This is a genomic window from Nocardia bovistercoris (assembly GCF_015674855.1).
Taxonomy (GTDB): domain Bacteria; phylum Actinomycetota; class Actinomycetes; order Mycobacteriales; family Mycobacteriaceae; genus Nocardia; species Nocardia bovistercoris.
Map to the genome: position 1 here is coordinate 83212 of NZ_JADMLG010000009.1, position 57671 is coordinate 140882.

At 68.0% G+C, this 57671-nt stretch carries 48 protein-coding genes and 1 tRNA gene (2 of these 49 only partly in view); 25 read left to right on the forward strand and 24 right to left on the reverse strand.

Annotation, left to right across the window (positions count from 1 at the left end; genetic code table 11):
• Positions 1 to 521 carry the 3' portion of a histidine phosphatase family protein gene (locus tag IT779_RS21985; RefSeq protein WP_196151283.1) on the forward strand. Its footprint begins 142 nt before the window's first position, so the window shows 521 of its 663 coding nt (coding positions 143–663); its start codon lies off the left edge, out of view; it ends in the stop codon at positions 519 to 521.
• 73 nt (positions 522 to 594) lie between these two features.
• On the opposite strand, the gene IT779_RS21990 is transcribed toward IT779_RS21985, so the two are convergent.
• The 5 genes from IT779_RS21990 to IT779_RS22010 all read right to left on the reverse strand — a co-directional run bounded on the left by IT779_RS21990 (position 595) and on the right by IT779_RS22010 (position 4739).
• Positions 595 to 1425: an ESX secretion-associated protein EspG gene (locus IT779_RS21990; RefSeq protein ID WP_196151284.1), complete on the reverse strand. Its 831-nt coding sequence runs from the start codon at positions 1423 to 1425 to the stop codon at positions 595 to 597.
• On the reverse strand, positions 1422 to 2591 hold the full coding sequence (locus tag IT779_RS21995) for a PPE domain-containing protein (protein ID WP_196151285.1): 1170 nt from the start codon (positions 2589 to 2591) through the stop codon (positions 1422 to 1424). The genes IT779_RS21990 and IT779_RS21995 overlap by 4 nt, the downstream gene beginning before the upstream one ends.
• Positions 2592 to 2632: 41 nt before the next feature.
• Positions 2633 to 2956 carry a PE domain-containing protein gene (locus IT779_RS22000; protein WP_196151286.1) on the reverse strand — a complete coding sequence of 108 codons (324 nt, stop codon included), beginning with the start codon at positions 2954 to 2956 and terminating at the stop codon, positions 2633 to 2635.
• Positions 2957 to 3240: 284 nt separating this feature from the next.
• Positions 3241 to 3591 (reverse strand): metallopeptidase family protein, encoded by a 351-nt coding sequence (locus IT779_RS22005; RefSeq protein WP_196151287.1) that lies wholly within the window; start codon positions 3589 to 3591, stop codon positions 3241 to 3243.
• 2 nt (positions 3592 to 3593) lie between these two features.
• The gene (locus IT779_RS22010) at positions 3594 to 4739 is read right to left on the reverse strand and encodes a septum formation family protein (RefSeq protein ID WP_196151288.1); all 1146 of its coding nucleotides are present in this window, start codon (positions 4737 to 4739) and stop codon (positions 3594 to 3596) included.
• Between the two features lie 106 nt (positions 4740 to 4845).
• On the opposite strand from IT779_RS22010, the gene serS reads away from it, so the two are divergent.
• The 3 genes from serS (at position 4846) to IT779_RS22025 (ending at position 9455) form a co-directional block, all read left to right on the forward strand.
• Entirely contained in the window at positions 4846 to 6108 is a 1263-nt protein-coding gene (serS, locus tag IT779_RS22015; RefSeq protein WP_196151289.1) for a serine--tRNA ligase, read from the forward strand.
• 86 nt (positions 6109 to 6194) lie between these two features.
• The gene (locus IT779_RS22020; protein ID WP_332838907.1) at positions 6195 to 8045 is read left to right on the forward strand and encodes a putative bifunctional diguanylate cyclase/phosphodiesterase; all 1851 of its coding nucleotides are present in this window, start codon (positions 6195 to 6197) and stop codon (positions 8043 to 8045) included.
• Between the two features lie 78 nt (positions 8046 to 8123).
• The gene (locus IT779_RS22025) at positions 8124 to 9455 is read left to right on the forward strand and encodes an MFS transporter (RefSeq protein WP_232541971.1); all 1332 of its coding nucleotides are present in this window, start codon (positions 8124 to 8126) and stop codon (positions 9453 to 9455) included.
• Between the two features lie 261 nt (positions 9456 to 9716).
• On the opposite strand, the gene hisD is transcribed toward IT779_RS22025, so the two are convergent.
• From hisD to IT779_RS22045, 4 genes are all read right to left on the reverse strand, one after another.
• Positions 9717 to 11063 (reverse strand): histidinol dehydrogenase, encoded by a 1347-nt coding sequence (hisD, locus tag IT779_RS22030; protein ID WP_198428795.1) that lies wholly within the window; start codon positions 11061 to 11063, stop codon positions 9717 to 9719.
• Positions 11060 to 12184: a pyridoxal phosphate-dependent aminotransferase gene (locus tag IT779_RS22035; protein ID WP_196151290.1), complete on the reverse strand. Its 1125-nt coding sequence runs from the start codon at positions 12182 to 12184 to the stop codon at positions 11060 to 11062. Before IT779_RS22035 ends, hisD begins: the two co-directional genes overlap by 4 nt.
• Entirely contained in the window at positions 12181 to 14097 is a 1917-nt protein-coding gene (locus tag IT779_RS22040) for an HAD family hydrolase (protein WP_196151291.1), read from the reverse strand. Before IT779_RS22040 ends, IT779_RS22035 begins: the two co-directional genes overlap by 4 nt.
• Positions 14098 to 14214: 117 nt before the next feature.
• Positions 14215 to 15198 carry a DMT family transporter gene (locus IT779_RS22045; protein WP_332838908.1) on the reverse strand — a complete coding sequence of 328 codons (984 nt, stop codon included), beginning with the start codon at positions 15196 to 15198 and terminating at the stop codon, positions 14215 to 14217.
• A gap of 98 nt (positions 15199 to 15296) precedes the next feature.
• On the opposite strand from IT779_RS22045, the gene IT779_RS22050 reads away from it, so the two are divergent.
• Positions 15297 to 16328: a TlpA family protein disulfide reductase gene (locus IT779_RS22050; RefSeq protein ID WP_196151292.1), complete on the forward strand. Its 1032-nt coding sequence runs from the start codon at positions 15297 to 15299 to the stop codon at positions 16326 to 16328.
• 175 nt (positions 16329 to 16503) lie between these two features.
• Complete coding sequence (locus IT779_RS22055) at positions 16504 to 16842, forward strand: BP74-related protein (RefSeq protein ID WP_196151293.1); 339 nt, start codon at positions 16504 to 16506, stop codon at positions 16840 to 16842.
• Between the two features lie 55 nt (positions 16843 to 16897).
• On the opposite strand, the gene IT779_RS22060 is transcribed toward IT779_RS22055, so the two are convergent.
• Both IT779_RS22060 and IT779_RS22065 read right to left on the reverse strand, forming a co-directional pair.
• Positions 16898 to 18436 (reverse strand): Rieske 2Fe-2S domain-containing protein, encoded by a 1539-nt coding sequence (locus IT779_RS22060; RefSeq protein ID WP_196151294.1) that lies wholly within the window; start codon positions 18434 to 18436, stop codon positions 16898 to 16900.
• 161 nt (positions 18437 to 18597) lie between these two features.
• Positions 18598 to 19449, reverse strand: a complete 852-nt coding sequence (locus IT779_RS22065; RefSeq protein WP_332838909.1) for a hypothetical protein — start codon at positions 19447 to 19449, stop codon at positions 18598 to 18600.
• 201 nt (positions 19450 to 19650) lie between these two features.
• On the opposite strand from IT779_RS22065, the gene IT779_RS22070 reads away from it, so the two are divergent.
• The 3 genes from IT779_RS22070 (at position 19651) to IT779_RS22080 (ending at position 21043) form a co-directional block, all read left to right on the forward strand.
• Positions 19651 to 20409, forward strand: coding sequence for a lysophospholipid acyltransferase family protein (locus IT779_RS22070; RefSeq protein WP_196151295.1), 759 nt, complete (start codon positions 19651 to 19653; stop codon positions 20407 to 20409).
• A 94-nt stretch (positions 20410 to 20503) separates the two neighbouring features.
• Positions 20504 to 20576: transfer RNA gene (locus tag IT779_RS22075), tRNA-Gly, on the forward strand.
• Between the two features lie 287 nt (positions 20577 to 20863).
• Positions 20864 to 21043 (forward strand): hypothetical protein, encoded by a 180-nt coding sequence (locus tag IT779_RS22080; RefSeq protein WP_196151296.1) that lies wholly within the window; start codon positions 20864 to 20866, stop codon positions 21041 to 21043.
• 45 nt (positions 21044 to 21088) lie between these two features.
• Here IT779_RS22080 and IT779_RS22085 read toward each other — a convergent pair whose 3' ends face one another.
• The 4 genes from IT779_RS22085 to IT779_RS22100 form a co-directional block, all read right to left on the reverse strand.
• The gene (locus IT779_RS22085; protein WP_196151297.1) at positions 21089 to 23329 is read right to left on the reverse strand and encodes a heavy metal translocating P-type ATPase; all 2241 of its coding nucleotides are present in this window, start codon (positions 23327 to 23329) and stop codon (positions 21089 to 21091) included.
• Between the two features lie 278 nt (positions 23330 to 23607).
• Positions 23608 to 24564 carry a hypothetical protein gene (locus tag IT779_RS22090; protein WP_196151298.1) on the reverse strand — a complete coding sequence of 319 codons (957 nt, stop codon included), beginning with the start codon at positions 24562 to 24564 and terminating at the stop codon, positions 23608 to 23610.
• A gap of 94 nt (positions 24565 to 24658) precedes the next feature.
• Positions 24659 to 25345, reverse strand: coding sequence for a sterol desaturase family protein (locus tag IT779_RS22095; RefSeq protein WP_196151299.1), 687 nt, complete (start codon positions 25343 to 25345; stop codon positions 24659 to 24661).
• Positions 25342 to 26115: a FadR/GntR family transcriptional regulator gene (locus IT779_RS22100; protein ID WP_196151300.1), complete on the reverse strand. Its 774-nt coding sequence runs from the start codon at positions 26113 to 26115 to the stop codon at positions 25342 to 25344. The genes IT779_RS22095 and IT779_RS22100 overlap by 4 nt, the downstream gene beginning before the upstream one ends.
• A gap of 112 nt (positions 26116 to 26227) precedes the next feature.
• Between IT779_RS22100 and IT779_RS22105 the strand changes: the two genes are divergently transcribed.
• Complete coding sequence (locus IT779_RS22105) at positions 26228 to 26665, forward strand: NUDIX hydrolase (protein ID WP_196151301.1); 438 nt, start codon at positions 26228 to 26230, stop codon at positions 26663 to 26665.
• A 6-nt stretch (positions 26666 to 26671) separates the two neighbouring features.
• Here IT779_RS22105 and IT779_RS22110 read toward each other — a convergent pair whose 3' ends face one another.
• Genes IT779_RS22110 through IT779_RS22135 form a run of 6 tightly spaced genes read right to left on the reverse strand, consistent with a single transcriptional unit; the run spans position 26672 to position 34728 of the window.
• On the reverse strand, positions 26672 to 27529 hold the full coding sequence (locus IT779_RS22110; protein ID WP_196151302.1) for a hypothetical protein: 858 nt from the start codon (positions 27527 to 27529) through the stop codon (positions 26672 to 26674).
• The gene (locus tag IT779_RS22115; RefSeq protein WP_196151303.1) at positions 27526 to 29199 is read right to left on the reverse strand and encodes an ABC transporter family substrate-binding protein; all 1674 of its coding nucleotides are present in this window, start codon (positions 29197 to 29199) and stop codon (positions 27526 to 27528) included. The genes IT779_RS22110 and IT779_RS22115 overlap by 4 nt, the downstream gene beginning before the upstream one ends.
• A 38-nt stretch (positions 29200 to 29237) precedes the next feature.
• The gene (locus tag IT779_RS22120) at positions 29238 to 30932 is read right to left on the reverse strand and encodes an ABC transporter family substrate-binding protein (protein ID WP_232541972.1); all 1695 of its coding nucleotides are present in this window, start codon (positions 30930 to 30932) and stop codon (positions 29238 to 29240) included.
• Between the two features lie 27 nt (positions 30933 to 30959).
• Entirely contained in the window at positions 30960 to 32810 is a 1851-nt protein-coding gene (locus tag IT779_RS22125; protein ID WP_196151305.1) for an ABC transporter ATP-binding protein, read from the reverse strand.
• A complete protein-coding gene (locus tag IT779_RS22130) occupies positions 32810 to 33754 on the reverse strand; it encodes an ABC transporter permease (RefSeq protein ID WP_196151306.1) in 945 nt (314 codons plus the stop codon). The genes IT779_RS22125 and IT779_RS22130 overlap by 1 nt, the downstream gene beginning before the upstream one ends.
• A complete protein-coding gene (locus IT779_RS22135; RefSeq protein ID WP_196151307.1) occupies positions 33751 to 34728 on the reverse strand; it encodes an ABC transporter permease in 978 nt (325 codons plus the stop codon). The genes IT779_RS22130 and IT779_RS22135 overlap by 4 nt, the downstream gene beginning before the upstream one ends.
• 165 nt (positions 34729 to 34893) lie before the next feature.
• Here IT779_RS22135 and IT779_RS22140 point away from each other — a divergent pair, with 165 nt between their 5' ends.
• Together IT779_RS22140 and IT779_RS22145 are read left to right on the forward strand one after the other, a co-directional pair.
• Complete coding sequence (locus IT779_RS22140) at positions 34894 to 35643, forward strand: hypothetical protein (protein ID WP_196151308.1); 750 nt, start codon at positions 34894 to 34896, stop codon at positions 35641 to 35643.
• A gap of 98 nt (positions 35644 to 35741) precedes the next feature.
• Positions 35742 to 36542 (forward strand): HAD family hydrolase, encoded by an 801-nt coding sequence (locus tag IT779_RS22145; protein WP_196151461.1) that lies wholly within the window; start codon positions 35742 to 35744, stop codon positions 36540 to 36542.
• 310 nt (positions 36543 to 36852) lie between these two features.
• Here the strand turns inward: IT779_RS22145 and IT779_RS22150 are convergent, their stop codons facing one another.
• Positions 36853 to 38898 (reverse strand): N-acetylmuramoyl-L-alanine amidase, encoded by a 2046-nt coding sequence (locus IT779_RS22150; RefSeq protein WP_198428796.1) that lies wholly within the window; start codon positions 38896 to 38898, stop codon positions 36853 to 36855.
• Between the two features lie 255 nt (positions 38899 to 39153).
• Between IT779_RS22150 and IT779_RS22155 the strand changes: the two genes are divergently transcribed.
• The 3 genes from IT779_RS22155 (at position 39154) to IT779_RS22170 (ending at position 42762) form a co-directional block, all read left to right on the forward strand.
• Entirely contained in the window at positions 39154 to 41016 is a 1863-nt protein-coding gene (locus tag IT779_RS22155) for a SpoIID/LytB domain-containing protein (RefSeq protein ID WP_232541973.1), read from the forward strand.
• A gap of 107 nt (positions 41017 to 41123) precedes the next feature.
• Positions 41124 to 41894 carry a MerR family transcriptional regulator gene (locus IT779_RS22165; RefSeq protein WP_196151309.1) on the forward strand — a complete coding sequence of 257 codons (771 nt, stop codon included), beginning with the start codon at positions 41124 to 41126 and terminating at the stop codon, positions 41892 to 41894.
• A gap of 364 nt (positions 41895 to 42258) precedes the next feature.
• The gene (locus IT779_RS22170; RefSeq protein ID WP_196151310.1) at positions 42259 to 42762 is read left to right on the forward strand and encodes a hypothetical protein; all 504 of its coding nucleotides are present in this window, start codon (positions 42259 to 42261) and stop codon (positions 42760 to 42762) included.
• 274 nt (positions 42763 to 43036) lie between these two features.
• On the opposite strand, the gene IT779_RS22175 is transcribed toward IT779_RS22170, so the two are convergent.
• Positions 43037 to 43663, reverse strand: coding sequence for a TetR/AcrR family transcriptional regulator (locus IT779_RS22175; RefSeq protein WP_196151311.1), 627 nt, complete (start codon positions 43661 to 43663; stop codon positions 43037 to 43039).
• A gap of 107 nt (positions 43664 to 43770) precedes the next feature.
• Here IT779_RS22175 and IT779_RS22180 point away from each other — a divergent pair, with 107 nt between their 5' ends.
• Entirely contained in the window at positions 43771 to 44511 is a 741-nt protein-coding gene (locus IT779_RS22180) for an SDR family NAD(P)-dependent oxidoreductase (RefSeq protein ID WP_196151312.1), read from the forward strand.
• 1 nt (position 44512) lies between these two features.
• Here the strand turns inward: IT779_RS22180 and IT779_RS22185 are convergent, their stop codons facing one another.
• Positions 44513 to 45733 (reverse strand): hypothetical protein, encoded by a 1221-nt coding sequence (locus IT779_RS22185; RefSeq protein ID WP_196151313.1) that lies wholly within the window; start codon positions 45731 to 45733, stop codon positions 44513 to 44515.
• 414 nt (positions 45734 to 46147) lie between these two features.
• On the opposite strand from IT779_RS22185, the gene glf reads away from it, so the two are divergent.
• The 9 genes from glf to IT779_RS22230 form a co-directional block, all read left to right on the forward strand.
• Entirely contained in the window at positions 46148 to 47374 is a 1227-nt protein-coding gene (gene glf, locus IT779_RS22190) for a UDP-galactopyranose mutase (RefSeq protein WP_196151314.1), read from the forward strand.
• Between the two features lie 29 nt (positions 47375 to 47403).
• Positions 47404 to 49308, forward strand: coding sequence for a glycosyltransferase (locus IT779_RS22195; RefSeq protein ID WP_196151462.1), 1905 nt, complete (start codon positions 47404 to 47406; stop codon positions 49306 to 49308).
• Between the two features lie 74 nt (positions 49309 to 49382).
• Positions 49383 to 49952 carry a phosphatase PAP2 family protein gene (locus IT779_RS22200; RefSeq protein WP_196151463.1) on the forward strand — a complete coding sequence of 190 codons (570 nt, stop codon included), beginning with the start codon at positions 49383 to 49385 and terminating at the stop codon, positions 49950 to 49952.
• Positions 49953 to 50031: 79 nt separating this feature from the next.
• Positions 50032 to 50964 (forward strand): decaprenyl-phosphate phosphoribosyltransferase, encoded by a 933-nt coding sequence (locus IT779_RS22205; protein ID WP_196151315.1) that lies wholly within the window; start codon positions 50032 to 50034, stop codon positions 50962 to 50964.
• 4 nt (positions 50965 to 50968) lie between these two features.
• Complete coding sequence (zomB, locus tag IT779_RS22210; protein ID WP_232541974.1) at positions 50969 to 52906, forward strand: flagellar motor control protein ZomB; 1938 nt, start codon at positions 50969 to 50971, stop codon at positions 52904 to 52906.
• 244 nt (positions 52907 to 53150) lie between these two features.
• Complete coding sequence (locus IT779_RS22215) at positions 53151 to 54236, forward strand: alpha/beta hydrolase (RefSeq protein ID WP_196151316.1); 1086 nt, start codon at positions 53151 to 53153, stop codon at positions 54234 to 54236.
• Positions 54237 to 54517: 281 nt separating this feature from the next.
• A complete protein-coding gene (locus tag IT779_RS22220; protein ID WP_196151317.1) occupies positions 54518 to 55564 on the forward strand; it encodes an alpha/beta hydrolase in 1047 nt (348 codons plus the stop codon).
• A 481-nt stretch (positions 55565 to 56045) separates the two neighbouring features.
• Complete coding sequence (locus IT779_RS22225; RefSeq protein WP_196151318.1) at positions 56046 to 57077, forward strand: alpha/beta hydrolase; 1032 nt, start codon at positions 56046 to 56048, stop codon at positions 57075 to 57077.
• Positions 57078 to 57411: 334 nt separating this feature from the next.
• Positions 57412 to 57671: the 5' end (the start) of an alpha/beta hydrolase-fold protein gene (locus IT779_RS22230; protein ID WP_196151465.1), read on the forward strand. It continues 1540 nt past the right edge of the window; 260 of the gene's 1800 nt are visible here — the first part of the coding sequence; its start codon is at positions 57412 to 57414; its stop codon lies off the right edge, out of view.

The following is a 57671-nucleotide window of genomic DNA, read 5'->3' on the forward strand; positions in this document are numbered from 1 at the left end:
GACCCGCCGCACTGTTCTCCTCCGCCGCCCTGCGCGCCCGCCAGACCGCGAACCACATCGAGGAGGCGACCGGGGTGTCCGCCTCGATCCTCGACGGGGTGCACGAGGTGCAGGTCGGCGATATCGAGGGCCTCGGCGACCCGGACTCGCACGAACTGTTCCAACGGGTGTACCGGGCCTGGCACGAAGGCGATCTCGCGCAGCGCACACCCGGCGGCGAATCCGGCCACGAGGTGCTGGCCCGCTACCTGCCCGTGGTCGAAACCCTGCGCAGCGCCTATCTGAGCGGGCCCGACGCGGGATCCGTCGTCGTGGTGAGCCACGGCGCCGCGATGCGTCTGGCCGCGCGCGCGCTCGCGGCCGTCGAACCGCCCTTCACCACCAACAACCACCTCGACAACACCGAGACCATCGAACTGGTCCCCCGGGTGGAAGGCGGCTGGGAATGCGTGCGGTGGGGTCGCTTCATCCCGCCGTTCACGCTGGAAGTGTCGCCGTCGCCCGACGACCCGATGGGCTGAGCCCGACGACCCGATGGGCTGAGTACGCAGAATCCGCGCCCGACCGCACGGCGGTGCGGTCGGAGACGCGGCGTCAATCGCGGCGAGTCGGCTTCGGGAACTCCCGACGCACCGGCAGCGAGTTCATCAGGTCCAGAAGCGCTTGGCGCAGCCTGGCATTCGTGCCACTGCTGATCGAAGACCATTTGGTGCCGTCGTCGGACAGGCTCGCGGTGATGATGAAGCGCCCGCCGCGCGTATTGAACACGGCGATGTGGTTCTCGGCGATATCGCGAGTGCCGTCACCGTAGATCACGCCGGAAATCTGCGCGTGCGAGTGGATGTCGACCAGCGCGGACGCGAGAACTTGCGCGTCGCGAGCCGGATTGCCGATCTTCGCCAGCCGGTTCGCGGTGGCCGCCGCATCGCCGGTATCGGCGAAAATCGGTGCCAGCAAATCGGTCTGAGCATTCATGCCGGTGAGTTCGAGCGGTTCGGCGGGGCCGAGGGCGGCGATGATCGGCGCGGGCAGATCCTCGTCCACCTCGTCGATCACGTAGGACTGCGGCCCGCGCAAGGCGATGACGACGAGTTCATCGCCCCGCGCGAGACACATGCGGCTGATCTGTCCGTCGACCACCCACCGCAGCGCCAACACCCAGTGCGGGCGATTGAGCGTGCGGAGCCGGTCCTCGAGTTCCCGATGGACCGCGCCGTCGATCACCAGATCCCGCTCGGTGAGTGACCGGGCGGCCGCGGCCATCGCCGCGTCGTGGGCGTTCACATTGTCGTAGCGCCCCATCGCCTGCAGGACGATGGGCATATCGTCGGTCTGCAATTCCTCCATGAGGAACTGCATCTCGTCGAGAGACAACACGACGCCCTCGAGCAGCGAAGGGCCGCGGCCCTCACCGAGGATCGTCACTTAGCGGACCCCGAGGGCTGGGCTCCGATCACACCCTCCGCGGCGTACCGACCATCGTTGAAGTGATCGCCGTGCAGGTAGTCGCCGCCCTTGTGCTCGTGCTCGTCGTCCTGCTCGGCGCGCGCGTTGCCGAGCAGCGGGCTGCTCGACGTGGACGCCGCGGAACGGACCGGTGCGGCCTCCACACGGGCGACGGCGCTCTCGGCGACCGGCGCGGCGGCGGGCGAGGAGCCGATCGTGGCGCCCGAACCCCAACCCTCCGGCAGCTTCAGCGAACCGCCGTTGACATTCACCGACACACCGCCCGCCGAGGCGGAACGGGTGATCGCCGAGGCGCTCGCACCCGCGCCGACCGCGCCGACACCCATCATCATGGGCGCCGCCGCGGTACCGGCGACAGCGGGAGCCGGCATGCTCGTGGCCGCCGCGATCGCTGTCGCGCCGATGTTGCCGACCGTGCTCACACCGCCGGTGGCCACGGTGCCTGCCACATTGGCGACCTGCGTGGCCGCGCTCACCACAGCCGGGTTGTTGATCGCCGACACCGCGGCCCCGATCGCGGCCTGCACCGGATCACCCTGGAACGCCGTATCGGGCGACTCGGTGGCCTCCGCGGTGCCCGCGCCGTTCGCGATCGGCGGCGGGTTGTTGAACTCGCCGGGCGTCAACACCATCGCCGAAGTGGCGGCCTCGTAGGTCTCCATCACCATCGCGGCGCGCACGTCCATGGCGTTCTTGGTGACCTCGGCGGCCTCCAAGGCGCCCGACACCGCGCCCGGCGGATTCGCCGACGCGACGACCGCGCCGTTGGTGGCCACGATCTCCGGCAGGCTCGGCATCGCCAGCGACGCGACCGTGTACGCCGTGGCATTGGAAGCGGCCTTCGACGCCATCGTGGTGGCCATCGCGCTCTGCTGCTCCGCCCAGCCGGTGAAACCGACCAGACGCGACAGCGCCGCGACACCGTTGACACCCTGCATGCCGACGCCCAGCTCGGCGACGACACGGGTGACGGTGGCCGTGGCATCGAGCCACGCGGCCGTCAAACCGCCCCACGCGGTGGCCGCGGCCGAGATCGGCACCGCGTGCGCCCCCGCGTTCAACAGCGTGGAATTCATCTCCGCCATCCGGGGCAGCCAGAAGACCCCCGTAATTCCTGCGGTCATGTTACGTATCTCCCCTTGGGTAGTGTTCGGCCGGAACCCGCTCAGGCGCCGATGGTTCCGGCGACTCCTTGCATGACCCCCGCCTTCACCGCGTCCTCACCGATATGGGTGGCGAGCTGCATGCGCAGGATCGCGGCGGCGTGATGCAGTTGCAGTTGGGCGTTCGCGATCGACCCGTCGTGCGTGATCGCGGCCTTGTTCAGGTGCTGAGAGGCGTGAAACGACACCTCGTCGGCCCCCGAGGGAATGACATGCGTCGCGGGCGCGGTGATCGCCGCGGCGGCGCCGAGCCGCTCGGCGAGCAGATCCAGCTCAGCGGCGGCGGCGAGAACGGCTTCGGGCGAGATGTTTACCAGGCCAACCATGACTCGACTCCTTCTAGTGGCGGCTACTGGGCGGAACCACGAGAATTCCCCCTTCAAGCAATTGGACGCGACGCACCAGCGATCGGTTCCATAATATTTGCCGTGTCTTTTGGCGTCGCCTTCGGCGCCGCGGGTTCGCGGCCCCTTGGGTCTCGCGTCCCAGCGGTCGATACTTGCTCCTGCGTCGCTTTGTCTCGACCGCTGGGACGCGAGACGGCCGCGAACCGACTTGAGTGTTCCCCCTTGGTGGTTGCGTGTCCAGAGATGGTAGTTCAGGCGACAGCTTAGCCCCAGCCTAGTTCGTGTAGGCGGTCTTCTTCTATGCCGAAATAGTGGGCGATCTCGTGGATCACGGTGATGGCCACCTCGTCTACGACCTCGGGCTCGTCTTCGCAGATCTCCAGGATGGCGTCTCTGTAGATCGTCACCGTGTCGGGGAGGGAGCCGCCGTAGTGGCTGTCGCGTTCGGTCAGGGCTATGCCGTGGTAGAGGCCGAGGAGGTGGGGGTCTTCGGGGTTGCGGGGCTCTATGAGGATCACGACATTGTCTATGGCCCTGGTCAACTCGGGGGGAATCCGGTCGAGGGCGTCGGCGACCAGTGCTTCGAAACGGTCGTCGGACATGGACACAGCCATGGTCAGCGCGGTTGGGGCTGGGGTGGGAGGGGGGCCGCGCCGGGGAGGGGGGCCGGGGTGGAGCGGCCGGAATTCGGCGGGGGGACGGGGGCTTGGCCGTTGATGAGGATTTCGCCGCGGGCCGAGCCGGTGATGGGGGCGAAACCTTCACGGTCGGCGCCCTTTCCGATCATGCAGTCCAGTTTGCGGCTGCCTGCCAGCCAGCTGCGGGCGTCGAGGTAGTCGAAGAACAGGGTAAGGGTCTTGTTGCGGACGGCGTCGGGGGAGCCGAGGTAATCGGTTGCGGCGCGGGTGCATTCGTCTTCGACGAAACGGTCCTGTTCGTCCTTGGACGGCGGGCCGCCGGGGAATTTGGCCGAGAGGTCGACGGTGGAGATGATCTCGACGGCGTGCGGCTGGGCGCAGTCGACCGGGTCGGTGGGCAGGTTCTGGTTGATTCCGAGGCAGGTGCCGGGTTCGAAGACCTTCGACTGGTCGTGTTCGACCACGCTGCCCGACGCGGTCAGCGGAGTGCCGGAGCTGCCGGAGTACTGCACGCCGCAGCGCAGCGTGCGGTCGCCGTGCTTCCAGCCGTCGGGGCTCGGGTACATGAGGCCGACCACGTAGCGCCCACGCGGGTCGAAACGCCCGCCGAGGTACTGCTGCACCGAGGGCACGCAGTGCTCCTCCTTCAGCTCGGTGAGCCGCAGGGAGTCGGGAAAGCGTGAGCCGGGGCCGAATTCGACGCCGGGATACTTGCCCATGTCGATGTCGGCGGCGACCTCGAACAGGTGCTTGTTGCCGCAGGCGACCTTGACCAGATCCGAGCGGTCCGGTTTGGTCCAGCTCAGGCAGTCGCCGCGGGCCGCGGTGCCGAACTCCTTGTCGAGCACGGTCTGGGGCGGCTCGTTCGGGCTGTGCGCCTCCAACCCCTTCTCGTTGTCGAATCCGGTGACGAACAGCCCGACCAGCGACGCGATCACCGCGCCGACGGCCACCGTGAGCAGCACCCAGCGCAGCTTGGACGCCGAAAGGTGCACGGCCGACTTGCGGTCGATGATCAGCGATCGCGGCAGCGACTCGCCGCGCTCGGGCTCCGAACCGGCCGCGCGCGACGGCGCGCCCGCGCTCGGCGCCTGCGGATCCTGGGGCACATCGTCGGAGGACATCGCGGTCCATCATGGCAGTGTCGGAACGCGGCTGCCACGACCCGGTCGAATCGGGCCGGTCGTGCCCGCGAATCGCGCCAGCGCGCGCCGACTAGGCTGAGCACCCATGATCGACCTCCGACACCTGCGGGACGACCCGGAAGCCGTCCGCGTGTCGCAGCGCGCCCGCGGCGAAGACCCGGCTCTCGTCGACACGCTGCTCGCCGCCGACGCGGCCCGGCGTGCCGCGGTCGCCGCCGCCGACACGCTGCGCGCCGAACACAAGTCCATGGGCAAACTGGTCGGCAAGGCGTCCGCGACCGAGCGCCCCGCCCTGCTCGCCAAGGCCCAGGAGATGTCCGCCGAGGTCAAGAAGGCCGAGGCGGCTCAGCACGCGGCCGACGCCGAGATGGACGCGGCGCACCGCGCGATCTCCAACGTGGTCGCCGAAGGGGTGCCAGCGGGCGGCGAGGACGATTTCGAGCTTCTCGAAACCGTCGGAACGCCGCCGGAATTCGATTTCACCCCCAAGGATCACGTCGAGCTCGGCGAATCGCTCGGGCTCATCGACACCGAACGCGGCGCGAAGGTGTCCGGTGCGCGCTTCTACTTCCTCACCGGCTACGGCGCACTGCTGCAACTCGGCTTGTTGCAGTTGGCGGCGCAGCGCGCGGTCGCCAACGGCTTCACGATGATGATCCCGCCGGTACTCGTGCGCCCCGAGATCATGGCGGGCACCGGATTCCTGGGTCAGCACGCGGCCGAGGTATACCACCTCGCCGACGACGACCTGTACCTGGTCGGCACCTCGGAGGTGCCGCTGGCCGGCTACCACTCCGGCGAGATCCTCGACCTGTCCGCCGGTCCGAAGCGGTACGCGGGCTGGTCCTCGTGTTTCCGGCGCGAGGCGGGCAGCTACGGCAAGGACACCAGGGGCATCATCCGGGTGCACCAGTTCGACAAGATCGAGATGTTCGTCTACACCACCCCCGAGCAGGCGGCCGAGGAGCACCGGCGGCTGCTGGCGTGGGAGCGGGACATGCTCGCCGCCGTCGAGCTCCCCTATCGGGTCATCGATGTCGCCGCAGGCGATCTGGGCAGTTCGGCCGCGCGCAAGTTCGACTGCGAGGGTTGGGTTCCCACCCAGCAGACCTACCGCGAACTCACCTCAACCTCGAACTGCACCACCTACCAGGCGCGCAGGCTGTCGGTCCGCTATCGCGACGAGAATGGAAAACCGCAGATCGCAGCCACTTTGAACGGTACTTTGGCGACCACGCGCTGGCTTGTCGCGATCCTGGAGAACCATCAGCTAGCCGACGGCTCGGTGCGGGTGCCCGCGGCGCTCGTGCCCTTCGTCGGCGCCGAGGTGCTGACCACGAAGTCGTGACGAACAGGTAAATAGCTGCCGGTTCGCGGAACCGGATTAGCGGGATGTGGCATCCGACGAGATCCGTTGTGTCTAGGCTATTGTCCGTGCGAGGAATCGGGGCGCGCGGCGATACCCGAACGCGGGTGCGGGCGGCATCGGCGCTGGCGACGGCAATGGTGATGGCGCGGACCACCGGGGCGTTCTACGTCATGGGCGGTGTGCTCGGCCTGGTGATCACGGCCATCGCGCCGGGTGACGAGGGTAATCGACCGCTGGTCGGTACGGCGGCAGCCATTGCGCTGGTGCTGGGTCTGACGCTGCTCATATGGGGGCCGCGGATGCCGCACGGCATCCACCACGCCTACGTAGCCATCGCGACGGTGCTGGTCACGGTCGCGATCCACTCCTTCCCGAACACCGTGGGCGCGATCAGTCTCGCCGCCTTCTATGTCTTCGTCGCCTGCGACGCCGCGTTGTTCTTCCGCTGGTCGCAGGCGTCGGCGCATCTGGCCTTCGCCATGGTGCTCTGCCTGTGCGTGCTGCCGACGCGGGGGCTGGAGTGGTGGTCGGGCCTGATTCCGGCGGGCGTCACCTTCGGCGTCGGGGTCGTGGTCGGCATTCTGACCAGGATGGCGTCGGAGGCCGATATCGATGTACTCACCGGTTTGCTGAACCGACGCGGCTTCGACCGCGCCCTCAATTCCGCGATCGAGGCCGCGACCCGCAGCGGGCAGGGCCTGTCGCTGGTGCTGGTGGATCTCGACCGCTTCCAGAAGATCAACGACCATCTCGGTCATCGCGCGGGCGACGCGGTACTGCAGCGGGTGGCCGACACCTGGGCCGACCTGATCGCTCCCGATCAACGCCTGGCGCGCTATGGCGGCGACGCGTTCGCGCTGCTGCTGCCCAACACCACCGAACAGGCCGCGATCCTGCTCACCGAGAAATTGCGCGCGGCGGTGACGACGGGCTGCTCGGCCGGTGTCACCTCGTGGCAGCCAGGTGAGTCGGGTTCGTTGCTGGTCAGCCGCGCCGACGTGGGTCTCTACCGGGCCAAGCAGGCGGGCCGCAATCGCACCGTCCTCGAGTCCTCGCGGCAGCTGCCGCTCGCGGTGGAACTGCGCGAGGCCATCGATCGCGGCGCCCTCGACGTGCACTACCAGCCCATCGTCAGCCTCACCGAGGGCGGCGGGAAGGCTGTCGGCGTCGAAGCCCTGCTGCGCTGGTCGTCGAGTGCGCAACCGGATGTCACCACCGAGGGACTCATCCGGGTCGCCGAGGAGTACGACCTCATCTCCGATCTGGACGAGCTGGTGCTGCGGCGCGCGTGCGCCGACGCGGCCCGGCTCCAGGACACCTTCGCCCAGCTCGACCTGACGCTCAACGTCAACGTGAGCGGGCTCGAACTCGCCGAGTCGGGGTACGCCGAGCGGGTCGCGGGAATCCTGGCCGCCACCGGCTGGCCCGCCGACCAGCTCGTGCTCGAGGTCACCGAGAGCGAGTTGGCGGCCGAATCCCAGACCGCGATCGCGAACCTGCACACCCTGCGCGACAGTGGCGTCCGTATCGCCATCGACGATTTCGGCACCGGCTACTCGTCGTTGAGCAGGCTGGCGACGCTGCCCAGCGACATACTCAAGGTCGACCAGTCCTTCGTGGCCGCCATCCGCTCCGATTCGCCCGCGCCCCCGCTGCTCGGCGTCATCGCCGCGCTCAGCAGCGCGCTCGACCTGCAGGTGATCGCGGAAGGCGTAGAAACCGAATACCAGGCCGCTGTGCTCACCGAACTCGGTTTCGCGCTGGCGCAGGGTTACCACTACAGCGATTCGCATCCGGTGTCGGAGCTGATCAGCGACCTGAACGAAGGACAGGGCCGGATCGGTCCCGGCGCGTCCGAGCGCGGACTCGACGACGACGCTCGCCACGCCGCCAACGGCTGGCTCCCCCTCGGATAATCACTTGACCGACGCCGCGGCGCGATCGAAGCTATTGGCATGCGTCTGCTCATCTACGGCTGTTGATCTTTCCGCGCTTTGACGGCCTCACTGCGGGGCCGTAACCACGACGTTCGTGGGCTCGCCGTGCGCGCGGTCCTGTTCCGCGGTTCACGTGACCTCATCCCGCTGTACGCGCTCTACGCGCTGCTGTTCGCCGACCACGGCCTGAACACCGCGCAGATCTCGTTGCTGCTGGCGATGTGGTCGGTGACGGCGTTCGTCCTGGAGGTGCCCTCGGGCGCCTGGGCGGACACTGTGTCGCGGCGCGTTCTGCTGATCCTGAGCGCCCTGCTCATGTGCACCGGGTTCACCGTGTGGACCGTCGCGCCGTCATTCCTCGGCTTCGGCATCGGATTCGTGGTGTGGGGTGTCGCCAGCGCGCTGGAATCGGGAACGTTCGAAGCGCTCGTCTACGACGAACTGGCCGCATCCGATGCCTCCGCGTCCTATCCGAAGATCATGGGCTACACCCGCGCGGCACAGGAGTCCGCTGTGGTCGTGGCCATTCTCGCGGCGTCCCCGCTGTACGCGTGGGGCGGATATGCGCTGGTCGGGTGGGTGAGCGTCGGCATCGCCGGGCTGCACTGCCTGATCGCGCTGACCCTGCCGAGCCCGCCCAAGGCGGTATCGGCCGCCGACGTCGAGGACTTGGACGACGACGCGCCCGCCCCGGTCCCCTCGAATCCCGGCGACATCCGATCGGCCGGCAGTGCGGCCCCGACGACCTTCACCCGGTACCGCACCATGCTGCGCGACGGGATCGGCGAATCCCTTCGGGTGCGCCGGGTGCGCTACGGCGTGCTGCTGATCGCCCTGATCTACGGCGTCACCGCCTACGACGAGTACTTCGCGCTGCTCGCGCAAGACGCGGGCATATCCACCACGATCGTCCCGCTGCTCGTCGGCGTCACCGTCCTCGGCTCGCTCACCGGCTCACTGGTCGCGGGCCGCACCGAGGCGATGTCGGGGCGCGTCATGGGCGCGGCGTCGGCCGTCGGCGGCGCGCTGTTCATCGGCGGCGCCATCGCCACCGGACTCGCGGCCCAACGCCCCGGATTCGCCTACCCGCTCGCGGTCATCGGCTTCGTTGCCATCGGCATCGCGTACGGCATCGTCTTCAACACCGAAGTGGTCGCGGAGGCGCGCCTGCAGGACGCGATCGAAGGCAAGGCTCGCGCCACGGTCACCTCGGTCTCCGGACTGCTGTCGGAAGTGGTGGCGTTGGCGGTATTCGGCTTCGTCGCCGTGGTCACGCGCTGGTTCGCCCTGTCCACGACCGTCGCCCTACTCGGCGCCGCCATGCTGGTGACCGCTGTGGTCGCGCCCGCGTGGCTACCGCGGCGAGTCGATCGCGCAGACGAGGACTGAGCATGCCGGGCTGCCTGACCGTTCGTGGTGACACCAGGCACGAGCCGCCCCGCCTCGCCTACGTGAGTTCGATGACGGTCGGAGCGGTTGAACCGACGAGAACCGTGTCTGTCGTGGCTCGCCGACCGGCCGCAGCGGCGACGAGCGCGAGTTGCCGATGTGGCCTGACGACAGTCGGAACGGTCTGCGGCTCGCGTTCACTCGGTCCGAAAGCGAGACCGTACCCGCACCGCGCGGGTGCGGGGACGAACCGCCGGTGTCTCAGTGTGCGTCGGCCTTCTCGACCCGCTCGAGCACGTGCCGCGCCGCCGCCTCGTGGGCCGGGAAACCCTCGTAGGCGGCGAGTTCCACCGCTCCCGGACCGATGCGGCGCGCGCCGTCGGCCGAGACGTAGGCGAAGGAGGAGCGCTTCATGAGTTCCTCGACGCCCATGCAGGAGTAGGTGCGGGCGTTGCGGCCGGTCGGCAGGATCGCGTTCACGCCGATCGAGAAGTTGCCGTAGGGGATCGAGGCGTACTCGCCCAACAGCACCTCGCCCGCGTGCTTGATGGACGGCAGCAGTTCGAACGGATCCCGCACCAGCACCCGGAGGTGTTCGGGCGCATAGGCGTTCACGAAGTCGACGGACTCCGCGACGCTCGCGGTGATCACGACGCCGCCGTAGTTGGCGAAGACCGCGGTGCAGTTGGCCCTGCGGCGGTCGGGGAGTTCGGCCACGAGACCGTCGAGCAGTCCGATGACCCCGTCGGCCAGTTCGGCCGAATCGGTGACGAGCAGTACCGCCGAATCCTCGCCGTGTTCGGCCTCGACCAGCAGTTCCCGCGCCACCGTGAGCACATCCGCGTCGCCGTCGCAGAGCACGACCGATTCGCTCGGCCCGGCGGGCGGACCCGGATTCACGACACCGGCGAGCATCCGCCGCGCCGCCGTGACGTACTGGTTGCCCGGACCGAGGATCTTGTCGACCTTCGGCACGGTCTCGGTGCCGTAGGCCATCGCGGCGATGGCCTGGGCGCCGCCGACCTTGATCACGTGCCGCACACCACACAGGCGCGCCGTCACCAGGGAGGCCGCGTCCACGGTGCCGTCGGGTCCCGGCGGGGTGCACACCACGATCTCGGGGACCTCGGCGATGATCGCGGGCACGCAGAGCATCATCATCACCGACGGGAACGAGCCCTTGCCGCGCGGAACGTAGAGGCCGACCGAATCGATCGGCGTGACCCGCTCACCGGCCAGCACACCGGGAACGACCTCTTCCATCCATGTCTGTCGGGGCAATTGCGCGCGGTGGTGCTTGCCGATGTTCTCGATGGACCGCGCGATCGCCGCGCGCAGATTGTCGTCGACCAGTTTCTCGGCGGCCTCGAATTCGGCCTCGGACACCCGCATCTCGCTCGGCGAGAGGGTCGCGCGATCGAATTCCGCCGTGAACCGGACCACCGCGGCGTCACCTTCGGCGCGCACCGCGTCGACCACCGTGCGCACGGTCGCTTCGACGGCCTCGAGATTGTCCTGCGCACGCTGCTCCAGCAACCGCCGCCGCTCGGCCGTCGAGAGTTCGCTCAGGACATAACGGTTGATGTGCAGCGTGTCGGTCACGGTCACCTTTCCACTTCTTCCGGACGATTCTGGACCGAATCACCCTGTACGTAGGTACGGAAAACCTCGACGAACTTCCGCATCTCTTCCAGCGACCCGAGGCTGACGCGGAACAACCCGCGCAATCCGGGAGCCGACATCGAGCGCACCAGAATCCCGGCGTCGTGCAGGTAGGCCACGGCGGCGGCGCAGTCGTCGGGTCGCACGAGCAGGAAATTGGCCGAACCCGGCCACACCGGTACGCCGATTTCGGTCAGCGCCCGCACCACATACGGTTTCACGACCCGCACCGCGTGCGCGACCTCGCGCTCCATCTCCTCGACGCGGGCGAGCTGGGCCGCACCCGCGACGATGGCCAACTGGTTGACGTCGAACGGGTTCTGGAGTTTGCGCAGATGCCCGATGATCTCCGGCGCCGCCACCACATAGCCGAGCCGCAGCCCGGCCATCGCGAACGCCTTCGAGAACGTGCGCAGCACCATGAGATTCGGGTACCGGGTGGTGAGGCCGGCGACCGTGTGCCCGGTGTATTCGTAGTACGCCTCGTCCACGATCACCGCGATATCGGGATGGTCCGCGATCACCGATTCGACGTAGTCGATGTCGATGGCGGTCCCGGTGGGGTTGTTCGGGTTGATGAGGGTGATCAGGTCGGGGCGCTCGGCCCGCACGGCCGCGCTGAACTCCGCGTACGGGAATTCGAAGTCGGGGCCGTACGGCACGCCGAGTATCCGCCCGCCCACCGCGTCCGCGACATGGTGGAACACCGCGAACTCGGGTCGCGCCACGGCCATCGAACCGCCGGGCGGCAGTGCGAGCCGCACCGTGAGGTCGATGCCCTGATCCGAACCGTTGGTGGCGAGCACGTATTCGGGCGGCACCCCGACGTAGTCGGCGATCAGCGGTTGCAGCGGGCCGGGCTCGGGATAGGACTGCGCGGCCACGCCGTCGACGCCGCGCACCAGCGCGTCGCGCACCGACGCGGGCAGCGGCGCGGTGTTCTCGTTGCGGTCGAGGCGGATGAACGCCGAACGGTCGAGGTCGAGCCATTCGGGGATGTACGGTGACGCGCCAAGCACGTGGTCGGCGATGCGGAAGGGCACCGCCGCGGATTCCGACGTGGTCATGCCAGCGTCGCCTTTACCCCCGGTGCGAGGGAACGCCGATGCGGGTTGACCGAGAGCAGTCCGGCGATGGCCGTGCCGAGTCCGCGGAACAGCAGCGGCCAGCCCTTCTCGGGATCGATGTCGCGGTCGACGTGCACCATGACGCTGGCTTCCATGCCGCCGGAGAGGCCGTCGATGAAATCGTCGAGATCCTCGGTGAACAGGCCGCTCGGCAGCGTGTGCCCGACCAGGAAGCGCCTGCGCAGGTCGGCGAAGGTCTCGTCCATCGGGACGAACTTCCAGAACTTGCGGCCCTCCATGCTGATCCCGACCCGGATCGGCGAATGCTCGTCGAGGTTCTCGACATTGCTGCCCGCGCCCTGGATGCCGAACTCCTCCATGCGCTCGATGGACATGTGCTTGAGCGCGCGGCCGAGCGCCATCCCGACATCCTCGGTCACCACGTGACTCGAATTCAGCCGCGTGGCCTCGAACAGCACGTCGAGCCGCAGGCCCGCGCCGATCGCGAATTCGCGCAGCAGTTCCTCGATGCCGGTGACATCGATGGTGTCGGCGACGTCGACGGTGTAGCGCACCGACGGCTCGTCGATCTCCACATCGATCGCGACGACGCTCTCCGCCGTCCTGCGCTCGACCTGCGCGCTCCACGGCGACGCGCCACGCACCACCCAGCCGCGTTCGACCGGCCGCTCGAACGAGTCGGCGGCGCGCTCGGCGACGACCGCGGCGCCCTTGGGTTTGACCGGCGCGGCGGGCCGCTCGTTGACCATGCGGTCCAGGGCGATGCCGACGCCGCGGAACACGCCTTCCCAGGTGTGGTGCGGATCCTCGAAGCTGGCGATGCGCACGTCGATGTTCACGCCCGCGCCCACGGCGAGCCCGTCGAGCAGCCCGACCAGTTCGGAGCCGCGTGTGACCTGCTCGACGCGGCTGTTCAGGAACCACTCCAGGTCGACCTGGCTGGAACCGTCGATGGCGACCTCGCCGGGACGGCGGGTGTCGACCACGACCTCGGCGCTGCCGTCATCGATCATGCCGATGGTGCGCGCGGTGGGCCGGTGCAGCGAATACCCTCGGATCTCGGCGCCGAGCGCCAGGCCGAGCCAATGCCAGTCGTCGTTGCGCCAGCGCAGCTCGATCGAGCAGCCGAGCCGCCAAGCGATGTGCTCAACCATGTGACTGGCGAATTCGTTCGGGGTCAGCAGCGTCTTGTTGGTGATGCCCGCGCGGCCCAGCGACACCGTGGACGGGGCGAAATCGAGGTAGCAGTGCGTGAGGAACCCGGACTCGGCCAGTTCGCGATAGCTGTTCGCGCCGGTCGCGACGCCGATGGTGACACAGCCCGCGTCGTGTGCGGCCTGCGCGCCGACCAAGGAATCCTCGATCGCGACGCATTTCGCCGGCTCGAGCCCGAGGCGGCGGGCGGCCTCGAGATACATGTCGGGTGCGGGCTTCTTCCGCAGGCCCGGCACGTCGTTGCCGACCACGAGATCGACGGTGATCGACGAATTGGTCAACGTGGTGCGGATCTCGGCCTCGGGGTTGTTCGACACCACCGCGACGCGCAGACCGGCGGCACGCGCGGCCGCCATGATGTCGATCACGCCCTCGTGGATCGTCATCGTGATCTCGCGGCGCCGTATCTCGTGGCCTTCGACCAGTCGGTCGATGCCATCGGGACTGATGCCGAGGCCGCGGCTGTCGGAGATGGCGCGCCAGAAATCGGGCAGTGACAGCGCGAAATGGGTGCGGATGACCGAATGCGGTACCTCGGTGGTCTTGCCGAGTTCGGCGCGCAACATCCCCTCGACCACTTGGTAGTCGAGGGCGAGCGAGTCGATGATGACCCCGTCGAGATCGAAGAGCATGGCCTCGATGCCCTCGGGGATGGCGAGGCGACCAGCGAGAAGCATGTCGCGATCATACCTGGGGGCCTGCCGCACCCACGCACTGTATCCGGGCATGCGTGCTCCGTATGCTATAGCACACACCGTCCGCTGTCAGGGGAACTCGGGCGGTACGTTGCAAGTTCAACCGTTCGACGGAGCGTGACGTTCCCCGGGGCGGCGCACGGTGGCGACGCCCACCGCGACCAAGGTGAGCGCACAACCAGCCACCGCCATCGGCGAGATTCCCGCGTCCGTCGGGGCGACCACATCCAACACCAGCGCGGTACCGAGTTGCCCGGCCACCGACGTCAAACCGAGCAAAAGGACCCCGAGCCGTCCGACGGTCACCGCCGCCAATGCGATGAATCCGACGCCGATGGCACCGCCCAGATAGAGCCACGGTTCGGTGGGCAGATCGAAGCCGCGACCCGAATTCGCCCAAAGGATCGACTCCAGCGCGAGCAATGCGACAAGGCCGACGCCGAAGTTGACCAGGGCCGCCGACATCGGGCCGCCGACCGCGGCCACTCGGCCGTTCACCGCCTGCTGCCAAGCCAAACCGACGCCTGCCACGGCGGGGGCGGCGATCAACAGCCAGGTCGGCGAGTTGTCCAATGTCCGCGGCAGCGCAGCGGCGACGCTTCCCGCTCGCGAATGATCGAGGCCGGCCAACAGCACCGCGCCGATGGCGATGGCCGCACCGCTCGCACGCGCCACGGTGACCGGTGTGCGGCCGCCGGGGGCGAGGCCGAGGCGGTCTACGGCGAGACTGCTGGACAGCTGGCCTGCTACGGCGGCGACGGTGAATGCGGTGACGCCGATGGCGGCGATGGTCAGGCCCTGGCAGCCGACGAACAGTGCGCCGCAGAGTCCGCCTGCCAGTTGCCATGGGCGTAGGGTTCCGTCGGCGAGTCCGCGGCGGACCTGGTCGGCTCCTTGGCGTAAACGGCTACTCGATGCGAAAGCGGCGCCGAGGATGGCGAATCCGACTGCGAAACTTACTGTCGCCGCGGCGATTCCGTCGTGTAGGCGGACGCCGAGGGCGCCGTTGATCCGGCCTTGCACTGCGACGCCGGCGCCTATGCAGAATCCGCAGACCAGGCTCCAGGCTGTTCGCTTGTCCACATTCGCACGGTACCTGTGCGCGGTCGGTCCTTTGTTTCTCGTGTGGGTTCGGTCGATTCGTGGCCTGCAAATGTTCGTTGGTGTGCGATGGTGCGGGGATGCTGATCGAATACGGGGTGTGGGTTTCGCGGCTGGTGGTCGGTGTGGTCTTCGGGCTCGCGGCTTGGGGGAAGATTTTCGACAGAGTCGGGACGCTTACGGCGGTAACGGATTTCGGGGTGCCGGTGCGTTGGGCGCCTGCTGTGGCCTATGCGCTTCCGGTGGTGGAGGTTGTGGTCGCGGTGGGGATGCTGCCTGCGGCGACCGCGTTGCTCGCGGCGGGAGTGGCGCTGATTCTGCTCGCGATTTTCACCGTCGCGGTGTTGCGGCTGCTCGCCCGGGGGCAACGTCCCGCCTGCTCCTGCTTCGGTGCGCTGAGCGCGACGCCGATCGGGTCGGCGACGGTGGTGCGCAACGGTGTGCTCGCGGCGCTGGTTCTGCTCGCCGCCGTCGGTTCGGCGGCGCGCCCCGAGGTGCCCGCCGGTCTGCCTGTGCGCGACATCGTCGGGCTGGCGCTGGTGGCGCTGGTGGCGGCCGTGCTGATCCGGCTGCACGGCGCGGTCGACGGACTGCGTAAGCGGCTCGACGCGCAGGCGCTGTCCACCCTCGGTGCGGAGGGGCTGCCGGTCGGCGCGGTGGCGCCGGAGTTCGAACTGCTCGATGTGGACGGCGCGCGGACGACTCTGGAATCCCTGCTTGCGCGTGGTGCTTCGGTGCTGCTGGTCTTCGTGCACCCGGGTTGTGAGATGTGCGCGGCGCTGGCTCGGGAGTTGCCTCGGTGGCGGGCGCGGACCGGGGGCGCGCTGTCGATCGTTGTCGTCGGGAACGGTGACGCCGAGGAGCAGGCCGCTTGGGGTGCGGCGCAGGGGTTGGGGGAGATTCCTTCGCTGGTGCAGCAAGGGAATGAGGCGGCGTTGCGATATCGGGTGCGTGGAACCCCGTCGGGTGTCCTGGTCGATGCGGACGGACGGGTCGCGGCACCTGTGGCGCGCGGCGCGATCGCGGTGCGCGAATTGATCTTGTCGGTCAAAGCGGGAAGGCGACCGCAAACCGTGGGAAGGGAGGACCGGCGCGCTGGTAGTCCGGTCTGAGTCGTCCGCTCGGTACGGATATCCCCGGTCGAAACCGACTATCTATCCAATTATCTTCTGTGACAATGATTATCGGGGGCGAAATCCGACGACATGGAGTCGCCGCCCCTATGATCGACTTCGCATCGATGCTTTCTGCGTGGACCCAATCGACACTCATCGAAGAGGGGTAGACATGGCGGATTTCGCATTCACCGATTACTCGGGCAAAGAGTTCATCATTCGTCTGAACAACGAGCAGCGCATCTCCGAGGCGCGCCGCATCCTGTCCGGCGAGGAGACCATGTCGGTCCACGTCATGGGCCGGATCCGCAAGACTCGGGTGGAATACAACCCGGGCTGGAACTTCCACCTCGACCCGGACACCATCACCTTCTTCACCATGGCGATCGAGGTGTGCGACTCCAGCATCACCTACACCGAGGATCACCTGGACGAGGCGTGCGGCGCCTTCCTGCCGGGGTGCTTCTGGTGTCCCTGGTCGTCCAAGCTCACCAGGGAGATCGCGGCCTGATCTCGCGCTGAACCCTTCGGCCGGTACGGACGGGTGCCGGCCGAAGGGTGTGCGATCAGGAGAGTTTGCGTGAACGTAGTTCGTGGCCCTTGGAGGTCTTACAGCGGCCCGACTCCAGATCCCACTGCCAGCCGTGCAGGTTGCAGGTGAGGGTATTGCCCTCGACCACACCGAATTTCGACAGGTCCGCCTTCAGGTGCGGGCAGCGACGCTGGATCTCCCAGCCCGCCATCTCGGTGGACGCGGAATCGTCGTGCGCCTCGGCGAACCAGCCGTCGGCGTAGGCGATCCGCTCGTCGGTGAGGCATTTGAAGAACGTGTACAGGAATTCGTTGTATCCACCGATCCGCCACGCCTGGAAACGCGTGGACAGGAAAATGGTGTTCACCCAGTCGGGTTCGTTGTCGCGCAAAACCGTGCGCACCAGTTCGGGCGCGATGCGGAATCCGTAGCGGTACTTGCCCTCGCCCTCGATGGGGTGGCGCACCGCGCGCGCCGGGAAATCGAGCACGATCGTCTCCGTGCCGATCACAAGGCCGACCGGATAGCCGATGCCGTCGCAGATCACATCGGACTGGACCATGATCGGCTCGAACCGTTTGCGCAGCGGTTCCAGCAGCGACCCGCTGCCCGAATCCCACGTCTGCTTCTCAGCTTCCAGCACCGGCGCGAGACGTTCGGCCATCCTCGCGATGTAGTCGGCTTTGTCGTCGTAGATCAGGCCGGGATCGAACGGGTGGCTCAGCTCGAGTTCGGCGCCGCGCACGTCGGCGACCGAACCGGGGATCATGAGAATTCCGCCCGCGTTGCCGTGCAGGCGCATCTGCTCCAGGAACACCATTTGATCCGGGAAGATATTGCCCTCGTCGCCGTGATCGTCGTTGAGGTCGCGCAGCGCGTCGTCGAGGAATACCGGCGGACCCGCCGACGGCACCACCCAGGTGGCGCCGACCTGTTCGATATAGCTGCGCGCCCGGTCCATGCCGCGCTGACGCTTCTGCTTGCCGAAGTTGGTCTTGGTGCGGGCCGGAATGTCGTAGACCATCGGATACCAGATCGCGCCCGAATACTGGAGCAGATGGATGTCCAGCTGCCCGAACGCGTCGTGCACGATATCCATGTCGACCGGGCGCGCGTCGTTCATGTTGAAGCAGGTGGTCTCGCCGTCGGAGACGACGATTCCGGAATCGCCGATGGGGCCGTCGGCGGGTGCGCGCAGCGCGATGATCATGATGTCGATCTCGCCACCGGGGCCGCTGATCGTGTGCTTGACCGAGTCCTCGGTCTCGAAGAACTTGTGGAAGCCCAGTTTCTCCAGTTCGCGACGCAGATCCGGGACCGGGTAGTCGGGCAGCAGGACCGTCGTGTCCTTGTCGACGTGGTCGGTCAGCAGTTTCGCGTCGAAATGGTCGCGGTGCAGATGCGAAACGTAGAGAAAGTCACATTTGCCTAATTCGTCCCAATCCAGGTCCCGATTGTCGGGAAACGGGAACCACGAACCGAAATAGGCGGGATTGACCCAGGGATCGCAAAGGATCGACCCGGCCGCGGTGCGGATATGGAAACCTGCGTGTCCGACGCTGGTGATCTGCACGAGCTGTGTCCTCCTGACCGTTACCAGCCATCAAGGGTAGTTCTTGGAATGAACGCGCAGGCCGCGGGGCCGCCGCGGCGTGACGGCGGCACGCAATGACAGCGCCGATGCGGTCACGTGGTGACGGCACCGACGAGATCAGGGTGACGACACCGACGAGGTCACGGGGTGACATCGCCGATGCAGAAGCCCTCAGGTCCCTGCGTCAAGGTGAAGGTACGGGTCTTCGCCGTTCCCGTCGAATCGATCACCGGCACCTCGACCGCGAGGTATTCGGAATCGATCCGGCTCGAACTGATCTCCGAACCTTCGAATCCGGTCACCCCGGACAATTTCGCGGTATTGCCCGCGAGCGGCGGTTTCGTGGGCGATCCGGTGGAACGCGGATCCCACGCCGCGGGCGTCGCCCGGCACACCAGCGGATAGTCGGCCTCGCGGTCGGCGGGGTCGAGCGGCGTGCCGACCAGTCGGGACAGATAGCGCCGCACGGTATGCCTGGCGTCGGCGTCGTTGTACCCGATCTCGGTGCCGGACGGGAAGACGCGCGGGCAGGCGTAGCCGGTGTCGATCAGGTCGCGCTCGACCGTGACCGTCGTCGCGCGGCTCTTCCATGTGACGGTGGTCGTATTCGCGGTACCCGGCTGCGCCAGCGCGCTGAGGATCGCCTGTTTGCCCTGGTACATCTCGGTCACGTTGCCGGGCGCGATGCTCCAGCACTTGTCCTGGAGTTCGGTTTGGGTCGCGGTGCGCAGGTCGGTGGCCCAGCGCCGGACGGCGACGGCGGCCTCTGGCAGTCCGGGGACCTCGCCAACCGCGGGCGCGTCGGCCGGTGGGGGCGGGAGGGTGGACGTGGTCGGCGGCGCGGGCGGCGGTGTGGTGGCGCTCACGGTGGTGACGGCCGCGGCCCGCGCGGGCGCCGGATCGTCGACCGGGATGCCGGACACCGAATCGCACGCGCCGAGCAGCAACGCGACCGAGGCCACCCCGCCGATCGCCGCGGCTTTCCCGAACACTCGCTTCGGTGATTCGACGCGCGGGCGCCCGCCCGCGGATAACTCACCGGGGCCGCGCCCTGTCCGGTCGTGTCCACGCGGTTGTGGTCGGGCGCGTTCCACTTCGGCGATCCTCTTTCGTCGGCGTATTCGAAACGGCGTCGGGCGCGGGTGTGGCCACACTCCGCCCCCGGAGCGGTCTGCGACTACGCTAGCGGAATTGTGGAACCCGTCTACCGGTCGATCATCGGCCTGGCCCGTACCGTCTTCTTCGTCGAAGGCCTGAAGTTCACCGTCTCGGGTGACGAGCACATCCCGGCAACCGGTGGCGCGGTGATCGCGGTCAATCACACCGGCTACATGGACTTCACCTATGCCGGTCTGCCCGTGCGCACCCCCAAACGCTACATCCGGTTCATGGCGAAGAAGGAGGTGTTCGACAGCAAGGTCTCGGGGCCGATCATGCGCGCCCTCAAGCACATTCCGGTGGACCGCACCGCGGGCGCCGACTCCTACAAGGCCGCGGTCGAATATCTGCGTCGCGGTGAACTGGTCGGCGTCTACCCCGAGGCCACCATCAGCCGCAGCTTCGAGATCAAGGAATTCAAGTCCGGCGCCGCGCGTATGGCAATCGAAGCCGACGTGCCGATCATCCCGATCGTCATCTGGGGCGCGCAGCGGGTGTGGACCAAGGGCTTCCCGAAGCGCCTCGGCCGTACCAACACCCCGATCTCCATCGCGGTCGGCGCACCCATCCCGCCGCGCGAGCCCGCCGCCGAACTCACGGCCGAATTGCGCACCACCATGCAGTCGATGCTGGCCGAACTGCAGAAGGGCTACGCACACGAACCCGGCGCGTACTGGGTGCCCGCCCGACTGGGTGGCAGCGCCCCCACCCTGGAGGAGGCCGACGCACTCGACGCCGCCGAGGCCGCCGAGCGTGCGGCCGCGAAGGCGCGCAAGGCGGAAGGCGACCAGTAGACCTGCGGATTTCCGGTTTCTCGCGCTGTTCGACTAAAGTTCACGTTCGCACGGCGACACGGTTTCCGGGGTCAGGGACGGGCCGGTCGTGCATGCGGATGTAGCGCAGCTGGTAGCGCATCACCTTGCCAAGGTGAGGGTCGCGAGTTCGAATCTCGTCATCCGCTCTCCATCGAAACACGATCGCCGTGCCCATCGCGGTAACGGCGATTTCGAGACAATCGAGCCTTTCGAGACAGCCGCATATTCTGGATAAACCGTGCTTCAAATTATCCGTGATAGCCGCTGTTCGGCGTGCCGCGTGCGACGCGCCGGAATACACCGGCAAACCAACTGATTCGCCGGAAGAGCCGGAATCCGAGGATTCAGCAACCTTCCGCGCGGGTACCTGAAGTGCGAACCGTCTCGAAAGGCGTTTCTCGAGGCAGAGTTCTCGAGGTAGAGGAGGGTTTCCGTGGCCAAGGTCGACGCGATGCGTTTGTCGAATGTACTGGGCATCGATCTGGCACATGCGGTCCTACGGCTCCGTAACGAACGGCGCGCGGGTGAGACCGAGCGCGATGCCATGCTGCGTCTCATCGCCACCGAGGGGCCGCAGGCCACCACCACCGAATTCCGCCGCGCGGTCCGCTGAATTCCGCGGACCGCACGGCGACGCACGCGTCGGCGAACTCGGGTATCAGCGCGCCTTCGATTCGAAGGCACGCAGTCGCAGGCTGTTGCTGACCACGAAAACCGACGAGAACGCCATGGCGGCGCCCGCGAGCATCGGATTCAGCAGTCCGGCCATCGCGAGGGGAATCGCGGCGACGTTGTAGGCGAACGCCCAGAACAGATTTCCCTTGATGGTGGTCAGGGTCGCGCGCGAGAGCCGGATCGCGTCGGCGGCCGCGCGGAGATCACCGCGGACCAGCGTCAGGTCGCTCGCCTCGATGGCGACATCGGCGCCGGTGCCGACGGCGAGACCGAGATCGGCGGTGGCCAGCGCGGCGGCGTCGTTCACGCCGTCACCCACCATCGCGACCACCTTGCCGCGCTCCCGCAACCCCTCGATCACCGCGACCTTGTCCTGCGGCAACACCTCCGCGATGACCTCGTCGATGCCGACCCGATCGGCGATGGCGCGCGCCGCGGCCGCGTTGTCGCCGGTGAGCATGATCGGGGTGAGTCCGAGCGCGCGGAACTGGGCGACGGCCTCGGCCGAGGTCGGTTTCACGGCGTCGGCGACGACGAGCAGCCCGCGAGCCGCGCCGTCCCAGCCGACCGCGACCACCGTCGCGCCCGATCCTTCGGCGGCGCGCATGCCCCGTTCGAGTTCCGCGTCGAGGCGCAGTGACCAGTCGGCGAGCAGTCGCGGCCTGCCGACGACCACCGCGTGCCCGTTCACAACACCTTGCACCCCGAGCCCGTCGACGCTGGTGAAGCCGTCCACCGGGGCGAGTGTGCCGAGTTCGGCGCGTGCGGCGTCGGCGACGGCCCGCGCGATCGGATGTTCGGAGGCGTCCTCCAGCGCGCCCGCGAGCGCAAGGATCTCGGCGCGCGGCACAGCGTCGGCGGTGACCACGTCGACCAGGGTCATCGTCCCGGTGGTGACGGTGCCGGTCTTGTCGAGCACGATCGTGTCCACCCGACGGGTCGATTCCAGCACCTCGGGACCCTTGATCAGGATGCCGAGCTGCGCGCCGCGCCCGGTGCCGACCATGAGCGCGGTCGGCGTCGCGAGCCCGAGCGCGCAGGGGCAAGCGATGATGAGCACCGCGACCGCTGCGGTGAACGCGGCCGCGACCGAGCCGCCGGTGCCGAGCCAGAACCCGAGGGTCGCGACCGACAGCGCGATCACGATCGGCACGAAGATGCCGGAGATCCGGTCGGCCAGCCGTTGGGCGCGCGCCTTGCCGGTCTGCGCGTCCTCGACCAGTTTCGCCATCTGCGCGAGCTGGGTATCCGCGCCGACTCGCGTCGCCCGGACCGTGATTCGCCCGCCGACATTGACCGTCGCGCCGATCACGGTGTCGTCCGGCCCGACCTCCACCGGCACCGGTTCACCGGTCACCATGGCCGCGTCCACCGCCGATGATCCGTCGACCACAACGCCGTCGGTGGCGATCTTCTCACCGGGCCGCACCACGAACTCGTCGCCGACCCGCAGTTCCTCCACGGGAATCCGGGTCTCGACGCCGTCACGACGGACCGCCACATCCTTCGCCCCGAGTTCGAGCAGCGCCCGCAGCGCCGCCCCCGCGCGCCGTTTCGCGCGCGCCTCGAAATAGCGTCCGGCGAGGATGAAGGTGGTGACGCCCGCCGCGGCCTCCAGGTAGATGCTTCCGGTGCCGTCCATGCGGGCGATGGTGAGTTCGAACGGATGGGTCATCCCGGGTGTGCCCGCGGTACCCCAGAACAGCGCGTACACCGACCATCCGAAGGCGGCCAGCGTGCCGATCGACACCAGGGTGTCCATGGTCGCCGCGCCGTGCCGCAGGTTGGTCAGCGCCGCGCGGTGGAACGGCAACGCGCCCCAGACCACGACCGGCGCGGCCAACGTCAGCGACAGCCATTGCCAGTAGGTGAATTGCAGCGCCGGGATCATCGCGAGCGCGATCACCGGGACGGTGAGCACGAGCGAGACGAGCAACCGGGTGCGCAACGCGCGCACCGGGTCGTCTTCGGCGGCGTCGGCGGGCGGTTCGGCGACCGGGACCGTCGCGGTGTAACCCGCTTCCTCGACGGTGTCGATCAGCCGCTGCGCCGTGATATCGGCCCCGGCGATCTCGACGTGCGCCTTCTCGGTCGCGTAGTTCACGGTGGCGTGCACACCGTCGAGTTTGTTCAGTTTGCGTTCGATGCGATTGGCGCACGACGCGCAGGTCATGCCACCGATCGCCAATTCGACCGGTGTGGTCGGCGCGGTCGCGGTGGTCATCGTGTGCTCCGTTCTGTGCGGCACAGTGGCGATTCTCCTCGGTGGGCGATCCTCGCCGATCCGGTGGTAGTGCCTGTGGTGGTGGCCGGTCGGTGGTCGTCGCCGGTCGGGTTCTCGTCGCTGTTCGGTTGTCGTCACCCGTCGGGCGTCTTCGTCGTAGCTGGTTCCGCGCTTTCCTCGGTGCGCGATTGTCGTCGGTGGGCCGTCCCCCGCGGTGCTTTGTCGTCCGGTCGGTGCGCGTCGTCGGTCGATGCGTGCGACGGGTGATGTGCGGGCGATCAGTGGGTGTGGGCGGGTGCGGGGGTCGCGCCGTGGTCGCCGTGTGGTCGGCCCGGTGCGCCGTGCTCGGCTTCGGCGGAGTCCGCCGTGTCGGGCGCGATGTGCAGGGTGAACTCGGCGGTGCGTACGACATCGCCGTGGCGGAAGTCGAGGAACAGTCGGTAGTCGCCCGCGCTCGGGGCGCTGACTTCGAAGGTGATGCCGGGTCCCGGCGCGGTCACGCCGTCGCCCGGGTGGCCCTGCGGGTGGACGTGCAGGTAGGCGAGGTCGGCGGCGCGCAGTGCGACGAGGTGGCCGTATGCGCCGAGGTAGGGCTGGAGGTCGGTGACTGGTCGGCCGTCGCGGCGCACCGTCAGGGTCAGCGGTGCGGGGGCGCCTGGCGTGACCGTGCCTTCGAGGGTGACGCTGTACTCGCCGACGGTCGCGACCGTCGCGGGCGGGGGCAGCGGGGTGACGTCGTAGTCGCCCGCGACGCGCAGGTCGGCGCCGAGGGTCAGGTCGGGACCGCCGTTCGGGACGAAGTCGGCGAAGACTCGGTATTCGCCCGCGCGGGTGAGGTCGAGGGCGGCGCTCCAGGTTCCGGCGGCGTCAAGGGTGGGATGCACGTGCTGGTAGCCGACCATGTCCCGGCGGACCGCGATGAGATGCAGATCCTTCTCGTGCTCGGGCAGGTAGGTGGTGACCGGCGCGCCCTCGGCGTCGAGGATGCGGAAGCGAACGACGGCATCCGGCGCCGGGGTCGCGATCGGGTTCTCCAGCCGCAACGTGTAACCGCGATCGGTGACCATCAGCCCGCCGGGTATCTCGGGAGTGCCCGCCTGGCCGGTGTGCGCCTCGGTGTCGTGCGCGGCGGGTGGCGCGGGTTCGGGGCCGAGTAGGGCGCCGGTCGCCAGCGCGAGGCCGAATACCGCCGCGAGGCCGAGCGCGAATCCGGCGAACTTGGTCGCTGTGTTCATCGGGTGCTCCGTTTCCGGGATCGGTCCGGCGCCGTCCTGGTTTTTACCATACCCCCCTAAGGTATGTTGTCAACCGGCCGGTGGAGCCGCCAGGTCAGGCCGCGTGCAGGTTGCGGGCGGTCGGTGAGGTCGGCGTGGTCGCCGGATCGGGATGGGTGCCGAAGAGGCGGTCGGCCGTGCCGGAGCTGGTCACGGTGAACCAGAAGTGCTCGTTCTTGTAGTGGTGGTGGCGGTGGTTCATCCACACCGCTCGATACAGCGCCGACTTCGGTTTGTAGTCGCTGTGGATCAGGTAGTGCGTCCACTCGTAGACCAGGCCGAATACGGTCACGGTGAGCAGGAAGGTCAGGCCGAGCCCCGGTCGGGGAAAAGCGAGCAAGGTGATCGCGAGCAGTGCCGCGATCACCACCGCCAGTGAGCGTGTCGGAATGAAGATCAGCGGGATGTCGCGCGGATCGACATGGTGCGCCCGGTGTTCGCGCGCCAGCTCGCTGTCCAGCGTGATCGGCCCGACCCGCCGCGGTCGCCAGTGCAGCACCGTCACATGCACGACCCACTCGAAGACCGGGAACACCGCGAGCAGCGCGAGCGGCAGCACGACATCGTCCAACCTCGAGTCCCCGACCAGGATTCGGGCGACGAGCGCCGCTACCAGCACCGTCGCGATCATCCACGGCGACGGGTGGCGCGCGAATTCCCTTGCGGCGTCCCCGAGTCCGAATCCGCGCCGCAGCCCCCGGCGGTCTTTCGTCGGTGGTGACGGGTGCTCCGAGCGTGTCATCGTAGGTCCTTTTCGGTAGCGGATTCAGCGCTGTCGAGCGCATGGATCAGCGCCAGGGTCGCGGGTTCGAGCAGGGCGCGGGCGGATCTGGCGGCCTGCTTCGGCTTGCCCGCGAGTACGGCGGCGGCGAGTTCGCGATAGCCGTCGGTGTTGCCGACTTCGGCGGACATGATCGGGGCCAGCGCGGCGAGGGCGGGTTCGTAGGCGGCGCCGAGCATGTTGAACATGAGCCGGAACACGATGGAATCGGCGGTGTCGACGAGGTGGTCCCAGAATTCGAGGGCGTGGCGTTGCAGGGCGACGAGATCGGATTCGACGGCGAGTGCGGCCAGGAGCCGGTCCAGTTCGGTTCGCAGGGTGGCGATGTCGGCCCGGTCGACCCGTTGGGCGGCCAGTTCGGCCACTTTGGGCCCATTGTGCAAGCGGGTCTCGAGGATGCTGCGGGCGACGGTGACATCGAGGGCGCTCGCGACGCCGGCATCGCGGGCGTTCGCGCGGATCAGCAGGCGCGGCAGGATTTCGAGTCCCGCGCCGCGCCGGTAGTCGAGCACCGTCGTGGCGTCGCCTTGGCGGACCGCGACGAGTCCGGCCGCCGCGAGCCGCTGCAATGCCTCGCGCACCGCGGGCCGCGAGACGCCGAGCGCTTCGGCCAGTTGCCGTTCGCTCGGCAGGGTCGATCCGGGAGCGAGTTCGCCGCTGAGGACGTCGGCGGCGATCTGTTCGAACACATCGGCCGATACCGACCGCTTGACCACGGGTTGCAGTGCCATGGTCCCACGATGCGCCCCGATGGCCTGGTGGTCAAGTGGTCAGACCAATTTCGATGTGCCTCCGTTCGCGCCCGGCGCGTGGCAGACTCGAATACGGGAGGAGGGAGAGGCCATGACGCAACAGCACGGCGAGCAACGGTGGATCGCGCACGCGCTGCCGATCCGAACCGGCAGAGTGCTACTGCTACATCGCAATCCGCACGGGGAACTGGGCGATCTGTGGGATATCCCCGGCGGCTCGGTCGGGCCGGGCGAGACCCCGGCGCAGACGGCGCGGCGCGAGGTCAACGAGGAGACCGGACTCGACGTCATGGTCGCCGACGAACTCACCCACTTCGTCGGCCCCGACGGCGACGGCGACGGCGGATCCGACATCCACACCGTGACCTTCGTGTGCTTCGAGAACGCACTCGACCGCGACGTCAGCCTCACCACCGCCGAACACTACGAATACGGGTGGATGACCTACGCCGAAGCCGTCCACATCCCCCTGGTGTGGCACGTGCGCAGAACACTCGACCACGCCGAATCGCTCGGCCTGCTGTCCTGAGGCCGGTCAGGACGGATCGGACCCGCGCACGGCGGCCAGCCAGACCGCCGCGCCGCCCGCGACGGCGCTCGCCCCGGCGAACGCGCTGAGCCCACCGCCCATGACATAGACCCACAGCAGGCCCGCGAAAGGCGCCGCGACCGTCGATTGGGCGTCGAGCAGCAGCCTGCGTACGGGCCGGGTCACCGCCACCGCCCGAGTCGAGGCCGCCGGATCGGGCCGCGACGGATTGTCGACCAGCACACCAGGCGGTTCCGCGCGCCGCACGCGCCCCGAGGGATACAGCCGCACCCCCGCGACCGTGAGCGAACCCGCACCCACCTCGGCCTCCGACTCGGTCAACGCGAGCAGCATCGGATCGAAATACACGGGTAGCCAAGAGGTCACGCGCGCCTGTCCGCCGTGCCCGGTCACCTCGAGCCACGACCGACTGACCAGCCGATGCTGATTGCGAACCCGCCGGACCGAAACCATTCGCACCGGCATTGCCCTCGGGGCCGTCGGTTTGTCCGGCGTCGATGCAGCCGTATCCGGTTCGCCCGCTGTGGCCGCTGGAATCGAGTCATCAGGAACCGATGCGTCGGGAGTCGAGGCATCCGCAGTCGAGGCACCCGCGGTCGAGCCGCTCGGGCTCGGCGCCGCCGGGCTACTCGACGCGGCCAACGCGACCTCGAGCCCGTTGGGGAGCGCGCCGAGCGCTGTCGCGAGTCGCAGACCGGTGTAACCGAGAATCGCGAGCGCGACCACACCGAGGGCCGCGAGCTGATCATGATCGGCGAACGGCGTGAGCGCGGCGCAGAGGGCGAGCGCGGCGACCGTCACGGCGACCGGATAGCCGAGCGCCCGCCGCGCACCCGAGTTCACTTCAGGAAGCCGACCTTCGTGTAGTCGGCCGATTGCAGTCCGAACGCGCCCCAGTTGGCGAGATTCTCGCGCTGGGCCACCGTGCCGGGCAATTGGTACAGCGGCAGCGAGAATCCTTCTTCGAAGATCATCCGATCGGCCTCGTTGGCCATATCCATCGCCTTCTGCGGGTCGAGTTCGGAGATGATCTCCTCGATGAAGGCGTTCAGTTCCGGCGAACCGATGCGCCCCATATTGCCGAGCATGCTGTTCGGATCGTAGGCGTAGATCTGCGACAGTGCGCCGAGCGGGAAGATGCTCTTGCCCCACGAGAAGTTGGCGATCTCGAAGTTGCCGGGAAAGACGACGTCGGTGAACAGTCCGTTGCCGGGAAAGCTCTGGATCTGGAGTTCAACGCCGATCGCGGCCAGATTGTTCTGGGCGATCTGCGCGACCTGCGACCAGGTTTCGGACTGGTACATGACATTGCGCAGCACGAGTTTGCGCCCGTCCTTCTCTCTGACCTTGCCGTTGAGTTTCCAGCCGAGCGCGTCGAGTTCCTCGGCCGCCCGCGCGGGATCGAAGGCGACGGACTGCGCGTTGTCCCGGTAGCCCTGCTGCCCGTTCAAATAGATGTGGTTGTTCAAGGTCTGCGGATTTTCCACGACACCGTGCAACAGTGCGTTCGCTATCGCCTGCCGGTCGATGCCTTTGGAGACGGCGACGCGCAGTCGCGGATCGGCGAGTATCGAGCCGGGCGCGCCGTTGAATGTCATGTGCGTGAATTGCAGTGCGGGCGCGCGCTTGACCGCGATGCCTGGCGTGCCGGTGGCGGCGGTCACCTCGTCGATTCCGCTGATGGGCGCGGAGTCGAGTTCGTTGTTCTGCAACGCGTTCAAGCGCGCCGAATCGTCGAGCACGCTGTAGGTGACGGTGTCGAGTTTCGGTGTGTCACCCCACCATTTCGGATTGCGGCTCAGCACGATTCGCTGTTGCGCCCGGTCGATCGAGGTCACCTGGAACGGTCCCGCCGAGATCTGCGGCGCGTTGCGGTCGAAATCGTTGAACGTCTGGGCGGTCGCGGTGGTGGCTTTCGGGAACAGCGGATTGAACAGGCCGCGCCATTCCGCGTAGTGCTTCGCCATGGTGACGACGGCCTGCCGGTCGTCGGCGCCGCGTTCGACCTTCGCGATCCGGTCGTAGCCTTGGGTTCCGCCGACGAGGTACGCCTTGTCGCGACCGCTGAGCGCGTTGGCTTGACCGGCGAGATCTTCCCAGGTGATGGGTGAGCCGTCCGACCACACCGCTTTCGGGTTGATGGTGTAGGTGATCTGCTGCGGTTCGGTGCCGGTCAGTGCGATGTCGGTGAAATAGTCGTGGTCGACCAGGATTTCGCCGGCGGCGGTCGCGGTGGCGGCGTATGGCAGGGTCCAGGAGACCAATTCGGCGGCGTCGCCGTCGGCGTCGACCTGGAGCGAGTTGAAGGTGGACGGGAACCCGCTCAGCGTCAGTCGCAGATTCCCGCCGTCGCGCAGTTCCGAGGGATCGTGCGGGTTGATGTCGATGCCAGCGCCGATGGTGTTGCCGCCCGCGGTGACGGTGCTGTCACCGGAACACCCGGTGACGATCAGGCCGACGGCGAGCAGCGGCGCCGCCATGCGGGCGAGTGCGCGGGGCGAACGGGTCCTCACGAGTGACTCCTTCCGACGATTTCCGGCACTCGCCCGGCTCACTTCACGAATCCGATGATGGTGTAGTCGTAGGAGGCCAGACCGGGCGCGCCGTAATTGGCGAGATCGGCGCGCACTCCGACGAGTCCTGGCGTCTGATACAGCGGCAGCGAATGTCCTTCGGCCCACACCATGCGATCCACCTCGTTGGCCATCTCGACCAGTTTCACCGGATCGAGTTCGGAGGTGGTGCGTTCGATGAGCGCGTTGAGTTCCGGCGACCCGATGCGCCCGTAGTTGCCCTGGATGTCACCGGGGTTGTACGCGAACTGCTGGGGCAGGTCGCCGATCGCGAACGCGTCGCCGACCAGCGAATACTGCGCGACGTCGAAATTGCCCGGCTGGATGACGTCTGTGAACAGTCCCTGCCCCGGCCGGGTGTCGATGACCAGTTCGACGCCGATCTGCGCGAGATTCTGCTGGATGATCTGCGCGATCTGGATCCAGCCCTGACTGTTGTACATGACGTCGCGGATGGTGAGCCTGCGGCCGTCCTTCTCGCGGAACGGCCCGTTCTGCTTCCAGCCGAGCTCGTCGAGTTCACGGTTGGCGGTGGCCGGATCGAAGGGGAGGCTGTTGTCCTGATAACCCTCTTGGCCCTGGATGTAGACGTGGTTGTTCAGCGGCTTCGGATTGTCGACGAGGCCGTTCTGCACGGCGGTGACGATGCCTTGGCGGTCGATGGCGCGCGAGATCGCGACCCGAAGCCGCGCGTCCTCGAGAATCGAGCCGGGCGCGCCGTTGAACCGAAGGTGACCCCACAGATTGCTGGTCGCGCGCCGGATCGCCACGCCGGGCGTGTTGCGGGCGGTGCGCACGTCGTCGATGGTGCCGAGCCCGACCGCGTCGATCTCGTTGTTCTGCAACGCGGGGACGAATGCCGCGCTGTCGAGCACGCTGAAGGTGATGGTGTCGAGTTTCGGTGTGTCACCCCACCATTTCGGATTGCGGCCGAGCACGATGCGTTTCTGCGCGCGGTCGAGGGATTGCAGGATGAACGGCCCCGCGGACAGGCTCGGTCCGTCGACCAACGATTTGTTGAACGCCTGCGGGTCGGCGGTCACCGATTTCGGGAACAGGAACGCCTCGCCCGCGAACTGCCCCTGCCATTCGGCGTAGGGCTGCCGGAAGGTGATGACGGCCTGCCGGTCGTCCACCCCGCGCTCGACCTTCTCCACCCGGTCGAAACCGAAGGTCATGGAGATGAGGAAGGCCTTGTCGACGCCGCTCATCGCGGCGGCCTGGGACCGCAGATCTTCCCAGGTGATCGGACTTCCGTCCGACCACACCGCTTTCGGGTTGATGGTGTAGGTGACCACCTGCGGATTCGTGCTGGACAGCTGGATGTCGGTGAAGTAGTCGGTGTCGATCGTCAGCTTGCCCGCGGCGTCGGTGCGATAGGCGCGTGGCATCATCGGGCGTTCGATGGCGGCGATCTCGGCGTCGTTGCCGTCCACCGACAGCGAGTTCCAGTTCTCCGGCAGCGCGCTCACCGCGAGACGCAGGTTGCCGCCCTCGCGCAGTTCGCTCGGATCCTTGGGGTTGATGTCGTTGGTCGTGCCGAGTTCACCGGTCGCGCCGTTGGAGTAGTCGTCATCGCCCGCCGAGCAGCCGCCGAGGATCAGCGCGAGCGCCACGGCCGGGACCGCGACCATGATGCCCGCCCTTCGCAGCTCGAGCCGGCTTCTCGCCATCGTCCGAATCCGCATTGGATCTCCTGTCTACCCGTCGACGACCGGCAGGGGTACCGCGTCGATCAACGCCTTGGTGTACGCGTGGGCCGGTCGCTCGAAGATCTGTTCGGCGCTGCCGAAGTCCACGATCTTGCCCTGTCGCATCACCGCGATGTCGTGCGCGAGATTGCGCACCACCGACAGGTCGTGCGATACGAACAGGTAGGAAAGTCCGCGCTCGATCTGCAACTCGCGCAACAGGTTCAGCACACCGGCCTGGATGGAGACATCGAGCGAGGACACCGGTTCGTCCAGGATCAGCAGTTCCGGGTCGAGCGCGAGGGCGCGCGCGATGCTGATGCGCTGCTTCTGTCCGCCCGAGAAATCCGCGGGATAGCGGTCGGCGTGTTCGGGACGCAGCCCGACCAGGCGCAGCAGCCTCGGCACGCGTTCGGCGATCTCGGCCTTGCCTCGGCCGTCGATGCGCAGCGGTTCGGCCACCGCGTCGGAGATCGGCAGGCGCGGGTCCAGCGAGGCGGTCGGGTCCTGGAAGACGATCTGCATCTTCCTGCGGATCTCGCGCTTGTCGGCCTTGGTGAGGCCGGTCACGTCACGGCCGAGGATCTCGATCGTGCCCGCCTGCGGTTTCACCAGGTCGAGGATCTGAGTGAGGGTGGTCGACTTGCCCGACCCGGATTCGCCGACCAGCGCCAGCGTCCGGCCCGCGCGCACCTCGAAACTGATGCCGTCCACGGCACGGATCTCACCTTTGCGGCGGCGCATGATCACCCCCGAGGTGATCGGGAAGGTCTTGCTCAGGTCGGTGACCCGCAGCACCACCCGCGCCTCGGCGTCGGCGACCTCGGGCGCGGCCGCTACCTCCTTGCGGTAGGCGGTGAACAGGTCGGTGACGCCGAGTTCGGCGGTGCGGATGCACGCGGCCGAATGACCGGGCTCGATCCGCTCCAGCGGCGGTTCCGCCACCCGGCACTCGTCGATCGCGACCGGGCAGCGCGGCGCGAACGAACATCCGGGCGCCAGGTCGTGCATGGCGGGCGGCGCGCCGACGATGGGGACGAGCGGCGCCCGCGCCGGTCCGTCCATGCGCGGGATGGATCCGAGCAGGCCGACCGTGTACGGCATCCTCGGCGCGCTGAACAGGTCTGCGGCGGTGGCGGTTTCGACGATCTTGCCCGCGTACATGACCGCGACCCGGTCGGCCAGCGTGGCGGCGATGCCCATGTCGTGGGTGATCATCACGACACCGGCGCCGGTGATGTCGCGGGCCTTGCGCAGCAGTTGCAGGATCTGCTTCTGCACCGTGACATCGAGGGCGGTGGTCGGTTCGTCGCACAGGATCAGGGCCGGATCGTTGGCGATGGCCATCGCGATCACCACGCGCTGGCGCATGCCGCCGGAGAATTCGTGCGGGAACGCCTTGGCGCGGTTCGCGGCATCCTCGATGCCGACCAGTTCCAGCAGTTCGACGGCCTTGGCCGCGGCCTCCTTGCGCCCCGTCGCGCCGTGCGCGAGCAGCGCTTCGGCGATCTGATCGCCCACCCGGTACACCGGGGTGAGCGCCGAGAGCGGGTCCTGGAACACCATGCTGACCGACCGGCCGCGCAACCGCGACATCTGCTTGTCGCCGAGGCCGAGCAGTTCGCGCCCGCGCATCCTGATCGACCCGGTGACCCGCGCCTGTTCGGGCAGCAGGCCCATCACCGCGAGCGCCGACACCGACTTGCCCGAACCGGATTCGCCGACGACGGCGAGCACTTCGCCGTCGGCGACGGTGTAGTTCACCCCGCGGACCGCGTCGACGCGGCCCTCCTCACTGGGGAACGACACCCGCAGATCGGAGATCTCCAGCAGGGGCGCCGTCGACTGTGCGCCGGTCATCACTTCGCCTTCGCTTCCGCCGCTTCGGCACCGACAGTCTTCTGTTTGCGAGCGCGCTTGGCGCTCGGATCGAAAGCGTCGCGCAGTCCGTCACCGACCAGGTTCGCACACAGTACGGTGACGATCAGCAGGCCGCCGGAGAACAGGAACAGCCACGGATAGGTCAGCGCCGAGCGGGTGCCCGCCGCGATCAGCGATCCCAGCGACACATCCGGCGGCTGCACGCCGAATCCGAGGAAGCTGAGCCCGGTTTCGGCCATGATCGCCGCGCCGACGGTGAGCGTGGTGTCGATGATGAGGATCGAGGCGATGTTCGGCACGATGTGGCTGAGGATCACCGTGCGCGTCGGCGCGCCCATATAGCGTGCGGCGCGGACGAATTCACGATCGCGCAGACTCATCGTCAGGCCGCGCACGATGCGCGCGCTGATCATCCAGCCGAATACCGCGAGCAGCACGATCAGCAGCCAGATCGAACCGCTGCCCTTGGTGCGCGGCGCGAAGATCGCGATGATGATGAAACTCGGCACGACGAGCAGCAGGTCGACGAACCACATGACGGCACGGTCGGTCCAGCCGCCGAGCAGGCCCGCGACCGCACCCGCGGTGGCCGCGATGGTCGTGGAGATCAATGCCACACAGACGCCGATGACGAGCGATTTCTGCAAGCCGCGCAGGGTCTGAGCGAGCACGTCCTGCCCGATCTGCGTGGTGCCGAAGGGATGTCTCGCGCTCGGCGGTTTCAGCAGGGCGGTGTAGTCGAGTTGCTGATAGTCGTAGGTCAGGAACGGCGGCAGCGCGAAACTGACCACGAACAGCGCGATCAGCACCGCGCCGCCGACTACGGCAGGCTTGTTGCGCAGGAAACGCCGCGCCACCAGTTTCCGGCGACCCGCCGCGGCGACCTCGGGCGCACCCTGGACGATGATCTCCGCTTCGGTCATCCCACACGCACCCTCGGGTCGAGCATCGCGTACACGACATCGGAAAGCAGGCCCGAGATCAGCACCACGAGGCCCGCGAAGGCGGTCACCGTCACCACCACGTACAGGTCCTGCGCGTTGATCGAATCGACCAGCCATTCGCCGACGCCGTGCCAGCCGAAGATCTTCTCGGTGAAGGTCGCGCCGGTGATGAGTCCGCCGAGGCTGTAGGCGAACAGCGTCGCCATAGGGATCAGCGCGGTGCGCAGGCCGTGTTTGTAGAGCGCGCGATTGCGGGTGAGGCCCTTGGCGCGCGCCGTGCGGATGAAATCGCTCTGCAGCACGTCGAGCATCGCGTTGCGCTGGTACCGGCTGTAGCCCGCCATCGCGCCGAGTGCCAGTGCCGCGGTGGGCAATACGAGATGTTGCAGCCGGTCGAGTAGCTGTGGCCCGAAGCCGTCGATCCGGTTCGCCGAGGTCTCGCCGGTGTACAGGAAGATCTGCGATCCGGTGAGCGAGTTTATTTCCAGCGCACCGTATTTCAACAGTGTGGCGAGCAGGAATATCGGGGTGCTCAGAATCAGCAGCGACACCACCGTTGTGAAATAGTCGCTGAATTTGTATTGCCGTATCGCGCCCGCCGCGCCGATCAGCACGCCGAGCACCGTGCCGACCACGGAACCGACGATGAGCAGGCGCAGGCTCACCGCGACCCGGCGCGGCAATTCCTCGCTCACCGGCTGACCGCTCAACGTGGTGCCGAAGTCGCCGTGCGGAATGCCTTTCAGCCACGTCACATAGCGCTGCGGAATCGGCTCGTCGAGGTGCAATTCCGCGGCCTTGGCGTCGATCACCGCTTGCGGCGGGCGAGGGTTGCGCTGTTCGAGACTGTCCAGTGGCCGAAACGTCAGCGATGCCAGACTGAACGTCAGAAAAGAGGCCAGCAGCAACAGCACGACATAGTTGAGTGCGCGTCGTAGCAGGAAGCCGGTCATCAGTCCTCTGGTCCTACGGCTGGGCGGGCCAGCGGCGGGTAATAGGCTCCGATCATAGGTATGGGTCGAGGTGTCGCGCATGCCACACGCGTCACGGCATGTCCGCCACCTCGCTTATCCTTTGCCTACAGCGCCGGGCCGAGTCGGCGTGGGAGGGGGCAAACCATGGCGTATCCGCAGTATCCCGGTGCCTACGACCCGTATCCGCAGGGGCACGTCTCCGCACCGAGTGGCGCCACCGCGATCACCGCGGGTGTGCTCGCGGTGCTCGGCTGTGTGGCGAGCCTGATCGGCGGCAGTGTCAGCCTGTACTTCGGATTATCCGAATTCGGTTCGGAACTCTCCGATTACGACGACACCGGACTGCTCGGCAACGACACCTATTACACGATCGTCGTGGCCACCGGCGCTGTCGGTATCATCATCGCGTTCCTGCTCGGCATCGGTTCGGTGCTGCTGTTCAACCGGAAGTCCTCCGGCCGCACGCTGGTCGTGCTCGGCAGCGCGGCCACGGTGCTCAGCCAGATCGTGAGCGTCGGCTACGTGATGTCGCAGCTCGGTTCGTTCGGCGCGACCGGCGGGGGCATGGTCACCAGCGGTACTCCCGGAGTGATCGGCGTGGTGTTCCCGATCGTGACCTCGATACTCGCGCTGGTGCCGCCGACCTCGCGGTGGCTGGCGCATCGGCCGTCCTCGGTGGGCGGATACCCGCCGTCCGGCTTCGTGCCGGGTGGTCAGCCGCCGGGATACGGGTACCCGCAGGCAGGCTATCCGCAACCGGGTTACCCGCAGCAGGGATATCCACAGGCTGCTCCCGTATATCCGGTCGCCGCGCCGACGCCCTATCCCGCGGCCGATTACACGCCCGCGCCGGTTTCGCAGGACGGCTCGTGGCAGCGTCCGCAAGGCTGGTGACGGCGCGCGAATCCGACGGCGCGGCGGTTGCGATCGCGTCGGCGGGAATTTCCGGCAGGATGGAATAGGTGACTCACCTGCACCTGCCCAAGCCGAGAATGGTTGCCACCGACGTCGACGGCACCCTGATCGACCACGACGAGCGGGTGACCGCACGCACCAAGGCCGCGGTCACGGCCCTGATCTCCGACGGCGTGCCGTTCGTGCTCGCCACCGGCCGCCCACCGCGCTGGATCGACCCGGTGGTCGACGGCCTCGGCTACGCGCCGCTGTGCGTCTGCGGCAACGGCGCGGTCATCTACGACAGCGCCACCGACAAGGTGCTGGCGAGCCACACCCTCGACGTGTCAACCCTGGCCTGGCTCGCCGACCTCGCCGAACGCGTACTGCCCGGCTGCGGCCTCGCCGCCGAACGCGTCGGCGCCACCGCCCACGACGCGGTGACACCGCAGTTCGTGAGCTCACCGGAATACGAACACGCCTGGCTCAATCCCGACGACACGGCCGTGGCCCGCCACGAGGTCATCGACGCGCCCGCGATCAAGATGCTGATCCGCCTGCCCGGCGCGAACAGCGGCGATATGCGCGCACTGCTCGCCCCGTTCGTCGACGGCCGCGCCGACATCACCTACTCCACCGACCACGGCCTGATCGAACTGTCCGCCCCCGGCGTCAGCAAGGCATCCGGGCTCGCCGCCGTCGCCCAGCGGCTCGGCGTGGAACATTCCGGGGTGGTCGCCTTCGGCGACATGCCCAACGATGTCCCGATGCTGACCATGGTCGGCCACGGCGTCGCGATGGCGAACGCGCACGCCGAGGCCCTCGCCGCCGCCGACGAGATCACCGGCCCCAACTCCGACGACGGCGTCGCCCAGATCCTGGAGCGCTGGTGGTCCTGAAGCGCGTCGCCCCACCGAGACGAGCGTCGATACGATCGGCGCGACCATCGGGCGGGTCGTTACCGGCGGTGCCGCCTCGACGCGCGTTCGGCGGTGTGGCCGGGCCTGCCGAAACGGCAGCGGCAGGAGTACCAGCTGCGGGCGACGAGGTGGTCACCGCGTGCCATGGCGACGGCTGACATCGGCATCGTGGGGCCGGGCGCCCCGTCTCGGTGGTCGAGTGCGGTCGCGGGCAGGGGTTGCCCTGGGGCGTAGCCGGGGTGTTGGGCCTGCTCGGCCGTGCGCTCGAGCCGCTCGGTAGCGGGGCCTGCTATTCGTGCGTCGGCGGGGTGATCGGTGTGGGCCGTGGTGAGGTGACCGGTGGGGTGATCGACGTGCGTGCTGTCGGGCCTACATGTGCGGGTGGCGGCGTTGGGGTGGTGGCGGGGTCGCGGCGCATTTCCTGCTGGTAGGTCTCGTTGTAGGTTTTCCAGACCGTGGTCACGACGCCGGTGAGTTGGTTGAGGATCAGTGAGCCGTGCTGGAAGTCGGCGCGCACGCCGTCCGGTACCGGGTAGGCGTCGCTGAGCGGGAGGCCGAGTATGCCGCTGTCGGCGCCCATGTTCAGGAAGCGCTGCAGGATTTCGCCGACCACCTCGACGGTGCGGCCGTCGGGGGTCGAGTAGACGTAGCCGTTGGCGAATTTGGCGAACTGGGCGCCACTTGCCGCAGGCAGCGGTTCGGATATCGCCGCGCCGAGCGGTCCGTCCGGTCCGCCCTTGTTCGACCAGTGCCTCGCGATGACATTGTCGTCGACCATTTCCAGCAGCCGGGCGGTGAGCGCGGCGAGTGCGGCCAGGTCGGCTTGCGAACGTCCCGGACTCGGCCTGCCCGGCGTGCCCGCCGCGATATCGCGGATGCGGTCCATGAGTTCGTAGGCGGCGTCGCCGGGGCAGGTGGTGTTGCCGACGTCGCGGTGCGCGAACACGATCGGCAGGTCGACGGATTCGCCCTGCGCGTACGGGGTGAACTCCGTGCCTTCCGAATACATGGTGGTGTGGCCCCTCGGGTCGAGTCCGGCGACGCGTGTGCGCCAGCCGACGAACGCGCCGACCGCGTTCACGGCCGCGTCCGATGGCGTCTCCGTCTCGTGGTTGCCCATCAGCGCCACGCCCGCGGTGTTCTCGTTGAACCCGCCCGCGTGCGCGCCCTGCACCGGCCGGTCGAGTCCGCCCGCGCGGCCCTCGAAGATCTGGCCGTACTTGTCGACCAGGGCGTTGTAGCCGATGTCGCACCAGCCGAGAGTGCGCGCGTGATAGGTGTAGATCGCCCGCACGATGCCCGCGGATTCGGCCTTGCCGTAGTCGTTGCGGCCCGCGGTGTGGTGCACGGTGACGCCGCCGAGCGCGTCGTCGTAGGTGGGGTCCTCGCAGCGCAGCGATTCGTCGGCGCCCCACTGCGCGCGGGTGATCACGCCTGGCCCGCCGCCGGGCAGTGCGCCCGCCACATCGTTGAGCGCGCCGTCGATGGCGCCGCGACCCGGGTCGATGAGGATGGCGGTGAGGTCGGTCACCACGGGCGCCGGGTCGCCCGCGCGGGCCGGGGGCTGTTCGAGCGGATCGGGACCGGGGACCGCGCCGGGTGCGGGCGGCGCCTTCGGTGCGGAGGCGGCGTCCTTGCGGGTGACGAGGATCTGCACGGAGTTGGTGTTGCCGACGTAGATCGGTTCGGTGCCCGAGGTCCGGTCGGCGGCCACGTGGTCGTCACGGCGGGTGTCGACGGGTTCGGTTTGGTACCAGGGTCCCCAGCCGCCGTCGGGTTGGCGCGCCCGCACCATGGCCGTGGTGTTCGCGAGTTCCCGCGCGGTGAGCGCGACCACGCTGAACGGCGTGTCCCGCGACAGCTGTTTGACTTGCGCGCCGACCTGTCCGAGCAGTTCCGCCGGTACCGCGCCGGGTGTCAGCGCCGGTGTGTCGGGGGTGGTGCCGGGTTCGAGGTCGGCCGGGTCGGAGACGAAGCGGAGGCCGCCGGATCGGGGCGCTGAACTGGTTTGTCCCGGTTGTTCGGTGGTTGGGGACGGCGCCGGGCCCGGAGGTGATGGGGGGTGGTCCGGCAGCACGCGCAGGTCGGAGAGGCGGAGGTCCGGCAGGTCGAGTCCGGTGAGGTCGCGGACCGGGAGGGTGATCTCGGGGGCCGAGTCGAGGACGACCTCGGCGAGTTGCGCGGGCACCGCTGCGAGTTCGCTGTTGGCCACCGATGGGTAGCCGGTCGAGTCGCCGAGGGTGAGCGTCGCGAGCGGAGCCGCTACCGCAAGTGAGGTGACCATCGGAAGTACGTAGGAATATTTCGGTTTGCGGTACGGCACGAGCGTCTCCATTCGGGTCGAACCATGAACAGATGCAAATTTTCGAGGCTTGCTTCCTGACGCATCAAAGACCACACTAGTTGTCAATTATCACATATCTAAACCTCTAGTTGAGGCTTATGCGATAACTCGAATGTAGCTCTCGGATTGCGGTCGGAGGGGCGACATGCCGACGGCGGCCGGATGCGATCCGATCACGGAAACCGGTGCGGGTGAACGGAACTGCGCGCGCACCCCCGAAGTCGACCAATCCTGAGGGAGCCCTGAATGCAGCGCGGAATTCGTATCGGGAACAGGGGCGCGACGAGTGTGCGACGGCCGGTGCCCGCGCGGTCGATCACCATCGCCATCGGCGCCGCCACGGTCGTCGTAGCGGCGGTCGCGGTATGCGACACGCCGAGCGACACGCCGTATCGAGTGCTCGCCGGTCCCGGTCACGGGCGCGGCCTCAGCCAGCACGGCGCATTCGACAGCGCGCAGCGCGGCGACACCGCCGAGAAGATACTCGCGCACTACTACCCCGGCGCGACCCTCGGCACGGTCGGCCCGACCACGATCGGGGTGCGGCTCACCGAACAGGACGACGCTACCCTCGACGTATACGCCGATGCGGGCCTGCGAGTGGCCGGTCGCGAGGTCGGGCGCGGTCAGGCCGTGCACCTCACCGCACTGCCCGACGGCGGCGCCAACGTCGTGGTCACCATCGGCTGCGACGGCGACGTGCAATGGCAGGGCTCCACGCGCGACCCATGGGTGTACCCCCTCCACCCCGCTCCGGGTCGCCCGTCCGCCGAACACCTCACCCTGTGCGGTGGCACCGCCTACCGAGGCGCACTCGGCCTGGCATCGGAAGACGGCGCGGCGCGCACCGTCAACCGCGTGCACATCGAGGACTACCTACTCGGCCTCGTCCCCGCCGAAGTCCAGGCCAACTGGGTCGACAAGGGCGCCCGCGAGGCCCTGCGCGCCCAAGCCATCGCAGCGCGCTCCTACGCCATCGCCGAACAGCGCTACCCCTACGCCCAGACCTGCGACACCACCGACTGCCAGGTCTACCCCGGCACCGCAGCCGAAGACCCGCGCGCCGCCGAAGCGGTCGCGAGCACCGCGGGCACGGTCCTGCTGCGCGACGGCCGAATCCTGCGCGCCGAATACTCGGCGGCCCCCGACGGAGGCGCCCCGGCCGACATCCAGACCTTCGAAGTCGGCCCGACACCCGCCGAACTGAGCGTTGGACGCATCCCCACCGATCCGCGGGTGGACACCTCGGCCGCGCTCCCGAACTCCGAGCCCCAGGGGAATTCGGCGACCGTTCCCGGTGGTGTCGGCGCGGGTACGCCCGGTGAGCCGAGGCAGGCGGCTGTGCCGGGTGGTGCAAGTCCGGCAGGCGCGCCAGGTTCGGTCCCGGCGGGTGTGCCCGGTGGCGCGGCCGGTGTGCCCGGTGGTGCGAGTCCGGCGAGTGCGCCAGGTTCGGTTCCGGTTGGTGCGCCCGGTGGTGCTAGTCCGGCGGGTGTGCCCGGCGGCGCGGCCGGTGCGCCGGGTGGTGTGAGTCCGGTGGGTGTGCCGGGTGGTGTGAGTCCGGCGAGTGCGCCAGGTTCGGTTCCGGCGGGTGTGCCCGGTGGTGCGGCGGGTGTGCCCGGCGGCGCGGCCGGTGTGCCGGGTGGGATGAGTTCGGCGGGTGTGCCAGGTTCGGTTCCAGCCGGTGTGCCCGGTGGTGTGAGTCCGGGGGGTGTGCCCGGCGTCGAATCGGCGATCGATTCGGAATACCGGCGTATCGGAGGTGCGGGCAGTGCGGTGGGTGCCCCGCTCGGTCCCGAGATGCGACTACCGGAGGAAGCGGGCACGTATCGCCTGTTCACCAATGGCGTCATCATCGCCACGCCGAGCCTGGGCGCGCAGGTGGTCGACTTCACTACGTTGATGCAGATGGTTCCTGAGGCGAATGTCCCGGACCCAGACGCCGCGAGCGCGCCGAATCCGAACGGCGAAACTTATTCGGGCGGTGCTGATTCGGGCGGTGCCGATCTGGGACTTCCGGTGCCGGAGGATCACGTACCGCCGGACAATCGAGAGCTTTCCGAGAGCGCGGAGACGTCGGAATCGGAAGGGGAGGGACCGGACTCGTTCTGATGGTGTGCCCGAGATCGGAAGTCGGCGTCGAATCAGCGGGTTGACCTTGACGTAGCGTCAACTTGCAGACTGGTTTCACCGACGAGAGAAGGAAGGGACCGGGTCGAATGACAGCGGGCACCCGGCGGGGCGAATGGTCCATCCAGGATCTGGCGAAGGTGGCCGGTACCACCAGCCGGACGTTGCGCCACTACGGGCAACTCGGGCTGTTGCCGCCCAGCCGGATCGGCGCCAACGGGTACCGCTATTACGACCAGGATTCCCTCGTGCGGTTGCAGCGGATCCTGCTGCTGCGAGAACTCGGCCTCGGCCTCCCGGCCATCGGCGAAGTCCTCGCGGGCCAGCGCGACACCGCGACCGCACTGCGCGCGCACCTGGGTTTGCTCTTGCAAGAACAGGACCGGATCCGACGCCGGATCGAGTCGGTGCGAACCACATTGCACAAGACGGAAAGAGGTGAACGACTCGTGGCAGCGGAAGTCTTCGACGGATTCGACCATACGAAGTACAAGGACGAGGTGATCGAACGGTGGGGCGAGGATGCCTACACCAGCGGTGACCGCTGGTGGCGCGCGATGTCCGAGGACGACAAGCGACGCTTCCAGCAGACCCAACTGGACATCGCCGCTGACTTCGGCCGCGCGCACGCCGACGGCCTCGCGCCCGACAGCGCCGCCGTGCAGGCCATCGTGGCCAGGCACAAGGAGTGGATCGGCGTCGGCTGGCAGGGCCGCCAGGTGGTGAAGGAGGCATTCATCGGACTCGGTGAGATGTACGTCGCCGACCCGCGTTTCGGCCGGAACTACGACGTACACGGCACGGGCACAGCCGAATTCGTCCGCGACGCCATGCGCGTCTACGCCGAGGCGAACCTGTGAGAACCAGCGTCCGGTAGATCACACCGTGCCCGCGTACCGACCCGGTACGCGGGCGCGGTCGGGTTGGTGGGGTGCTGGGGCGGTCGAGGTTCGGCATGGTGTGCGGGTCGGGTGGACTCGGCAGGGTGAGACGCGGTCGGGATCTACCTGGCGTGAGGTGTTCGGCATAGCACGGTGTGTGCGGTCCGGATCGGTTCCGCTCGGTGCGGTGCGGTGCGGTGCGGTGCGGTGCGGTGCGGTGTGGTGGTGTGCGGTGTGGTGGTGTGCGGTGTGGTGGTGTGCGTTGCGGGTCTCGCGGAGCGCATTGCGCATACTTGAGGGGTTCGGCTCGCGGGGTGCGCGGCGCCAGGAGGGACACGCGGTGGTGTACGGGAATTCCGTGGCGGGGCAGCGGGCGGGTGGGGCCGTCGCCACCACCACGATCGTTCTCGCGTCGACGGGCGCGGTGTTGAATCTGATCGGCGCGCTGCGGCTCGGCTTCGACTTCTACGACGATCCGGGACGTTTCGACAATTCGCTCGCGGTCATCGCGGTTCTCGGCGGTCTGCTGCTCGCGGCCGTGCTCGTCTACGGTTCGGTGTTGATCCACCGGGGCGAGGAGGCGGGCCGCTACGTGGTGCTGGTCGCCGCGGGCGCATGGGCGACGATCGCGGTGATCGGCCTGCTCGCCGCGCTCATCGGCTACAGCTCCGACTACGGGGTGCACTGGTTCGCCGACGCGAGCCGCGTGGCCGAGACCTTGTTCGCGACCTGCGGCCTCCCCGGCACCGTCACCGCACTGATCGAAGGCGATTGGGCCGCCAACGCCGCGGCCGCCGCACTCCCGACTCTGACCGCCATGACCGCGATACCTCGCTCCCGCAATTGAACTGCCGCGCGCGCTCGGCGGTGTGGGCACCTACCGGATCCCTCGTGCACTGACCCGCCATGACCGCGATTCCGCGGATTCGACCTGCCGTGTGTTGTCGGGGCTGGCCCCGATGTCGTGTGGATCCGACCTGCCGTGTGTTCTCGGCGCTGGCCCCGATGTCGTGTGGATCCGACCTGCCGTGTGTTCTCGGCGCTGATCCCGATATCGCGCGAACCGACCTGCCGTGTAGCCCCGACAGTGGCCGGGTTCGAACCGGACAGGCAAGCGAGGTCTAGTCGCGCAGGGCGCGCATGAGTTGGTCCTCGGTGATGGGCGGGGCGGGTAGCGGGTGGGCGGCCGAGGCGCGCAGTCCGTCGAGGACGAGGGCGAGGTTGCGGCGCCAGGCGTCGGGGGCGATGTGGGCGGTGGCCTCGACTATGCGGATGTGCGACCAGCTGATGAAGGCGATGTCCTCGAGCACCCAGTCGGGTCGCAGCACGCCGGCGTCCTTGGCGCGGGTGATGATCTGGCGCATGAGGCCGTGGCCGTATTCCCTGGCGCGGGCGAACGCGGCGCTCGGCGCGGTGCGCAGCGCGAGGTCGCCGAGGAGTCGGTCGCTCGCTTGGAGTTCGCACACTTTCACGACCATGTAGACGAAGGAATCCCACGGGTCGTCGATGGCCAGCGCTGCCTCGGCGACTCGTGAACCGGCTTCGACGCGGTCTTCGACGGCGGCGGCGATGAGGTCGTCGCGGGTGGGGAAGCGGTTGTAGAGGGTGCCGATGGCGACGCCCGCGCGCGCGGCGATCTCTTTGAGCGGCGCGTCGAGTCCGCGTTCGAGGAACACTTCGCGGGCCGCGGCGACGAGGGCGTCGCGGTTGCGCTTGGCGTCGCTGCGCAACGGCTTGTCCTCGGGCATGGGCTGAATCCTACAAATCCGGGAGTCGAACTAACTTGAGCATGGGTTCAACTTCCATTATCGTCGGAGCTAACTTGAACCTATGCTCAACTTAGTGAGGTAGCACCATGTCGAAGACGCTCGCGATCTTCGGATTCGGTCCAGGACTCGCCCTCGGCGCCGCGCGGCGGTTCGGCCGCGAGGGATTCCGGATCGCCGCCATCGGACGCGCCCCGTCGGCGTCGCTGATCGAGGAACTCACCGCGGCGGGGATCACCGCCGAAGCCTTCACCGCCGACCTCACCCGCGAGGCCGAACTGCTGCGCGCCACACATGCGATCACCGACCGATTCGGCCGGATCGATGTCGCCGTGCACACCGCGGCCGCCGATATGTCGGCGCGCTCCGCCTCCACCCTCGACATCGATGTCGACGCCCTGCGCGCCCCGCTCGAACTCAAGCTCTACTCGCCGATCTGGATGACCCGCGCGCTCGCGCCCGCGATGATCGAACGCGGCGAAGGCACGCTGCTGTACTCCTCGGGCCTGTCCGAACAGCACCTGCAGCCGTACCTGGCCAACTTCGGCGTCGTCATGGCCGCCCAGCGGGCCTACATCCGCCAGCTCGACGCCGAATTGCGCGGCACCGGAGTCCATGTCGGACTGCTCAATGTCGGCGTGCTGATCGGTGGGAGCAAGGCCCAGCAGATCATCGACGCGAACCCGGAGCTGATCCCGCCCGGCCTCGAGATCAACCGCCTGTCCAATGACGAACTGGCCGAACAGTATTGGCGCATGTACACCGACCGTGACCGGGCCGAACGCGATATCGGCTTCGACATCGAACCCGATATCGCCTACGCCGACTGACTCAGGCGCCGCACATCGACTGAATGACGCCCTTCACGATCGGTGCGCCGTAGGTGGTCGGCGCGAACAGCAGGGTCTGCGCGATCGAGATCGGCGTGGTGACCGTCGCGGCGATCCCGGTGGAACCGGCGACGGTGGTGCCCGCGGTGATGAGCAGGCTGGTCACGTCGAGGCCGAGGGTGGTCAGGTCGAGCGCGTTCTCCACCTCGACCTCCGACAGCGGTACGGTCTCGAGCGCCCGGCCCTCGTATATCCCGAATCCGAGGTTGGTCAGGAAGGTCACCGGACCGTAGTCGAGCGCGTCGACCAGCGGCCCGAGTTCCTCGGTGCGCCGCGGCAGCGCCATCCGCGCCACCCGGTTCTCGGCCAGGAAGGCCCGCACCGAATCGGCGCTCGCGCGCAGTGCCGCGCGATCCAGCGGCAGGTCGGACCGGTCGAGATAGTCCCTGGTTCGCTCGACCAGCTCGTGCGTCGTCAGGTCCGCGACGGGCGTGCAGGAGCCGTCGGCACGGACCAGGCTGTTCGCCAGGTCGCGCACCTGGTCGGGAACGGCGACCGGCGCCACGACCACTTCGTCGAGATCGAGCGGCCGGTAGGCGTTGGGCGCGGCGCACCGGCTCGCGAGGTTGTCCTGCACGAGCCGGGCCAGCGACTTGACGCCGGTGAAGACCGCGCCGACCAGTGGTTTGAGCACGAATCCGACGGTCGGCACCATCGCGGCGGCCAGCTGGGCGGGGATCTTCACCAAGCGGGTGGCGAGGATGAACACCTCGACGACGTCGTTCACGGTCAGCCGCGACGCCGGGACGGTCTGATCGATGCGGCCGGTGCGCACCGCGTCGAGCCCGTTCACCAGGTACGTGACGATCGGGTCGTCGAGGAATTCCGTGCGCTCGTTGACGGCGCCGGGATGTACGGGCAGCCCGTCGCGGTGCACGCGCAGGTTCGACAGCGCGAGCCGGACCTGCTCGACCTCGCGGTCGTAGCCCGCTACCTGCTCGGCCGGGACGAGCGCGCGCAGGGCGGTGGCCGTGATGCCGATGATGTCGTCGAAGGTGGGCGCCGCGCCGACGCAGAGTTCGCCCGCGTCGGCGATCGGCGCGCCTGCCACGGTGTCGCGGTCGGCCGCCCGTGCCGTCACGGGTGTGACCGCGGTGACGCCGAGTGTGCCGGACAGCACGAATGCGCCGATGAGCGGGACGAGGGCGCGGGGGATCCGCATGGCGAGCCTCCGGGGGCGGTCGATCGTTGGTGCGGCGCCGGACCAACGCGGTGAGGGGTTTCGACTGAACTGGACGACCGTTCAGTTAGGAGGCAATCACATCCTGCCCCGATTTCCGGGGGGTGGAAGTCCAGAAGAACTCTGGAAGAACATGCGGTGCCGAACCGCGCGAGCGCCCCGCCGTCACCACGGGCACGCACAGGCCCGCTCGAGCGCTGCGTGCGAGGGATGTCAACGGCGCACCGCTGACATGGCCACCGCCCGCGACGGGCATAGGCGCTGCGCCCGGCGCAAATCCATCGGAACGGACAAGATCGAATTATCGGCGCCCGATTTCGAGGTGTGCCCTTATCACGCCCGCGGTCCGGAACTCTCCGGTGGTCGCGCGGCGGACTTCCGATACGCTGGGCCACCGTGACCGCCGCATCGTCTCCGGGTACCTCCGTCAACTCCAACGCACCGTTCGATCTGATCATCGTCGGCTCGGGCTTCTTCGGGCTCACCATCGCCGAGCGCGCCGCCACCCTGCTGGGTAAACGGGTGCTGGTGCTAGATCGCCGCTATCACATCGGCGGCAACGCCTATTCGGAGCCGGAGCCGCAGACCGGTATCGAGATCCACAAATACGGTGCGCATCTTTTCCACACCTCGAATAAGCGCGTGTGGGATTACGTCACACAGTTCACCTCGTTCACCGGATATCAGCATCGCGTTTTCGCCATGCACAAGGGTCAGGCGTACCAGTTCCCGATGGGGCTCGGCCTGGTCTCGCAATTCTTCGGTCGGTACTTCACGCCCGAGGAAGCGCGCGCGCTGATCGCCGAGCAGTCCGCCGAGATCGAGACCAAGGACGCGCAGAACCTCGAGGAGAAGGCGATCTCGCTGATCGGGCGCCCGCTCTACGAGGCGTTCGTGCGCGATTACACCGCCAAGCAGTGGCAGACCGACCCGAAGGAACTGCCCGCGGGCAACATCACCCGGCTCCCGGTCCGCTACACCTTCGACAACCGCTACTTCAACGACACCTACGAGGGTCTGCCCGCCGAGGGCTACACGAAGTGGCTGGAGAACATGGCCGCCTCCGACCTCATCGAGGTGCGCCTGGACACCGACTGGTTCGACGTGCGCGAGCAGGTGCGCGCCGAGAGTCCGGACGCCCCGGTCGTCTACACCGGCCCGCTGGACCGCTACTTCGACTTCTCGGAGGGCGAACTCGGCTGGCGCACCATCGATTTCGAGACCGAAGTGCTCGAAACCGGTGATTTCCAGGGCACTTCGGTGATGAACTACAACGACGCCGACGTCCCGTACACCCGCATCATCGAGCCGCGCCACTTCCACCCCGAGCGCGACTACCCGAAGGACAAGACGGTCGTCATGCGCGAGTTCTCGCGCTTCGCCCAGACCGGCGACGAACCGTACTACCCGATCAACACCCCGGAGGACCGGGCCAAACTGCTCGCCTACCGCGACCGCGCCAAGCAGGAAACCGCTTCGGCCAAGGTGCTTTTCGGCGGTCGCCTCGGCACCTACCAGTACCTCGACATGCACATGGCGATCGGATCGGCGCTGAACATGTTCGACAACGTGCTGCGCCCGCACTTCGAGACCGGCGCCTCCCTCGTGGACGAGGAGGCGTAGTCGTGGCCGCTCCTTCGACGGTGGAACAGATGACCAGCCAGACCCGCGCGACCTCGCTACTACAGCGCGTGATCCTGCCGAGGCCGGGCGAACCGCTCGACGTGCGCACCCTCTACCTGGAGGAATCGCCCACCAACGCGCGCCGTTCGCATGCGAGCACCCGCACCGAACTGTCCATCGGCGCGGAATCCGAAGTCTCGTTCTGCACCTACTTCAACGCGCTGCCCGCCAGCTACTGGCGACGCTGGAGCGTGCTGGAATCGGTGGTGCTGCGGCTGGAACTGGCGGGTCACGGTCGCGTCGACCTGTACCGTTCCAAAGCCGACGGCTCCCGAATCCACGTGCGCGGCGCGGAATTCGCGGTCGAATCCGGCGCCGATTCGGTGACCGTGGAATTCGAGACCGATCTCGCCCCGTTCGAGGACGGCGGCTGGATCTGGTTCGACATCACCACCGACACCGCGGTCACCCTGCTGCACGGCGGCTGGTACGCGCCCATCGAGGCGCCGCGCCCCGGCACGATCGCGGTCGGCATGCCCACCTTCAACCGTCCGACCGACCTGGTCAAGACCTTGGCCGCGCTCGGTTCCGACCCGCTGGTGCTGGAGAAGATCGCGGCGGTGATCGTCGCCGATCAGGGCAACCGCAAGGTCGTGGACGAGCCCGGATTCACCGAGGCCGCGGCCGCGCTCGGCGATCGGCTCACCATTCGGAATCAGCCCAATCTCGGGGGTTCCGGCGGTTACAGCCGGGTCATGTACGAGGCGCTGAAGACCACCGACGCCGACTACATCGTCTACATGGACGACGACATCGAGATCGAACCCGATTCGATCCTGCGCGCGCTGGCCTTCTCGCGATTCGCGCAATCGCCGCTGCTGGTCGGCGGACAGATGCTGAACCTGCAGGAACGTTCGCATCTGCATTCCATGGGCGAGGTCGTCGACCGCGGCATCTTCATGTGGACCTCGGCGCCGAATGTCGAATACGACCACGACTTCTCGAAGTATCCGCTCAAGGACCGCGACAATTCGAAACTGCTGCACCGGCGCATCGATGTCGACTTCAACGGCTGGTGGACCTGCGTGATTCCGCGCGCCGTCGCCGAGGAGATCGGTCAGCCGCTGCCGCTGTTCCTGAAATGGGACGACGTCGAATACGGCCTGCGCGCCCGCGAACACGGGTATCCGACGGTGACGCTGCCCGGCGCAGCGGTGTGGCACATGGCGTGGAGCGACAAGGACGACGCCATCGACTGGCAGGCGTATTTCCACCTGCGCAACCGACTCGTCGTCTCGACGCTGCACCTGCCGGGCAACGGTCGGCCGATGGTGGTGAACACCGTCAAGGCGACCCTGAAACACCTGCTCTGCCTGGAATACTCGACGGTCGCGATCCAGAATCTGGCGATCCGCGACTTCCTGGCCGGTCCGGAACGGCTGTTCCAACTGCTGCCGAGCGCGCTCGGGGCGGTGCACGATATGCGCAAGCAGTTCCCGGACGCGGTGATCCTGCCGTCCTCCACGGAATTGCCGCTGGCGAGCCATATCGATGTCGGCGCGGTGGGCGAACCGGGTAATCCGATCGCCAAGATCACCCGGCTGGTCAAGGGCGTCGTACACAATTTCAAGCCCGCGCGGAGCAGGCACCACGAGACGCCCCAGCTCAACGTGCCGACCCTGGACGCGCGCTGGTTCCTGCTCTCGCAGGTCGACGGCGTGACCGTGACCACCGCCGACGGGCGCGGCGTGGTCTACCGCAAGCGCGATCCGCGTCAGGCGCTCGGACTGTTCACCGAGGCGATGCGTTTGCGCAAGGAACTGGCCGCACGCTATCCCGAGATGCGTCAGCGCTATCGCGCCGCCCATCCGCAACTCACCAGCACCGCCGCCTGGGAACAGGTCTTCGGCATCGAAGGAACAGACAAGCAGTGAGCACGGAAACCGACTACACCGGCGAGGAGCCCGCGGCCGCCGCCGCGCCGAGCGCCAACGGACACGGCGGGCCGGTGTCGGCGTTCGCCGAACCCGCCGCCAAGCCGCCCGAGGTGGCGATCATCAACGCGGTCCAGGCCACTATCGGCGCCCGTCCCGAGATCGTGCGCGCCGCGCGCGGCATGTCGCACTTCGGCGAGCACGCGCTCGGCTGGATCGGCATCGCCGCCGCGGGCTGGCTGGTCGACAAGCCGCGCCGCGCGCAGTGGGCGGGGGTCGCGGTCGGCGCGGTCGGCGCGCACGCGGCGTCGATCGTCATCAAACGCGTGGTCAGGCGCCCGCGGCCGAACGATCCCTCGGTGCGGATCAATGTCGGCACGCCGAGCAAACTGAGCTTCCCGTCCTCGCACGCCACCTCCACAACGGCGGCTGCGGTGTTGCTCGGCAGACTGACCGGGCTACCCTTGCCTGCGGTGCTCGTGCCGCCGATGCTGCTCTCCCGAGTCGTGCTCGGGGTGCACTACCCCTCCGACGTGCTCGCCGGATCCGCGCTCGGCGCCGCGTCGGCCGGTGTCGTGCTGGCCGCCGAGAAACGACGCGAGCGGCGCGGCGAACGACATGAGCGGCGCGGCCGCGGGAGGTAACTCGAGTGAGGCGCACAGTGCACCGGGACCGTCGAACATTGGATACACAGTGACCGCACAAGAAAAGGCCATGGTTGACATGAGTGAAGATCCGACCGGCGCTGACCTTGCCGAGGCCGCCGTGAAGGGTCCGCCCAAGTCGCTGGCAGGCGGGCTGATCAAGGCCGTCCGGCCGCGGCAGTGGGTCAAGAACGTCCTTGTCCTTGCCGCGCCGCTGGCCGCGGGTCCCGATGTGCTGAGCGATGTCTCGGTGCTCTGGCACGTGGCCATCGCCTTCGTGGTGTTCTGCATGGCGGCCTCCGGCATCTACCTGGTCAACGACTCGATGGACGTCGAGGCCGACCGGGCGCATCCGACCAAGCGGTTCCGCCCGATCGCCGCGGGCGTGGTCCCGGTGAACCTGGCCTACATCCTCGCGGTGGTCCTGCTCACGGGCGCGATCGGCATCTCGTTCCTCGCGTCCTGGCAGCTCGCCGTTGTGATGGCCGTCTACATCGGCATCCAGCTCGCGTACTGCTTCGGTCTCAAGCACCAGGCCGTGCTCGACATCTGCATCGTGTCCTCCGGCTTCCTGTTGCGCGCGGTCGCGGGCGGCGCGGCGGCCGATATCAGCCTGTCGCAGTGGTTCCTGCTGATCATGGCCTTCGGCTCGCTGTTCATGGCCGCGGGCAAGCGCTACGCCGAACTCCAGATCGCCCTCGGCACCGGCGCTAAGATCCGCAAGTCGCTGGAGTACTACACACCCACCTACCTGCGCTTCGTGTGGATGCTCGCCGCGACGGCGGTGGTGGTGTTCTACGGGCTGTGGGCCTTCGAACAAGGTGAGTTGAACGACACAAGCGCTTATGCGGTGTCGATGATTCCGTTTACCATCGCAATCCTGCGTTACGCGGTCGACGTCGATGGCGGCGAGGCCGGTGAACCCGAAGAGATCGCGCTGGGGGATCGCGTCCTCCAGTTCCTCGCAATCGCCTGGATCGGAGCGGTAGGTGTCGCTGTCTATCTCACCTGACGAGATGCTGGTAGAGGGAGTGGAGCGAACTGAAGACGATGCCGAGCTACCCGCCCGTTCCGGGGCGGGTGCGGTGTCGCGGTTCGCGCCGCTGTCCCGAGCCATCTTCGTCGGTGGGACGGCACTGACCGTCGCGCTGTTCGCGATCGGCGGCTGGCAGCGGCGCTGGATCGCCGACGACGGCCTGATCGTGCTGCGCACCGTCCGCAATCTGATGGCGGGCAACGGTCCCGTCTTCAACGCGGGGGAGCGGGTCGAGACCAACACCAGCACCGCGTGGACCTACATCGTGTGGTTCTTCAGTTGGCTCACCGAATTGCGGCTGGAGTACGTGGTGCTCGCGGTCGCGATGGTGTTGTCGCTGGCCGCGATGGTCTTCGCGATGCTCGGCGCGTCCCGGCTGTGGGGCGGCCCGCGCTCGGCCCTGCTGCTGCCCGCGGGCGCGCTGGTCTACATCGCGGTGCCGCCCGCGCGCGACTACGTCACCTCCGGGCTGGAGAGCGGCCTCGTCATCTGCTGGCTCGGCCTGCTGTGGTGGCAGCTGATGCGGTGGGCGCGCGCCGAACGCGTCGGTGTCGCCGGACTTTTCGGCCTCGTGTTCCTGGCGGGCCTCGCACCGCTGATCCGCCCGGAGATGACGCTGGTCGGCGCGCTGGCGCTGCTGATGATCTTCCTGGCGCCGATGCCGCGATTCCGCTTCGGCCCCAGCGCTTTGCGGTTGCTGATCGTGGCGGTGGCGGGTCTGCTGCCGATGGGCTACCAGATCTGGCGGATGGGCTATTACGGTCTGCCGTATCCGAATACCGCCGTCGCCAAGGACGCGGGCGGGGCCAAGTGGGGTCAGGGCCTCACCTACCTGTGGGATCTGGTCGGCCCCTACTACCTTGTGGTGCCGCTGCTCGTGTTGCTGCTCGCCGGTGTGACCGCGGGTCGCGCGGGCGGCGCGTTCACCCGTTCGGCGCCAGGCGAATCCGAGCCGGGCGTGCGCGCGCGGCTCGACCGGTGGCGCGTCCGGCTTCGCACCCCCGCCGCGGTCGTCGCGCTCGTCCTCGTCAGCGGTGCCGTGCTCACCGTGTACGCGGTGCGGGTCGGCGGCGACTTCATGCACGGGCGCATGCTGCTGCCCCAGCTGTTCCTGTTCCTGCTTCCGGTCGCGGTACTTCCGGTGCGGCTGCCCGAACGCGGCACGCGCGGAATCGATCCCGCGTTCGCGATCGTGGTCGCGGCCTGGGCGGCCACCGCCGGGTGGGCGCTGTTCGCGGCCAACACCACCGCGATCACCACCGGCACCAAGATCAGCGCGTCCGGCATTGTCGACGAGCGCATCTACTACGTGCTCAACACCGGGCACGATCACCCGATCCGGGCCGAGGACTACCTCGACTACCCGCGAATCAGGGCCATGGTCAACGACATCACCGCGACACCCGACGGCGGCGTGCTGCTGAATTCGCCCTCGTACATGTTCTGGTACGTCGCGCCGCCGCCCGCGCCGATCCCGGCCGACGGGGTAGGCCACACCGTCTACTTCCTCAACCTGGGCATGACCAGCATGAACGTCCCGCTCGAGGTGCGCGTCATCGACCAGATGGGCCTGGCCTATCCGCTGGCCGCGCACACCGAGCGGCTCACCGACGGACGCATCGGCCACGACAAGAGCCTGTACCCGGACTGGGTGATCGTCGAATCGGGCATGGTCGACCGCAAGCCGTGGATGCCGTGGTACCTCGACGAGGACTGGGTCGCCCAGGCCAGGGTCGCCCTGACCTGCCCCGATACCCAGGCGCTCATGGTCTCCTACCGGGAGCCGCTCACCTTCGAGCGCTGGCGGCACAACCTCCGCAACGCGCTGCACTTCGCCGAGTACCGGATCGACCGGGTGCCCAAGTACGAACTCCAGCGTTGCGGCCTTGTCGATCCGATTCCGCAGCCGCCGCGCTGAGCGCGTGCCGCGCTGTGCACACCGGTCCCGGTAGAGTGCTGCTGACCCGATGGGCCCGACGGCCGCATTGGACATGCTCCACAATGTGGGGCATACCGCTTTGTCTCGGTTTGATAACGCACCTGCATCGATGGCAGGTTAGTCTCGGTCGGGGTTCTCCCGTCGGGGCGTCGTGTGTGCATGGCGGGCCGACGGGTCACCGTCGAACGCGGCCGAATAACGGTCGACTAAAGGAGCGAACTAGATGCGAGGCGTTATCGGGCGTAGGGCTCAGGTCGGTCGTCCGAGATCTCGAAGAGTAGGCAGCTGGCTCAAGCGGGCGATGCTGGTGTCGATGGCGGTCGTGCTGCCGCTCGGAGCGTCGGTGGCGGGCGGGAGTGGCGCGGCGTCCGCGGCGTTCACCCCGGAAGCCTTCGACTTCTGGGTGGATTCCAGCATGGGGCCGATCAAGTCGCGGATCCTGCGCGCGGCCGACGGCAACACCAGCCGTGTGGTCTACGCGCTGGACGGCATGCGCGCGCGTGGCGACCTGAACGGCTGGGAGAACGACACCGATGTCGCGCGCGAGCTGGCCAAGTGGAATATCAACGTCGTCATGCCGGTGGGCGGGCCGTCCAGCTTCTACGCGGACTGGAACGCGCCGAGTAACTTCTTCGGCATCCCCACCGGTTCCGGTCCGTCCGGATCCTCGTCGGGTTCGGCGCTGACGGGCTCCTCCGGCTGGCAGGAGACCCTCGGCAAGACCAACACCTACAAGTGGGAGACGTTCCTCACCCAGAACCTGCGCAGCGCGCTGCGGGACCGTCTCGGCTTCAGCACGGTCCGCAACGGCGTGTTCGGTCTGTCCATGGGCGGCAGCGCCGCGCTCACGCTGGCCGCGTACCACCCCGAGCAGTTCAGTTTCGCGGGCTCCTACTCCGGCTACCTGAACATCTCGGCGCCGGGTATGCGCGAGGCGCTGCGCGTGGCGATGATCAGCGCGGGCGGCTACAACATCGACGCGATGGCGCCGCCGTGGGGTCCGCAGTGGCTGCGCATGGACCCGTTCGTCTTCGCCCCGATGCTCAAGGCCAACAACACCCGCCTGTGGGTGGCCGCGGGCAGCGGCATCCCCGGGCCGGGTGACGGCACCGACCCGCTCGGCATCGTGCAGGGCACCCCGCTCGAGGTGCTCGCCATGGTGAACACCCGCGCCTTCCAGGTGCGGATGGCTTCGCTCGGCGCCAACAACGTCACCTACAGCTTCCCCAACGTCGGCATCCACAACTGGCGGAACTGGGCCAACGAGGTCTACCGCATGATCCCGGATCTGTCGGCCAATATCGGCTGACCGCCCGGTACGACGCGTTCTCGGAAACCGCTCGGCGCTTCGGCGCCGGGCGGTTTCGTCGTTGTCGGGCGGCTTCGGATACTTGTGGCTTGTACCACTTTCCAGCAACATAGAGACGTCCGTTGCCGATTGATACTCGGAAAGCATGTGCACTGTTCGGAATGTCCGATTCCCTGCGGATGTGCGATCGGTGCGCCCTATCGGAGGGCCATGGCAGTAGCTTCACATTTGCTGTTGGCCGTCCCGAAGAAAGGTCGAATCGAATGCGGAGCTCGAGTCGAATGCGAAACACCGGCTGGACGCGCGGGTCGGCCGGCAGAAGCCGCTGGGTCGGGCGGCTGGCCGCCGCGGCGGCGCTGGCGCTGCTCGCCCCGCTCGGCATAACCGGACACGGCGCGACCGCATCGGCCGCCCTCGACCCCGGCGCCTTCGACTTCTGGGTCGACTCGGGTATGGGTCCGATCAAGACCAGGATCCTGCGCGCCGCCGACGGCAACACCGATCGCGTCGTCTACGTCCTCGACGGCATGCGCGCCCCCGAAACCCTCAACGGGTGGGAGATCGAGACCAATGTTCCGCGCGTGCTCGCCGATTGGAATATCAACGTGGTCATGCCCGTCGGCGGCATGTCCAGTTTCTACGCGGACTGGAACGCACCCAGTGAATTCTTCGGCATTCCGGCGGGCAGCGGGTCGAGCACCGGTTCCGGCGGGCTGAACGGATTCGCGGCCGGGCCCGGCAAGAGTTACCGCTACCAGTGGGAGAGCTTTCTGGTCAACGACCTGCGCGCCGCGCTGCGGGACCGCCTCGGTTTCTCCTCGTATCGCAACGGCGTGTTCGGTCTGTCCATGGGCGGCAGTGCCGCGCTCACGCTGGCCGCATACCATCCCGACCAGTTCAGTTTCGCGGGCGCGTATTCCGGCTACCTCAACATCTCCGCGCCCGGCATGCGCGAGGCGATCCGGGTGGCGATGCTGGACGCGGGCGGCTACAACGTGGACGCGATGGCGCCGCCGTGGGGTCCGCAGTGGCTGCGCATGGACCCGTTCGTCTTCGCGCCGAACCTGGTCCGCAACGGCACCCGCCTGTGGGTCGCCGCCGCGAGCGGCCTGCCGACCTCGAACGACCCCCCGAGTTTCACCACCCTCAACGGGATGGCGTTGGAGGCGCTCGCGCTGGCCAACACCCGCGCCTTCCAGGTCAGGATGGCCACCCTGGGCGGCGGCAACGTCGTCTACGATTTCCCGGCCTTCGGCATCCACGCGTGGAGCAACTGGCAGGACGAGGCGTATCGCATGATCCCCGACCTGTCGGCGAATATCGGCTGACCGCGAGACGGCATTTCGGCGTCCATTCGACGGCGGCGCGGCGCCCTATCGGGCCGTGCCGCATTTCACACCGACGAATTCCGGTACCGCGGTTCGTATTCGGGGTGTCGAATAGTCCGGCGTCACGAACCGGTACGGTCGGTATCGCCGCGCTTCGCCGTGTGTGCGATCTCGTCCCCGCGTGTTAACGAATTCGCCGTCCGGGACGACATCTCGGGATGAACGCGATAGGGTCTCCGCACCATCACAGATTGTGCGCGGGCGGATTTCGGCCACCGGAGATGTCTCGACCTTGCTAAGGATTCGGGCGTCGAATATCCTCCTGCGAGCGTAAGTGTGACCACATCGTTGTAGCGCTGCCATACGAACCGGCGAGTCGGGGTCCGGTTCGACTGTGGCGTGCGTCTCGTTGGCGACACGGGTGTTGCCCTGCCCGCACGGGTGCGGGTGAGGCCACAACAGCAGAAAGAGAGCAGCATTCATGCGTTTCGGCAGGGCCGCCGCGCCGAGGAGAGTCAAGTCGGGCCGGCGAGGCGCACCTCGTGGTTGGCGCCATCGAATTCTTGCTGTCGGTGCCGCCGCGTTGGCGCTACCGATCGCGGGTGCACTGGCGGCCCCGACCGCCGCCGTAGCCGCCCCCGCCCCGGTGCTGCGCGCACCCGCGGGCGGCTACGAGGAACTGATGGTTCCCTCGGGTATGGGGCCGATCAAGGTCCAGGTCCAGTGGGCCTCGCGCGGCGGCAGCGCCGCGCTTTACCTGCTCGACGGGCTGCGCGCTCGCGACGACCGCAACGCGTGGTCCTTCGAGACCAACGCCATGCAGCAGTTCGCCAACGACAACATCACGCTGGTGATGCCGGTCGGCGGCCAGTCCAGCTTCTACACCGACTGGGTATCGCCGAGTAACACCAACGGCCAGAAGACCACCTACAAGTGGGAGACCTTCCTCACCCAGGAACTCCCGAACTTCCTCGCGAACTACGGCGTCTCCAAGACCAACAACGCCGTCGCGGGCCTGTCCATGGGTGGCAGCGCCGCCCTCGCGCTGGCCGCTTACCACCGCGACCAGTTCAAGCAGGCCTCCGCCTTCTCCGGCTACCTGAACATCTCGGCGCCGGGTATGCGCGAGGCCATCCGCGTCGCCATGCTGGACGCGGGACGCTTCAACGTCGACTCCATGGCTGCGCCGTGGAGCCCGCAGTGGCTGCGCATGGACCCGTTCGTCTTCGCGCCGCAGCTCAAGGGCCTGCCGATGTACATCTCGGCGGCCAGCGGCCTGCCGGGGCAGTTCGATCGCCCGAACTCGCCGGTCGGCGTGTTCAACACCAGCAACGCGATGGCCCTCGAGGCTCTGTCGCTGGTCAACACCCGCGCGTTCCAGGTCCGCCTGAACTCGCTCGGCATCCCGGCGTTCTTCGACTTCCCGGCTTCGGGCACGCACTCCTGGAAGTACTGGGAAGGCCAGCTCTTCAACGCGCGCAAGGGCATCCTGGACGCCACCGGCGCCTGGTGATCTCGTAGCGTTCGTCGATCGACGGCGCCACCCCCTCGGTTCGAGGGTGGTGGCGCCGTTTTCGTTGTCGCGGGCGGTGAATGGCGCACGGCGGCAAACACTTTGCCGACCTCCGATAGCTGAATGGGTGCTGAATCGTCGCTGGAGTGGCAGATCTATTCGGCGAACCGGACATCATCGCATGTGAGAGCGGTGAATAACGGCTGAATTCTGATTAGCTCACCGTCCGCGAGTCCTACCGGGAACACGCGGGGCGTCGCGGTACAAAGCATCGGTGGCAGGGAAGACGTTCGGACCGGGGAGACGGAGTCGGCGCGGCGCACGGGCGACCCGGATGCGGCTCGGCGCGCTGGCCGCCGCGCTGTTGCTGCCGTTCACCGCGGCCGCTCCCGCCCCCGCGCAGCCGACCGCGACACCGGCGGAGGCGTCCGTGCAGAAAGCGGTGTGGTTCGGCGACCGCAGGGTCGCGCTGTGGGTGCAGTCGCCGTCGATGGCGACGCCCGTGCAGATCCAACTGCTGCTCGCCCGCGACTGGAACGCCCGCCCCGACGCGCGTTTCCCGGTGCTGTACATGCTCGACGGGCTGCGGGCCAC

What these genes read in the sequence shown, in the direction of transcription:
- IT779_RS21995 (WP_196151285.1), bottom strand. Translation starts at nt 2,591, where the DNA reads ATGACCGCAGGAATTACGGGGGTCTTCTGGCTGCCCCGGATGGCGGAG.
- IT779_RS22215 (WP_196151316.1), top strand. Translation starts at nt 53,151, where the DNA reads ATGCGAGGCGTTATCGGGCGTAGGGCTCAGGTCGGTCGTCCGAGATCT.
- IT779_RS22140 (WP_196151308.1), top strand. Translation starts at nt 34,894, where the DNA reads ATGGCGTATCCGCAGTATCCCGGTGCCTACGACCCGTATCCGCAGGGG.
- IT779_RS22125 (WP_196151305.1), bottom strand. Translation starts at nt 32,810, where the DNA reads ATGACCGGCGCACAGTCGACGGCGCCCCTGCTGGAGATCTCCGATCTG.
- IT779_RS22130 (WP_196151306.1), bottom strand. Translation starts at nt 33,754, where the DNA reads ATGACCGAAGCGGAGATCATCGTCCAGGGTGCGCCCGAGGTCGCCGCG.
- IT779_RS22090 (WP_196151298.1), bottom strand. Translation starts at nt 24,564, where the DNA reads ATGAACACAGCGACCAAGTTCGCCGGATTCGCGCTCGGCCTCGCGGCG.
- IT779_RS22085 (WP_196151297.1), bottom strand. Translation starts at nt 23,329, where the DNA reads ATGACCACCGCGACCGCGCCGACCACACCGGTCGAATTGGCGATCGGT.
- IT779_RS22220 (WP_196151317.1), top strand. Translation starts at nt 54,518, where the DNA reads ATGCGAAACACCGGCTGGACGCGCGGGTCGGCCGGCAGAAGCCGCTGG.
- IT779_RS22165 (WP_196151309.1), top strand. Translation starts at nt 41,124, where the DNA reads ATGACAGCGGGCACCCGGCGGGGCGAATGGTCCATCCAGGATCTGGCG.
- IT779_RS22135 (WP_196151307.1), bottom strand. Translation starts at nt 34,728, where the DNA reads ATGACCGGCTTCCTGCTACGACGCGCACTCAACTATGTCGTGCTGTTG.
- IT779_RS22150 (WP_198428796.1), bottom strand. Translation starts at nt 38,898, where the DNA reads ATGGAGACGCTCGTGCCGTACCGCAAACCGAAATATTCCTACGTACTT.
- zomB (WP_232541974.1), top strand. Translation starts at nt 50,969, where the DNA reads ATGCTGGTAGAGGGAGTGGAGCGAACTGAAGACGATGCCGAGCTACCC.
- IT779_RS22105 (WP_196151301.1), top strand. Translation starts at nt 26,228, where the DNA reads ATGACGCAACAGCACGGCGAGCAACGGTGGATCGCGCACGCGCTGCCG.
- IT779_RS22185 (WP_196151313.1), bottom strand. Translation starts at nt 45,733, where the DNA reads ATGCGGATCCCCCGCGCCCTCGTCCCGCTCATCGGCGCATTCGTGCTG.
- IT779_RS22205 (WP_196151315.1), top strand. Translation starts at nt 50,032, where the DNA reads ATGAGTGAAGATCCGACCGGCGCTGACCTTGCCGAGGCCGCCGTGAAG.
- IT779_RS22035 (WP_196151290.1), bottom strand. Translation starts at nt 12,184, where the DNA reads ATGACCACGTCGGAATCCGCGGCGGTGCCCTTCCGCATCGCCGACCAC.
- IT779_RS22175 (WP_196151311.1), bottom strand. Translation starts at nt 43,663, where the DNA reads ATGCCCGAGGACAAGCCGTTGCGCAGCGACGCCAAGCGCAACCGCGAC.
- IT779_RS22225 (WP_196151318.1), top strand. Translation starts at nt 56,046, where the DNA reads ATGCGTTTCGGCAGGGCCGCCGCGCCGAGGAGAGTCAAGTCGGGCCGG.
- IT779_RS22010 (WP_196151288.1), bottom strand. Translation starts at nt 4,739, where the DNA reads ATGTCCTCCGACGATGTGCCCCAGGATCCGCAGGCGCCGAGCGCGGGC.
- IT779_RS22040 (WP_196151291.1), bottom strand. Translation starts at nt 14,097, where the DNA reads ATGCTTCTCGCTGGTCGCCTCGCCATCCCCGAGGGCATCGAGGCCATG.
- IT779_RS22120 (WP_232541972.1), bottom strand. Translation starts at nt 30,932, where the DNA reads ATGGCGAGAAGCCGGCTCGAGCTGCGAAGGGCGGGCATCATGGTCGCG.
- IT779_RS22050 (WP_196151292.1), top strand. Translation starts at nt 15,297, where the DNA reads ATGCTGATCGAATACGGGGTGTGGGTTTCGCGGCTGGTGGTCGGTGTG.
- IT779_RS22180 (WP_196151312.1), top strand. Translation starts at nt 43,771, where the DNA reads ATGTCGAAGACGCTCGCGATCTTCGGATTCGGTCCAGGACTCGCCCTC.
- IT779_RS22005 (WP_196151287.1), bottom strand. Translation starts at nt 3,591, where the DNA reads ATGGCTGTGTCCATGTCCGACGACCGTTTCGAAGCACTGGTCGCCGAC.
- IT779_RS22195 (WP_196151462.1), top strand. Translation starts at nt 47,404, where the DNA reads ATGACCAGCCAGACCCGCGCGACCTCGCTACTACAGCGCGTGATCCTG.
- IT779_RS22100 (WP_196151300.1), bottom strand. Translation starts at nt 26,115, where the DNA reads ATGGCACTGCAACCCGTGGTCAAGCGGTCGGTATCGGCCGATGTGTTC.
- IT779_RS22155 (WP_232541973.1), top strand. Translation starts at nt 39,154, where the DNA reads ATGCAGCGCGGAATTCGTATCGGGAACAGGGGCGCGACGAGTGTGCGA.
- IT779_RS22145 (WP_196151461.1), top strand. Translation starts at nt 35,742, where the DNA reads ATGGTTGCCACCGACGTCGACGGCACCCTGATCGACCACGACGAGCGG.
- IT779_RS22095 (WP_196151299.1), bottom strand. Translation starts at nt 25,345, where the DNA reads ATGACACGCTCGGAGCACCCGTCACCACCGACGAAAGACCGCCGGGGG.
- IT779_RS22000 (WP_196151286.1), bottom strand. Translation starts at nt 2,956, where the DNA reads ATGGTTGGCCTGGTAAACATCTCGCCCGAAGCCGTTCTCGCCGCCGCC.
- IT779_RS22055 (WP_196151293.1), top strand. Translation starts at nt 16,504, where the DNA reads ATGGCGGATTTCGCATTCACCGATTACTCGGGCAAAGAGTTCATCATT.
- serS (WP_196151289.1), top strand. Translation starts at nt 4,846, where the DNA reads ATGATCGACCTCCGACACCTGCGGGACGACCCGGAAGCCGTCCGCGTG.